The organism is Capnocytophaga granulosa ATCC 51502 (assembly GCF_000411115.1).
Taxonomy (GTDB): domain Bacteria; phylum Bacteroidota; class Bacteroidia; order Flavobacteriales; family Flavobacteriaceae; genus Capnocytophaga; species Capnocytophaga granulosa.
On the sequence record NZ_KE150255.1, the window covers coordinates 230,687 to 286,563 of the forward strand.

60 protein-coding genes and 2 pseudogenes (2 of these 62 running past the window's edge) are annotated in these 55,877 nt (G+C 41.2%); 27 read left to right on the plus strand and 35 right to left on the minus strand.

Translation table 11 applies throughout. The features are described from left to right. Positions 1-796, plus strand: partial view of a nitric-oxide reductase large subunit gene (locus HMPREF9331_RS08560; RefSeq protein ID WP_016420570.1) — the 3' end only. The gene continues 1,448 nt to the left of window position 1, outside the view; the window shows 796 of its 2,244 coding nt (coding positions 1,449-2,244); the start codon falls outside the window, past its left edge; the stop codon is at positions 794-796. 186 nt (positions 797-982) lie between these two features. Here the strand turns inward: HMPREF9331_RS08560 and HMPREF9331_RS08565 are convergent, their stop codons facing one another. Then, entirely contained in the window at positions 983-2,743 is a 1,761-nt protein-coding gene (locus HMPREF9331_RS08565) for an alpha-amylase family glycosyl hydrolase (RefSeq protein WP_016420571.1), read from the minus strand. A gap of 190 nt (positions 2,744-2,933) precedes the next feature. Between HMPREF9331_RS08565 and HMPREF9331_RS08570 the strand changes: the two genes are divergently transcribed. Further along, the gene (locus tag HMPREF9331_RS08570; protein WP_016420572.1) at positions 2,934-3,689 is read left to right on the plus strand and encodes a superoxide dismutase; all 756 of its coding nucleotides are present in this window, start codon (positions 2,934-2,936) and stop codon (positions 3,687-3,689) included. A gap of 73 nt (positions 3,690-3,762) precedes the next feature. Here HMPREF9331_RS08570 and HMPREF9331_RS08575 read toward each other — a convergent pair whose 3' ends face one another. From HMPREF9331_RS08575 to HMPREF9331_RS08605, 9 genes and pseudogenes are all read right to left on the minus strand, one after another. After that, positions 3,763-4,431 (minus strand): hypothetical protein, encoded by a 669-nt coding sequence (locus HMPREF9331_RS08575; RefSeq protein ID WP_016420573.1) that lies wholly within the window; start codon positions 4,429-4,431, stop codon positions 3,763-3,765. 131 nt (positions 4,432-4,562) lie between these two features. Continuing rightward, positions 4,563-5,861, minus strand: a complete 1,299-nt coding sequence (gene sufD / locus HMPREF9331_RS08580) for a Fe-S cluster assembly protein SufD (RefSeq protein WP_016420574.1) — start codon at positions 5,859-5,861, stop codon at positions 4,563-4,565. Positions 5,862-5,902: 41 nt separating this feature from the next. Next, positions 5,903-6,640: a Fe-S cluster assembly ATPase SufC gene (sufC, locus tag HMPREF9331_RS08585; RefSeq protein ID WP_016420575.1), complete on the minus strand. Its 738-nt coding sequence runs from the start codon at positions 6,638-6,640 to the stop codon at positions 5,903-5,905. 164 nt (positions 6,641-6,804) lie between these two features. Next, positions 6,805-6,906, minus strand: a pseudogene (locus tag HMPREF9331_RS13215) (Uma2 family endonuclease); the annotation flags it as partial. A gap of 14 nt (positions 6,907-6,920) precedes the next feature. Then, positions 6,921-7,973 (minus strand): TdeIII family type II restriction endonuclease, encoded by a 1,053-nt coding sequence (locus HMPREF9331_RS08590; protein WP_016420577.1) that lies wholly within the window; start codon positions 7,971-7,973, stop codon positions 6,921-6,923. A gap of 1 nt (position 7,974) precedes the next feature. Next, positions 7,975-9,561: a DNA methyltransferase gene (locus HMPREF9331_RS08595; protein WP_016420578.1), complete on the minus strand. Its 1,587-nt coding sequence runs from the start codon at positions 9,559-9,561 to the stop codon at positions 7,975-7,977. Positions 9,562-9,662: 101 nt separating this feature from the next. After that, positions 9,663-10,442, minus strand: a complete 780-nt coding sequence (locus HMPREF9331_RS08600; RefSeq protein WP_016420579.1) for an SDR family NAD(P)-dependent oxidoreductase — start codon at positions 10,440-10,442, stop codon at positions 9,663-9,665. Between the two features lie 12 nt (positions 10,443-10,454). Further along, a complete protein-coding gene (locus tag HMPREF9331_RS12985; protein ID WP_016420580.1) occupies positions 10,455-10,610 on the minus strand; it encodes a hypothetical protein in 156 nt (51 codons plus the stop codon). Further along, on the minus strand, positions 10,610-11,185 hold the full coding sequence (locus tag HMPREF9331_RS08605; protein ID WP_016420581.1) for a Uma2 family endonuclease: 576 nt from the start codon (positions 11,183-11,185) through the stop codon (positions 10,610-10,612). Before HMPREF9331_RS08605 ends, HMPREF9331_RS12985 begins: the two co-directional genes overlap by 1 nt. A gap of 89 nt (positions 11,186-11,274) precedes the next feature. Here HMPREF9331_RS08605 and HMPREF9331_RS08610 point away from each other — a divergent pair, with 89 nt between their 5' ends. Further along, positions 11,275-11,730, plus strand: coding sequence for a methyltransferase family protein (locus HMPREF9331_RS08610; protein ID WP_016420582.1), 456 nt, complete (start codon positions 11,275-11,277; stop codon positions 11,728-11,730). A gap of 54 nt (positions 11,731-11,784) precedes the next feature. Here the strand turns inward: HMPREF9331_RS08610 and HMPREF9331_RS08615 are convergent, their stop codons facing one another. From HMPREF9331_RS08615 to HMPREF9331_RS08625, 3 genes are all read right to left on the minus strand, one after another. Continuing rightward, positions 11,785-12,387: a PBECR3 domain-containing polyvalent protein gene (locus HMPREF9331_RS08615; RefSeq protein ID WP_016420583.1), complete on the minus strand. Its 603-nt coding sequence runs from the start codon at positions 12,385-12,387 to the stop codon at positions 11,785-11,787. Positions 12,388-12,564: 177 nt separating this feature from the next. Then, positions 12,565-13,272, minus strand: coding sequence for an SMI1/KNR4 family protein (locus HMPREF9331_RS08620; protein ID WP_016420585.1), 708 nt, complete (start codon positions 13,270-13,272; stop codon positions 12,565-12,567). Between the two features lies 1 nt (position 13,273). Beyond that, on the minus strand, positions 13,274-13,543 hold the full coding sequence (locus tag HMPREF9331_RS08625) for a hypothetical protein (RefSeq protein WP_016420586.1): 270 nt from the start codon (positions 13,541-13,543) through the stop codon (positions 13,274-13,276). A gap of 404 nt (positions 13,544-13,947) precedes the next feature. On the opposite strand from HMPREF9331_RS08625, the gene HMPREF9331_RS08630 reads away from it, so the two are divergent. From HMPREF9331_RS08630 to HMPREF9331_RS08655, 6 genes are all read left to right on the plus strand, one after another. After that, complete coding sequence (locus tag HMPREF9331_RS08630) at positions 13,948-14,859, plus strand: ribonuclease Z (protein ID WP_016420587.1); 912 nt, start codon at positions 13,948-13,950, stop codon at positions 14,857-14,859. A gap of 72 nt (positions 14,860-14,931) precedes the next feature. Further along, positions 14,932-15,375, plus strand: a complete 444-nt coding sequence (locus HMPREF9331_RS08635) for a hypothetical protein (protein ID WP_016420588.1) — start codon at positions 14,932-14,934, stop codon at positions 15,373-15,375. A 2-nt stretch (positions 15,376-15,377) separates the two neighbouring features. Continuing rightward, positions 15,378-15,860 carry a regulatory protein RecX gene (locus HMPREF9331_RS08640; RefSeq protein ID WP_016420589.1) on the plus strand — a complete coding sequence of 161 codons (483 nt, stop codon included), beginning with the start codon at positions 15,378-15,380 and terminating at the stop codon, positions 15,858-15,860. Continuing rightward, the gene (locus HMPREF9331_RS08645; protein WP_016420590.1) at positions 15,850-16,398 is read left to right on the plus strand and encodes a TatD family hydrolase; all 549 of its coding nucleotides are present in this window, start codon (positions 15,850-15,852) and stop codon (positions 16,396-16,398) included. Before HMPREF9331_RS08640 ends, HMPREF9331_RS08645 begins: the two co-directional genes overlap by 11 nt. Positions 16,399-16,402: 4 nt before the next feature. Beyond that, a complete protein-coding gene (locus tag HMPREF9331_RS08650; protein ID WP_016420591.1) occupies positions 16,403-16,606 on the plus strand; it encodes a hypothetical protein in 204 nt (67 codons plus the stop codon). Then, entirely contained in the window at positions 16,603-17,334 is a 732-nt protein-coding gene (locus HMPREF9331_RS08655; protein WP_016420592.1) for a LytR/AlgR family response regulator transcription factor, read from the plus strand. The genes HMPREF9331_RS08650 and HMPREF9331_RS08655 overlap by 4 nt, the downstream gene beginning before the upstream one ends. A 94-nt stretch (positions 17,335-17,428) precedes the next feature. Here the strand turns inward: HMPREF9331_RS08655 and HMPREF9331_RS08660 are convergent, their stop codons facing one another. Next, the gene (locus HMPREF9331_RS08660) at positions 17,429-17,704 is read right to left on the minus strand and encodes a hypothetical protein (RefSeq protein WP_016420593.1); all 276 of its coding nucleotides are present in this window, start codon (positions 17,702-17,704) and stop codon (positions 17,429-17,431) included. 227 nt (positions 17,705-17,931) lie between these two features. Here HMPREF9331_RS08660 and HMPREF9331_RS08665 point away from each other — a divergent pair, with 227 nt between their 5' ends. The 5 genes and pseudogenes from HMPREF9331_RS08665 (at position 17,932) to HMPREF9331_RS08685 (ending at position 21,957) form a co-directional block, all read left to right on the plus strand. Continuing rightward, positions 17,932-18,525 carry a hypothetical protein gene (locus tag HMPREF9331_RS08665; RefSeq protein ID WP_016420594.1) on the plus strand — a complete coding sequence of 198 codons (594 nt, stop codon included), beginning with the start codon at positions 17,932-17,934 and terminating at the stop codon, positions 18,523-18,525. A gap of 33 nt (positions 18,526-18,558) precedes the next feature. Beyond that, positions 18,559-19,104, plus strand: a complete 546-nt coding sequence (locus HMPREF9331_RS08670) for a hypothetical protein (protein WP_016420595.1) — start codon at positions 18,559-18,561, stop codon at positions 19,102-19,104. Positions 19,105-19,223: 119 nt separating this feature from the next. Beyond that, positions 19,224-19,702: pseudogene (locus HMPREF9331_RS08675) on the plus strand (Uma2 family endonuclease). A 17-nt stretch (positions 19,703-19,719) separates the two neighbouring features. After that, complete coding sequence (locus HMPREF9331_RS08680) at positions 19,720-21,294, plus strand: DUF3137 domain-containing protein (RefSeq protein WP_016420598.1); 1,575 nt, start codon at positions 19,720-19,722, stop codon at positions 21,292-21,294. 111 nt (positions 21,295-21,405) lie between these two features. Further along, positions 21,406-21,957 (plus strand): LemA family protein, encoded by a 552-nt coding sequence (locus tag HMPREF9331_RS08685; RefSeq protein ID WP_016420599.1) that lies wholly within the window; start codon positions 21,406-21,408, stop codon positions 21,955-21,957. A 74-nt stretch (positions 21,958-22,031) separates the two neighbouring features. Here HMPREF9331_RS08685 and HMPREF9331_RS08690 read toward each other — a convergent pair whose 3' ends face one another. Beyond that, on the minus strand, positions 22,032-22,409 hold the full coding sequence (locus tag HMPREF9331_RS08690) for a RidA family protein (protein WP_016420600.1): 378 nt from the start codon (positions 22,407-22,409) through the stop codon (positions 22,032-22,034). Positions 22,410-22,646: 237 nt separating this feature from the next. Further along, positions 22,647-25,394, minus strand: a complete 2,748-nt coding sequence (locus tag HMPREF9331_RS08695) for a putative LPS assembly protein LptD (protein WP_040357300.1) — start codon at positions 25,392-25,394, stop codon at positions 22,647-22,649. A gap of 177 nt (positions 25,395-25,571) precedes the next feature. Between HMPREF9331_RS08695 and HMPREF9331_RS08700 the strand changes: the two genes are divergently transcribed. The 5 genes from HMPREF9331_RS08700 to HMPREF9331_RS08720 all read left to right on the plus strand — a co-directional run bounded on the left by HMPREF9331_RS08700 (position 25,572) and on the right by HMPREF9331_RS08720 (position 32,684). Continuing rightward, positions 25,572-26,597, plus strand: a complete 1,026-nt coding sequence (locus HMPREF9331_RS08700) for an N-acetylmuramoyl-L-alanine amidase family protein (protein ID WP_016420602.1) — start codon at positions 25,572-25,574, stop codon at positions 26,595-26,597. Between the two features lie 58 nt (positions 26,598-26,655). Beyond that, on the plus strand, positions 26,656-27,285 hold the full coding sequence (locus HMPREF9331_RS08705) for a putative polyvalent protein kinase domain-containing protein (RefSeq protein WP_016420603.1): 630 nt from the start codon (positions 26,656-26,658) through the stop codon (positions 27,283-27,285). Between the two features lie 140 nt (positions 27,286-27,425). Then, the gene (locus HMPREF9331_RS08710) at positions 27,426-28,298 is read left to right on the plus strand and encodes a nucleoside phosphorylase (protein ID WP_016420604.1); all 873 of its coding nucleotides are present in this window, start codon (positions 27,426-27,428) and stop codon (positions 28,296-28,298) included. 694 nt (positions 28,299-28,992) lie between these two features. After that, positions 28,993-31,236: an FUSC family protein gene (locus HMPREF9331_RS08715; RefSeq protein ID WP_016420606.1), complete on the plus strand. Its 2,244-nt coding sequence runs from the start codon at positions 28,993-28,995 to the stop codon at positions 31,234-31,236. Between the two features lie 338 nt (positions 31,237-31,574). Then, on the plus strand, positions 31,575-32,684 hold the full coding sequence (locus HMPREF9331_RS08720) for a ComEC/Rec2 family competence protein (protein ID WP_016420607.1): 1,110 nt from the start codon (positions 31,575-31,577) through the stop codon (positions 32,682-32,684). A gap of 280 nt (positions 32,685-32,964) precedes the next feature. Here the strand turns inward: HMPREF9331_RS08720 and HMPREF9331_RS08725 are convergent, their stop codons facing one another. From HMPREF9331_RS08725 to HMPREF9331_RS08770, 10 genes are all read right to left on the minus strand, one after another. After that, positions 32,965-34,260 (minus strand): ATP-binding protein, encoded by a 1,296-nt coding sequence (locus HMPREF9331_RS08725; protein ID WP_016420608.1) that lies wholly within the window; start codon positions 34,258-34,260, stop codon positions 32,965-32,967. A gap of 3 nt (positions 34,261-34,263) precedes the next feature. Further along, a complete protein-coding gene (locus HMPREF9331_RS08730; protein ID WP_016420609.1) occupies positions 34,264-34,749 on the minus strand; it encodes a hypothetical protein in 486 nt (161 codons plus the stop codon). A 7-nt stretch (positions 34,750-34,756) separates the two neighbouring features. Then, positions 34,757-35,134 (minus strand): hypothetical protein, encoded by a 378-nt coding sequence (locus HMPREF9331_RS08735; RefSeq protein WP_016420610.1) that lies wholly within the window; start codon positions 35,132-35,134, stop codon positions 34,757-34,759. Between the two features lie 12 nt (positions 35,135-35,146). Continuing rightward, a complete protein-coding gene (locus HMPREF9331_RS08740; RefSeq protein ID WP_016420611.1) occupies positions 35,147-35,509 on the minus strand; it encodes a hypothetical protein in 363 nt (120 codons plus the stop codon). Between the two features lie 4 nt (positions 35,510-35,513). Then, positions 35,514-35,936: a hypothetical protein gene (locus tag HMPREF9331_RS08745; protein WP_016420612.1), complete on the minus strand. Its 423-nt coding sequence runs from the start codon at positions 35,934-35,936 to the stop codon at positions 35,514-35,516. Positions 35,937-35,960: 24 nt separating this feature from the next. Further along, positions 35,961-36,653, minus strand: coding sequence for a leucine-rich repeat domain-containing protein (locus HMPREF9331_RS08750; RefSeq protein ID WP_016420613.1), 693 nt, complete (start codon positions 36,651-36,653; stop codon positions 35,961-35,963). Between the two features lie 27 nt (positions 36,654-36,680). Further along, positions 36,681-36,902 (minus strand): DUF6140 family protein, encoded by a 222-nt coding sequence (locus HMPREF9331_RS08755; RefSeq protein WP_016420614.1) that lies wholly within the window; start codon positions 36,900-36,902, stop codon positions 36,681-36,683. Positions 36,903-36,956: 54 nt separating this feature from the next. Beyond that, a complete protein-coding gene (locus tag HMPREF9331_RS08760; RefSeq protein WP_016420615.1) occupies positions 36,957-37,256 on the minus strand; it encodes a YkvA family protein in 300 nt (99 codons plus the stop codon). Positions 37,257-37,844: 588 nt separating this feature from the next. Next, on the minus strand, positions 37,845-38,105 hold the full coding sequence (locus HMPREF9331_RS08765) for a hypothetical protein (protein WP_016420616.1): 261 nt from the start codon (positions 38,103-38,105) through the stop codon (positions 37,845-37,847). A gap of 120 nt (positions 38,106-38,225) precedes the next feature. Further along, on the minus strand, positions 38,226-38,912 hold the full coding sequence (locus tag HMPREF9331_RS08770; protein WP_009642827.1) for an LOG family protein: 687 nt from the start codon (positions 38,910-38,912) through the stop codon (positions 38,226-38,228). Positions 38,913-39,122: 210 nt separating this feature from the next. Between HMPREF9331_RS08770 and HMPREF9331_RS08775 the strand changes: the two genes are divergently transcribed. Beyond that, the gene (locus tag HMPREF9331_RS08775) at positions 39,123-40,019 is read left to right on the plus strand and encodes an ATP-binding cassette domain-containing protein (protein WP_016420617.1); all 897 of its coding nucleotides are present in this window, start codon (positions 39,123-39,125) and stop codon (positions 40,017-40,019) included. A 2-nt stretch (positions 40,020-40,021) separates the two neighbouring features. Beyond that, positions 40,022-40,957: an ABC transporter ATP-binding protein gene (locus HMPREF9331_RS08780; protein ID WP_016420618.1), complete on the plus strand. Its 936-nt coding sequence runs from the start codon at positions 40,022-40,024 to the stop codon at positions 40,955-40,957. A 250-nt stretch (positions 40,958-41,207) separates the two neighbouring features. On the opposite strand, the gene deoC is transcribed toward HMPREF9331_RS08780, so the two are convergent. Further along, positions 41,208-41,837, minus strand: coding sequence for a deoxyribose-phosphate aldolase (gene deoC, locus HMPREF9331_RS08785; protein WP_016420619.1), 630 nt, complete (start codon positions 41,835-41,837; stop codon positions 41,208-41,210). A gap of 68 nt (positions 41,838-41,905) precedes the next feature. Then, entirely contained in the window at positions 41,906-42,223 is a 318-nt protein-coding gene (gene trxA, locus HMPREF9331_RS08790; protein ID WP_016420620.1) for a thioredoxin, read from the minus strand. Positions 42,224-42,399: 176 nt separating this feature from the next. Here trxA and HMPREF9331_RS08795 point away from each other — a divergent pair, with 176 nt between their 5' ends. Next, a complete protein-coding gene (locus tag HMPREF9331_RS08795) occupies positions 42,400-43,194 on the plus strand; it encodes an IS5/IS1182 family transposase (RefSeq protein ID WP_016420621.1) in 795 nt (264 codons plus the stop codon). A 16-nt stretch (positions 43,195-43,210) separates the two neighbouring features. On the opposite strand, the gene HMPREF9331_RS08800 is transcribed toward HMPREF9331_RS08795, so the two are convergent. Continuing rightward, entirely contained in the window at positions 43,211-43,801 is a 591-nt protein-coding gene (locus tag HMPREF9331_RS08800; RefSeq protein ID WP_016420622.1) for a hypothetical protein, read from the minus strand. Continuing rightward, complete coding sequence (locus HMPREF9331_RS12845) at positions 43,798-44,940, minus strand: AAA family ATPase (RefSeq protein WP_040357307.1); 1,143 nt, start codon at positions 44,938-44,940, stop codon at positions 43,798-43,800. Before HMPREF9331_RS12845 ends, HMPREF9331_RS08800 begins: the two co-directional genes overlap by 4 nt. Before the next feature lie 453 nt (positions 44,941-45,393). Here HMPREF9331_RS12845 and HMPREF9331_RS08810 point away from each other — a divergent pair, with 453 nt between their 5' ends. Together HMPREF9331_RS08810 and hemN are read left to right on the plus strand one after the other, a co-directional pair. Next, positions 45,394-45,615: a hypothetical protein gene (locus HMPREF9331_RS08810; protein ID WP_016420624.1), complete on the plus strand. Its 222-nt coding sequence runs from the start codon at positions 45,394-45,396 to the stop codon at positions 45,613-45,615. 32 nt (positions 45,616-45,647) lie between these two features. After that, a complete protein-coding gene (hemN, locus tag HMPREF9331_RS08815) occupies positions 45,648-47,009 on the plus strand; it encodes an oxygen-independent coproporphyrinogen III oxidase (protein ID WP_016420625.1) in 1,362 nt (453 codons plus the stop codon). Between the two features lie 32 nt (positions 47,010-47,041). On the opposite strand, the gene HMPREF9331_RS08820 is transcribed toward hemN, so the two are convergent. The 4 genes from HMPREF9331_RS08820 to HMPREF9331_RS08835 form a co-directional block, all read right to left on the minus strand. Then, positions 47,042-47,380: a hypothetical protein gene (locus tag HMPREF9331_RS08820; protein WP_009641759.1), complete on the minus strand. Its 339-nt coding sequence runs from the start codon at positions 47,378-47,380 to the stop codon at positions 47,042-47,044. A gap of 21 nt (positions 47,381-47,401) precedes the next feature. Next, entirely contained in the window at positions 47,402-49,819 is a 2,418-nt protein-coding gene (gene thrA, locus HMPREF9331_RS08825) for a bifunctional aspartate kinase/homoserine dehydrogenase I (protein ID WP_016420626.1), read from the minus strand. 500 nt (positions 49,820-50,319) lie between these two features. Further along, on the minus strand, positions 50,320-51,141 hold the full coding sequence (locus HMPREF9331_RS08830; RefSeq protein WP_016420627.1) for a carboxypeptidase-like regulatory domain-containing protein: 822 nt from the start codon (positions 51,139-51,141) through the stop codon (positions 50,320-50,322). Between the two features lie 118 nt (positions 51,142-51,259). Beyond that, complete coding sequence (locus HMPREF9331_RS08835) at positions 51,260-52,327, minus strand: porin family protein (protein WP_016420628.1); 1,068 nt, start codon at positions 52,325-52,327, stop codon at positions 51,260-51,262. A gap of 256 nt (positions 52,328-52,583) precedes the next feature. Between HMPREF9331_RS08835 and HMPREF9331_RS08840 the strand changes: the two genes are divergently transcribed. Beyond that, a complete protein-coding gene (locus HMPREF9331_RS08840) occupies positions 52,584-52,766 on the plus strand; it encodes a hypothetical protein (protein ID WP_016420629.1) in 183 nt (60 codons plus the stop codon). A gap of 79 nt (positions 52,767-52,845) precedes the next feature. After that, positions 52,846-53,046 (plus strand): hypothetical protein, encoded by a 201-nt coding sequence (locus HMPREF9331_RS08845; protein WP_016420630.1) that lies wholly within the window; start codon positions 52,846-52,848, stop codon positions 53,044-53,046. Positions 53,047-53,139: 93 nt separating this feature from the next. Here the strand turns inward: HMPREF9331_RS08845 and HMPREF9331_RS08850 are convergent, their stop codons facing one another. After that, positions 53,140-54,276 carry a trans-sulfuration enzyme family protein gene (locus HMPREF9331_RS08850; RefSeq protein ID WP_016420631.1) on the minus strand — a complete coding sequence of 379 codons (1,137 nt, stop codon included), beginning with the start codon at positions 54,274-54,276 and terminating at the stop codon, positions 53,140-53,142. A 281-nt stretch (positions 54,277-54,557) separates the two neighbouring features. Between HMPREF9331_RS08850 and HMPREF9331_RS08855 the strand changes: the two genes are divergently transcribed. Then, positions 54,558-55,877, plus strand: the 5' portion of a protein-coding gene (locus tag HMPREF9331_RS08855) for a phosphoethanolamine transferase (protein WP_016420632.1). It continues 255 nt past the right edge of the window; 1,320 of the gene's 1,575 nt are visible here — the first part of the coding sequence; the start codon lies at positions 54,558-54,560; the stop codon falls past the right edge of the window.

Genomic DNA, 55,877 nt, shown 5'->3' on the forward strand with positions numbered 1-55,877 from the left:
CTGGGTAGAAGGGTTCTTTGAGGTATTCGCTACTGTAGTAGCGGCTTTCCTCTTCTCTCGCTTAGGTCTGTTGCGTATCAAGGTAGCCAGTGTATCAGTACTTTTCTCTACTATTGTCTTTTTGGCAGGGGGTATCTTAGGTACGTTTCACCACTTGTATTTCAGTGCTACTCCTACAGGGGTATTAGCCTTGGGAGCTACCTTCAGCGCTATGGAGATTGTTCCTTTGGTACTGATCGGTTTTGAAGCCTACCATAATTACAAGCTATCACGCACTACCCCATGGATCAAGGCGTATAAGTGGCCTATATACTGCTTTATTGCCATGTGTTTCTGGAACTTCTTGGGGGCTGGTATCTTCGGCTTTGCGATCAATCCTCCGATTGCCCTCTACTATATCCAAGGGCTAAACACCACTGCGGTTCACGGCCATGCTGCCCTCTTCGGGGTATATGGTATATTGGGTATTGGCTTAATTCTCTTTGTTCTTAGAGGACTCTACCCAGAACGCCACTGGAATGACCGCCTTATAGGTTGGGCGTTTTGGCTCATCAATATCGGTCTTTTGGTGATGATTTGCGTGAGTATCTTGCCTATTGGTATCATGCAAGCGGTGGAATCGATTCGCCATGGCTACTGGTCTGCCCGTTCGGTAGAGTTTATGCAAACCGACCTTATGCAGACTATTCGCTGGTTACGCGTCTCAGGCGACTTGCTTTTGGCCTTCGGTGAATTACTCCTTGTCTATTTCATCATCGGGCTGAAAACAGGTTGGTCTTTAAAAGAGGAACGATAATAATATAGTGACTAGTGACTAATGACTAATGACTAATGACTAGTGACTAGTGACTAGTGATTAATGACCAATGACAATGTCCTAATAGGATTTGTCATTGGTCATTTTTTTATTCACTTTTCACTCTTCGCTATTCACTCTTCACTCTTCACTTTCCGCTTTTCACTATTCACTTTTCACTATTCACTATTTTTTCTCTTCTAGTTTAAAAAACAGCGTCTGCAAGGGAGCTATATCCACACGCATATGCCCATAGTTACCTTCGCGATGAAAGTGGGTCTGTACCTCCCCATAGAGTTTGTCCACAAGGGGATAGCTACCATTGGGCAAATCCCATGTGGAGAGCAGCTCAGGAGGTACTTGTAGCTCAAAGCCAAAACCATCATGCTTGCTGAAGTTGGCTATGATAAGCCACTTGGTATGGGCAGTTTCCCTGACAAAGCTGTATACCTTATCATTATAATAAGGTGTATGTTCCCTATTATAGCCATGTATGTAACGGAAAGCACCTTCCACAGGGAGAGAGAGCAATCGGCAATAATAGTCCCTTAGGGCTACCTCTTCGGGGGTGAGTGCGCCCCCATCATAGCGCTTGCCGTTGACCCAACGCTGGAAAGCTGGCACTCCTATATAATCAAAGATAGAGGTACGGGTAGGCGAGCCAAAGCCTGCTTGCTCTCGTGCTGCCTCCCCTACTTCTTGTCCGAAGTAGACCATTACAGAAGCCTCATTCAGGTGGGCACTCACAGCCATAGCTGGTAGGCCATAGTGTGGATTGTGAGCAAACCCATCGCTGGCAATACGCTGCTCATCATGATTTTCCATGAAATGAAGCATCTGAGGCCAAATATCGGTAAGGGGTGCCTGTACTTGGTCTATCCTATCGGTGGAATGTTCATAGCAGATGATATCCCGCAACGTATCATACAGACCTACCTTATTATAGAGCGCATCCATCTTACCTATATGCAGGTAATCGCGGTAGCTATCAGGGTTGTAGATCTCAGCCATAAGGAAAGCGTCCGGACGCCTGCTCTTGATATAGGAGTTCAGGTAGCTCCAGAACTCCACGGGCACCATCTCAGCCATATCGTACCTAAAGCCATCTACCCCTAAGGAGAGCCAAAAAGAAACAATCTCCTTGAACTTGCGCCATGTACTAGGCACTACCCTACTACGCCAAAAGGCATAGTGCGCCCCTACGTCCCAGTGAGCTACCTCCAGCGGTAAGCTGTCGAAATCCTTATGCCCATCGGGGGCTACTCCATAGTTGAGCTTAATGGTCTCGTACCAGTCGGTCAGAGCAGGGCTACTGCTACGGCTATTGCCTGTCCATTTGGCAGGGTACTCCTTATAAGGGGTCAGCAATAGCGCCCTTAGGGCGGGCTCCTCTGGCAAATAACCCACTGTAGTGGTAGGCAAGGTAAGGCTTTCTCCTACATTGTAATAGAAGTTATTATCTTGCGTATATTCCACTTGCGTATTGTCCTGTACTCCAAAGTCCTCGACCCCCTTGGGGTTACTGATGGAGTGGTAGCAGCGTGCCACATGATTGGGCACCATATCTATGACCACCTTCATTCCATGCTGGTGAATACGCTCTACAAGAGCTACAAACTCCTCCAAACGCCGTGTAGGGTCGTCGGCCAAGTCGGGATTGACATTATAAGAATCCTTGATTGCATAGGGAGATCCTGCACGTCCCTTGACCAAATAAGGGATATCATTGGGCACCCCTATGGCTGTATAATCCCCGACCAAAGCATGATGGAGCACCCCTGTCAGCCAAATATGGGTAGTACCTAACTGCTTAATACCTTCTAAAGCTGCATCGGTAAAGTCGGAAAACTTCCCTACGCCATTTTCTTCCTTTGTCCCATAGGGGACATTACGCGTACAGGTATTGCCAAAGAGGCGTACCAGTACTTGATAGACAATCGTTTTCAATTGTTAATGGTTAATAGTTAGTGGTTAGTGATTAGCCATTTAGCTAAAATCCTATAACCTTTATTCCTTAAATTCTAAAACTCAAAACTTTTTTACTTTTTACCTTTTACTTTTTACATAAAAGTTGTATCTTTGCCCCGTACTTCTAACCCAACCCAAATTATTTTCCCCTTACTTAATCCATTACAACATGAAAAGATTTATTCTACCAGGGGTATTGGCTGCGGTTGCTTCCTGCCACTGCCCAAAGACAGCACAATCGGCTGCTCAAGAAACTGTAAAACAATCAGTTGCTCAAGAGAATTGGGGCAATCCCGCCGATGTAAAAGCCCAAGGCAAATTCCAACTCTCTGGTCTTGCTTATGGTTATAGCGACTTAGAACCTTATATAGACGGGCGCACCATGTCTATCCACTATTCTAAGCACTATTTGGGTTATACCAACAACCTAAACAAGGCCATTGCGGGTACTGCCCTTGAGAGTCAAAGCATAGAGCAAATCCTCTCTTCCCTTGACCTGAACAACAAAGCCGTACGCAACAACGCAGGAGGGTACTACAACCACACCCTATTTTGGGAAGTGATGACCCCCAAGAAAACCGCCCCACAAGGCAAGCTCTTAGAGCAAATCAACGCTGACTTCGGTTCGTTTGAGAACTTCAAAAACCAGTTTGCCGATGCTGCTGCTAAGCAATTTGGTTCAGGTTGGGCATGGCTTGTAGTAGGAAAAGACGGCAAGCTACACATAGGTGATACTCCTAATCAGGACAACCCACTAATGCCTAATATGCCTATACAAGGCACTCCTATCCTAGCCCTAGACGTATGGGAACACGCTTATTACCTAAAATACCAAAACCAACGTCCTAAATACATTGATGCTTTCTTCAATGTAATCAACTGGGACAAAGTAGCGGAAAAGTTCGAAAACGCGAGACGCCAATAACTAGAGACTAATGACAAGTGACTAGTGACTAATGACAGGCGACTAATATCATGATAGGATTTGTCACTAGTCGTTAGTCATTAGTCATTATTTTTGTTTCCACATAAGCTCCTTCAGGTACTTGGTTGATAATGGCCTCACGATAGCCCTGCCATAAGTATCCTCCCGGCAACCACAGTTCATTGACGCCCTCTTCATTACCTGTAGGCATTCTTAGGTGAAAATCCGTGGGACAAAGCACATCTATACGAGAGAGTTCTCTCCCTGCCCACTTACCATGTGGTATCCCTAAGGCTGCTTCTATCTTCTCTACAGATCCATTGGCCTGTTCTAATAAACAATCCATCTGCTCCTTAGGAATCACAAACTGACAGTTATCTGGGCGGCCTATGAGCGCTCTCCCATATTTGTCCAAAATATCCTTGGGCACTATATAAGAGGCTCCCTGTACAAAACTTCCTAAATGCACTGCTATATAATTGGGACAGAGATAGGAAGCCGGCTTAGGACGCTTTCCCTTACTCATTTTCATAAGTATAGCACTATCTGTCCCTTGCTGATAATGTACCCGCTGGCATGTCTCCCACGAATCAGGAGCCAAAAACACCGCCTTGCAATCCTCTATTCGGCTAAAGACAAAGGAGTTTCTCACCGCTTCCCTCCATAGGAGTTCCTGCTGTGCGTAGAGTTTCCCTACAAACAAAAGGGAAATAAAGAGTATTTTCTTTAAAACTGATTTCATATCATCTTTGTAGGCCCTACAAAATTACGTTTTTTCTTTCAAATAACCTCATTTTTTAATAAAAAAAACTCCTGTGGATTATACTATTTATTCCACAGGAGCTAAAATCTATTTTTAGTGAAGACATTTGACTAAAAATCAACTTTGACATCTAATTTCTCAGCGATGATCTTATTGATATAGTCTGAGAGTGCGGGTATCTTGACGCTCTCCAATACTGTATTGGCAAAGGCATAGGTAAGCAGGGCAGCGGCTTCCTTCTTCCCAATCCCTCGTGTCTGTAAGTAAAACAGTGAATCAGGACTAAGTGAACCCACGGTACAGCCATGAGAGCACTTCACATCATCGGCAAAGATTTCCAATTGGGGTTTGGTATATACAGTTGCCTTTTCTGAAAGTAAAATATTGTCATTCTGCTGGTAAGCATTCGTTTTCTGAGCAATCTGCTCAACCATGATTTTCCCATTGAAAACATTGGTTGCCTCCCCATCTACAATACTCTTATAGTCCTGATGGCTCTCACAATTAGGGTGCGCATGGTTCACCAAGGTATAATGATCGGTATGTTGCTGACCTTCGAGTATACTCAATCCCTTGAGTGTAGATTCCAAGTATTCCCCATGGTGATAGAAATTCAAGTTGTTACGGGTGAGTGTTCCTCCAAAAGAGAAGGTATGTACACTGGCATGGCTCTGCCCCTCTTGAGAGATATAAGTATTGTCTATCAGGGAGGCTTGGAGCACATCATTCTGCAATTTGTAGTAGTCCAAATGTGCCTCTTTGGCTACAAATACTTCTGTTACGGCATTGGTCAATACCTGTGCTTGGGAGAGGTTGTGGTGCATCTCAATCACCTTCAGCTCTGCTCGTTCCCCTACCGAGATGATATTACGAGGCTGGAAACAAGTAGGTGTACCCACATCGCTCAAGTATAATAGCTGAATGGGCTTTTCCACAACCTTGCCCTTGGGTACTTCTATATACACCCCCTCGGCGGCATAAGCTGTATTAAGGGCAGTAAAGACATCACCTTTCTCGGTAGCTGCATTAAAATATCTGCCCACAAAGTCAGCTCCTCCCTTGTGCAAAGCCTCCAACAGCGGCGTTACGGTAAAGTCGGCCACAGCGGCATCGGACATCTCAGAGCTAAAGAAGCCATTGACAAAGACCAAGAGATGGCTACCCTCTATCCTATAAGGGTGCAGGGCCTCTGCCGCTAGTGTCTTTTTAGCATGGGTAGGTTGCCACAACGTGTAGTCAGTGGCTTGTACTCCCTCAAGGGAAGTATACTTCCATGCCTCTATCTTCTTATGAGGAAAGCCATTAGAAGCAAAGAAGCGCAAAGCCTCTTGGCGGATGTCCTTTAGTATATCGTCCTTGTGAGGAAACTGCGCAAAGGCTGCTTCCCATTTGTCTTTTAAATTAGTCATTAGTTGTTCGTAATTAGTCGTTAGTCACTTGTCATTAGTCACTATTTAAGCCAATCATATCCTTTTTCTTCCAACTCCAAGGCGAGGTGTTTGTCCCCTGTTTTCACGATTTTACCATCGGAAAGCACATGAACATAGTCAGGGACAATGTAGTCCAAAAGGCGTTGGTAGTGGGTGATAACGATCACAGCGTTGTCCTTATTCTTGAGTTTGTTCACACCATTGGCCACAATGCGCAGCGCATCTATATCCAAGCCTGAATCCGTCTCGTCAAGGATTGCAATTTTAGGCTCTAGCATAGCCATTTGGAAGATTTCGTTGCGCTTCTTCTCCCCTCCAGAGAAACCTTGGTTAAGGGAGCGTGCCAAAAAGTCTGGGTTGATTTCCAAGAGAGCAGCTTTTTCACGTATCTTCTTAAGGAGTTCGCCAGCGGACATCTCAGGCAGTCCTTGTGCCTTGCGGCTCTCGTTGATTGCCGTTTTGATAAAGTTGGTTACTGATATACCAGGTATTTCCACGGGATACTGAAACGACATAAAGATACCCTTATGTGCACGCTCTTCAGGGGCATCCTCCAAAAGGCTTTCCCCGTTGAGGATCACATCCCCTTGAGTTACCTCAAAGTTCTCATTGCCTGCAATTACGGAAGAGAGCGTAGATTTGCCTGCTCCGTTAGGCCCCATAATTGCATGTACTTCACCTGCTTTCACTTCTAAGTTGATTCCTTTAAGGATTTCCTTACCATCCACACCCGCGTGGAGATCTTTTATTATTAACATTCTTGATAATTTTATAGGTTGTTATATTTTCTGATTTTTAGTTCTCTGAAAAAATATCGTCTGTGCTTATCTCAAGCATAGGGAACTTTTCTGATGGGATATTTCCTTCTACTATATTCATAGGATTCAAATACTTACCGTCCTTAAGCACATAGACCAATACATTTAAAGATCTCTACCCGTTCCTTGAACTTCCACAACAGATAGTCCGCATACGAATACACCCCATAGAGAGGATCTAACTGATTGATATTAGTGATTTCCATTAGTTATTGGTTTTCTAAGGGATCAAACTCTTTAGTATATAATATCTTTCATAATTGTAAATCCCCTGAGCATTAAAAATACTTTGGTTATAGTATTTTGTCCATACTTTATTCTCTTGAATACGTCCTTTTATGAGAGTATCATTCTCTATAAGCAAAAGTTCTGAAAACAAATACCAATCCTTAAGTTGTTTTCTATATGCTTCTTTTCCTCTGTTGTTTTCATTTACTAGAAAATAGAATTTGGTTAGAAATTCTGGAGTGGAAATAGCATTAATAATCTCCAAAATTTGCTCCATTGTATGATTTTCTCCTGAAAGAAAATCCCATAACTCACTGGAGAGCAGCACCTCTTCCTTTGCAAAGTACTTTGACATATTGACTATAGAATCAAAGAACCTATCTTTGTCATAGGATGTAGGTGTGTTTGGATCTTCTGTTGGGTCAAAAGGGAATCCTATATAAAACCTTATCTGCTTATCAGGAAATAACTTATGTAAAACCGCCTTCCCTTCCAGAATCTTTTGTTTCTCTCCTCGCATCTCTCCTGCATTAGGCCTTACAGACTTGAGTTCAATAGCAGTAATAGTGCCCCTCTCATGGATAAACACATCTGCTGAAAAGTCTATAGCCTTTGTCTGAGGCGTATGCTCTTCTTGAAAAAGCATACTATTTTCTCTTGCAAGGTCAGGTAGTTGCTGACTATTACTCAATTCTGTAATAATCTGAGAGATACTATCCTTTTGTCCTCGTGTGATATATTGACTTCCTAAACGCTTTCCTGTATATTCTCTTTTTTCTCCATTGGAGAGATGATGAGCTATATTTTCAAAGAACTGCTGGCCTAAGGTAGTATTCAAGCCATGTAACCAACTACTCAATGTTATAAAGAAAGGTATACTAGGAACCTTTCCTTTAAGCTCTTCTGCGAAAGCATTCAAAAAAGCCTCATGAAAAGGAGCATTTCTATTCACAGAAGTATCTTCTGGAAACTTATCAAATCTGTTTATAAGTGTTTTGATTACCTCTGTTGCTATTCTTTCTTTTTGAATATTTGATAAAGTCATTTTACTTTTCTTTCAAATGAAATATAATCTCAGCATACGCACCTTTGTCTTTTTCAGTACGGTTCAGCACAGGGCGTTTGTATTGGTTTACAATTCGCATTCCTGCTCGCTCGGCTATTTCGGGGTATAAGCCATATTTGTCATTAGCTACTAAAAACACGTCATAATCATCAGCTAAGAAGCGTTTGCTATTGGTCAGTACTTCAGCAATACCAGCCACATACATACGTTTGGCTTCCTGCCCTTGTCCCTTGTAAAGGGGGCCTATTTCTTTATCATCATTACGCTCAAAACCAAATAGGTCGTAAGCGTATGCGTGTTGTTCGTGATAATCAATCAGCCCTACATAAGGAGGTGATGAGAAAATACCTTTTATTTGCTGCTTTCTTGCCAAAGCAGCAAACTCAGGATCCTTATGCTCCAATGCCTCAAAGATATCAATGGTACGACTGTCACCTTGCAAACATTTCTGGTAGGTATCAGTACGCAATTCTTTAAATTGTTGTAACCGCTTGATCGTATCTTTGACATAAGTCTCCCACCATTTTAAGATTGAAAATAGCGGCTTACACACCTTACCATGCTTGGCACAATAGTAAGTAGTTGTTATGGGTTCTATTAGGGTCGCTAAATCGGCGTGAGTGGTAGCTCGACAACTGCGAATCGTCCTACTCAATATAAGTGTAATAATACACTTAGTTGCTGGGTTTTGTATTGCTTTGATTTTTTCAAATACAAAATCAATCTCTTCGCGCACATGTTGTATATACCACTTGTCTAAAAACGTATCGGCTTTAGCTTGTTTTAGCTGAATATGATATTTCTCTACAAGAGCTTGATAGATAGGTAAAAATTGTTGCTCTTTCTCAGCACCATATACTTTGCCATCTATCTCTTTGCGCTGTAAGCGATATTTATAATCGGGTACAGGGAAGTACTCTTTATTAAAATTATTGAGTGCTTCGGTGAGTTCCGCATCAAAAGCAAGTATTTGTTTCTCTGCTAGAAAAGCCCTCAGTACATCTGTAATGCGTTGGCATTGCTGATACACATCTATCAAATCATAATGACCTACTTTAGCATTGCCTATCAGTGCATTGAAAGCCGATATATCTACCCCAATGGCATGTATACCCAACTCTGAGGCTTGTACCATAGTGGTACCACTACCCGAAAAGGGATCAAGTACTATATCTCCTGCCTTAAAAAAGACCTCCTTTTTAAAGTAATCTGTATGGGTATCTAAAAAATATTCTACTAATTGTGGAATAAACTTACCCTTATAAGGATGCAAACGGTGTACATGTTTGGTAGTTTCTGCCTCTTTGTATTGTTCAAATGATAAATCCCAATTCAGATCCTCTCCCAATATTTCCTTCCACTGTTTCTGACGACTGCCTCCCAAAGCATCATAATAAGCCTTGAGTTCGTCCTTATCTATTTGGGTAACCCCATCATTTTCATATCTTTTGACCTTACCATACTGCACTAAATAGGAAATATTGGAGGAAGTAACATTCTTGCCCATATATTGCGTCGCCCACTGTGAGGCCTGCTGAAGCGTAAAGTATTGATTAGGACCTAACATAATGCCGTCTTTCTTTCCATAGTTTTATTTCAAGGTGCAAAGATACATCATTTCTTTTTGCTTTCCAAGAAAAAGACGATTTTATCTCTTATAATAATTAACTACTCTTTATACACATGCAAAGCATCGGCTTGGTGCAGTGGTGTTACAGTAATATCGGTAATCTGCACTTTATCGGGTAGATTGACGATATAGGCAATAGTATCGGCGATATCTTCAGCATAAAGGGGCGTGATGCCTTTATAGACATTATCGGCTTTCTCGGTATCGCCTTTGAAACGCACCTTGCTGAAATTAGTCTCTACCAAACCAGGTTTTACGGTCGTTATCTTTATTTTTTTATCCATTAGCTCTATACGCATGGCATCGCTAAGAGCTTTTACAGCAAACTTGGTCGCACAATAGATACTGCCATTGGGGTAGGCTATTTCCCCCGCTACCGACCCAATGTTCACGATCGTACCCACTTTGTCTGTGGCGAGCATGAGCGGAATCACACTATTGGCTACATAAGTAAATCCTTTGATGTTGGTATCAATCATCTGGTCGGCATCTTCCATGGCGTAGGTGTGCAGAGGTTGTAGTCCTATGGCTAAGCCTGCATTGTTGATGAGAATCTCAATATATCGCCATTTTTCAGGCAAAGACTGAATGTTTTTGGCTACCTCTTGGTAATGTCTCACATCAAATACCAAGGTGAAGACCTCCACAGCATATTCTTTCTCTAATTGGTCTTTCAGCTGTGCCAATACCTCCACACGGCGTGCACAGAGAATAAGGTTTGCACCCATTTGTGCCAGTTTTTCGGCTACTGCTCTGCCTATCCCACTGCTGGCACCTGAGATAAAAGCAATTTTTCCTTTGATACAATTTGTGTTCATATTGTTTAGCTATTAAAGATTGATTATCAATTCTATCCTAACATCAGGAGTGCCTTCACTTTGGGCATCCCAAAAGGCTTCATAGTCTTCCAAGCGTTTTAGTACAAGCGGGTACCGCTTTTCTGCTGTCGCAAAATCAGGGCGTAGTTCTTTTCTTAGGGTATTCATTATTCTTCAAAAATTTTATGGGCTGGAAAGCGCAAATCGGGATAGGTAACCGATTGCACTTCGTCGGTTTCTAAAATAGGGGAAAGAGCTATATAGTTACCCTCACGATATAGGTAGATTTGTACCGTTTTATAGTAAGGGTCTACTACCCAATATTCAGGTACGCCCTGCTCCTGATAGAGGTCAAACTTCAGCTTGGTATCGTTGTATTGAGTGCCTCGCGAAAGTATCTCAATGATGAGATTAGGTGCTCCTTCGCAGCCTCGCTGGGTGAGTTTCTGTCGGTCGCATATCACACAAATATCAGGCTGTACAACCGACTCCTTACCGTCTGCACTTTTGAAGAACACATCAAAGGGAGCGGAATAAATCTTACATTTTTGTCCCTTAAAAAAAGGTATTAGTAGCTCGTTTAGGTTGGTAGAGATTTCTTGGTGAAACCTTGCTGGTGCTGGGCTCATTGCAAATATTTTCCCCTTGAAGAGCTGTATTTTCTCTTTGAGCTTCCAGAGCAGATAATCGGCATAGGTGTAAGTGCCCAAAGGGTCTAACTGATTGATATGTGTAATTTCCATAGCTTTAAAAGTAAGGTTTTAGGACACAAAGATAAGGATAATTTGCTAATTGCCAAAATATCACTACCTTTGCCCTTAGAAAATAGAAAATGAAAAATCTAGAACTTAAAATCCCTCCTGTTGGAGTATGGCTTATCTGTGCCTTGACAATGTGGGGAATTGCTCGTTTATTGCCTTTTGGTGCATTACCTCACTTACCTGCACTAGCTATAGCTGTTGCAGGGATAGGTGTGGGAGTTGGATTGGCTGCGCTTTGGAGCTTTCGTAAAGCCCGCACTACTGTCAATCCTCTTGATCCATCACAAGCTACTCATTTCGTTTCTGAAGGTGTGTACCAACTGAGCCGTAACCCTATGTACGTAGGCTTGGCTTGCTGTTTACTCGCTTGGGCAATATGGCTCTCTTATCTTTTAACTTGGATAGGAATCCCACTATTCATAGCCTATATGACACGCTTCCAAATCATTCCAGAAGAGCGCACCCTTAGACTGAAATTTGGCAAAGAATACGAAAACTATTGCTTGAAAGTACGCCGATGGTTGTGAATTTTAAATTGCCAAATTAGCAATTTGACTAATAAACAAATTTTGAGATTTCAATTAGAAATCTTTGGAGAATTCCAAAAAGTGTTGTACCTTTGTCCCCGAAGATGAGTTAAAGTCATAGACTCGCTGGGCTAATAACCCAGATGCGTTATCGGACGTGTTGAGTAAGGACTTTAACTCATCTTCTATTATTTTATCATCTGACTTGATACTATTATACATTGTTTTTAGTCGTAATTTATTATTCTTACTTCCAAATATTTCAACAATCACAGTTGTATTATCTTCTTTCTTTTTTAAGAATAAGTAGGTTTCTGCTTGATGTTTCTTAATGTATCCTAAAGAAATAATCTTATCTGGATTATCCAATATATCTACTATAGCCTCTATTTCTACATCTGTAAGAGGGTTACCCTGATGAGTAGCTTTTTCATTTTCTTTGTAATGTCTATCGAAAATGTGTTTTAATTCAGAGGGATTAATAGCAACATAAGCAATTTGATATCTAAATTGAATAGCTGAAATGGTCTTCAATATCTCCATTGCATTAGGAGTTAATGTTGCAATTAAGTAATCTTTAGCAACTACTTCGTTATTTTTCACCTTGTTGAATAGACTTAGTATAAATCCTTTAGCCTTGTCTTTTAAAGTTTTCATAATTACAATTGTTTTTAATATTTCAGCAAATAAAAGCCCCATATCATATTGCTAAACTCTCCTGCTACAAAGCTATGTACCTCGCCTTCTACTGCTTCGGTCATATTATTAATTTGTCAATTTAGTTAATTAGCTCTATAATTTCATCTTTACCAAGGTTTATAACTGCCCGTCGTACTACGACTCGTCATCATCATCGTCGTAGGAAGTGTAATCCCATTCCAAGCCAAAGTTTTCCATAGCGTCTAAAAGAGTATCAAATAACTCTTGTTGAGTGCTGCCTATAAAAATAGCAGTGGCTCGGTTTGTAGTTTGATGTATGGCAAGGGTAATGACTATTTTAAAGTTCGCATCGGTGAAGGTGCGTTGCCCTTCCCAACTGAGGGAGGTAAGCTCAGTATATTGTTTTTCTATATAAGCAACAGCTTCTGTGGAGACTTCAAAGCCTTCCATATCCAAACCGCCCATTGCATTAGCGTTGTAAGGCAAGCCTCCCATCACACCATTGTAAATAGCCATGTACAACCAAAAGTCGGAGAGATTTTTGGTTTCTTGTATCCAATTGGGGTCGGTTTCGGAGCTGTAATTACCCCAAACGGGAGGGTTAGGGTTGTTTAAATCTTCTTTTCGAATTGCCCACATTACCACTCCTTGGTTTTCTTCACAAAAGCATAAGTAATCCCCTGCAAAATACAATTGCTGAGGTGTAGCCAATGAGTTATAGGATTGGTTTACACTTTTGGTTGCCCCTAACTCTAAGTAATACGCTCGGAACTCTTCAGGCAAGGTGATGAGTAAGCGTTTTTCAGCTTTTAATAGCTGTGTTTCCGAGAAGCCTTTACAGTCCTCTGGTGTGAGATTGTATAGTTTTTTGATGTTGTCCATATCAATATTTTAACAAATAAAATCCCCATATCATATTGCTAAACTCCCCTGCTACAAAGCTGTGTGTTTCGCCATTTATCACTACTTTATAAAGACAAAAAGACCTTTCAACGTGATAGAGAGGGTCTGTTACTTTTACATATTCCCCCGTTTCTTGCCATTTGTAGGCAAAGATATTTACGCCAAAGAGTGTTACCTCACCTTCTATTCCTGATGTTTCAAACTGCCACATTTTTTGCTTGAATAATTTCATACTAAAAATACGAATCAATAGTTAAAATGTTAATCACTAACTTTCTAAGACGCAATAAATTGCGTCTCTACGCATACGCTGGCTAAGACAACTCCTGATGAGCGTAGTCCTTTGTAGAGACGCAATTTATTGCGTCTTAATGAATTGGACTATACAATTGTTTTTTTACTATTGATTCGCGTTAAAAATAATCATTAACATGAGTGTGATATAATAAAAGTGCTCACAGTTGGGTCTGTGAAACACAGATTTTACAGATTTTCTATTGTCGAACTCTCGTTATATCAGCATTGCAAAGATACGATTTTAAAACAATTGTTTGTTTGCTTTTTTTGTTGTATTTTTGCAAGGTCAAAGAATTATTACGAAGTCTTTGCCCTTTGGCTTTTATATTCGTATCTTTGCAGAGAATTTTAAAACTAATGAAATTAACTACATTAGGCTGTCATAGTGCATCCCCGAGGGATAAGGCACGTACCACTGCCCAGCTCTTGGAGATGCGAGGGCATCTCTTCCTTATTGACTGTGGGGAAGGAACACAAATGGCTCTGAGACAATCAGGGGCTAAGTTCGCCCGTATCAAGCATATCTTCATCTCCCACCTCCATGGTGATCATTTCTACGGATTGGCGGGGCTGATTTCTACTTTCCAGCTACAAGGCAGGGAGGCTGAACTACATATCCATGCCCCTAAGGGTGCCAAAGAGGCCATGCTGCTACTGCTGAAAGTCAGTGGCGCTCATATGGTCTTCCCCTTGTACTTCCATGAGCTGGAGAGCAAGGAAAGCGAAGTTATCTTTGAGGACGATAAGCTCTCGGTCACTACCATTCCCCTTGACCATCGTATCTATGCCAATGGCTTTTTGTTCAAAGAGAAAAACAAGGAACGCAAGCTCAATGCTGATGCTGTACAAGAATATGGTATCGACGTTTGCTATTATCAGAATATCAAGAATGGTAGGGACATTATTTTAGATACAGGGGAGTGTATCCCCAATGAAGTACTGAGCTTCCCGCCTGCTCCTGCACAGAGCTATGCCTTTTGTAGTGATACCGCCTATTTGCCTAAGATCATACCACTGATTGAGGGGGTACAAGTACTCTATCACGAGAGCACCTTCCTTGAGGATAACCGTGCTTTGGCTGAGAAAACCAAGCACTCCACCGCTCTTGAAGCAGCCAAAATCGCTAAAGCCGCTAATGTACAAACCCTTATCTTAGGCCACTACTCCTCTCGCTATAAGGACAAACGGGTTTTCCAAGAAGAAGCCCAAACGATTTTCCCTAATACGCTACTGAGCGAAGACGGGAAAGAATTCTACTTTAGTGAATAACGAATAGTGATTAGTGATTAGTGACTAAAAACTTAAAACTTAAAACTCAAAACTTAAAACTCAAAACTGAATATGTTATATCAACTACTGAAAACCACCCACTCACTGACTGCTTATATTGTCTTGGTAGTGCTTTGCTTTGCTGTAATCAATGCCGCTTTAGGTGTATGGCAAAAACGTAAATATGAGAAAAAGGACTTGCGTATCAACTTGTTTGCTCTTATATTCACACACCTACAGGTTACCTTAGGGCTTATCCTCTATTTTGTAACCCCTCTTTTCCAAAGCTGGTCGGCTATGGGGGCAGGCGTGATGAAGGACGCTTACCTGAGAAAGATGCTAGTGGAGCACCCCTTCGGTATTGTGGCGGTAACCCTTATTACTATTGGCTGGTCTCTACACAAAAAGCAGAAAACTGATACAGGTGCTTTCAAGCGTATCCTTATTTTCTATAGTATAGGATTACTGCTTATTTTAGGTGTATTGCCTTGGAAAACGTGGATGGCTGCCTTTTGATCATGAGCGAAACGGTAAAAACTTATACGGTAGAGGAAGCCAAGAGGCGTATGGAGCGCTATTGTGCCTATCAGGAACGTTGCCACAAAGAGGTCGTCACTAAGCTCCGACAGATGCGTATGATTCCCGAAGCGATAGATGTTATTGTAGCGTACCTTATTGAGGAAAATTTCCTCAATGAGGAACGCTTTGCTCGTAGCTATGCCAGAGGCAAATTCCGTTTCAAAAAGTGGGGACGCGTACGTATCACCCGCGAGCTGAAGTTTCGCGAGATCTCCCGCTACAATATAGCTTGTGCTATGGAGGAGATAGAGGACGATTATCAAGAGGTATTTGATACCTTGGCAGAGAAAAAGGCCGACACTATCACTGAGAAGAATATCCAGAAAGCACGCCGCAAGCTCGCTGACTACCTGCTCTACAAGGGCTGGGAGTCCTCCATGGTGTACGAAAAGGCAGTAGAACTCTTTCCCTATGACGATTAATCCTCTTTTCCCCTATCCTAACGTACATACCCATAAGGCAAAAAATAGTCAGGAGGTACAGAACTGCTTCCCTGAAGACACTTACGATGCGGGCGTATTCTCGGTAGGTATTCACCCCTGTTATATCAGTGGAGATGGCCAAGAGCAATGGGCGCAAGTACTTGAGCGTGCCACTCATCCGCTCTGTGTTGCCATAGGCGAATGCGGCTTGGACAAGCGTGCTGCTACGCCTTTGCCCGAGCAGATAGCACTCTTTGAGCAACATATCGCTTTGGCCGAGCAGCTACATAAGCCGCTGATTATCCATTGTGTCAAGAGCTACGGGGAGCTTATCGGTTTGCGTAAGAAGAGTGGCGCCACAGGCCTGTGGATTCTCCATGGCTTTCACAAGAGTGAAGCCCTTGCTCATGAGCTATTAAAGGTAGGCATCAAGCTCTCTTTCAACATAACCCTATTGCATGACCCTCGCCTGAAACACTTAGTTGAGACGCTCCCCCGTGAGGATTTTTTCTTTGAAACAGACGAAAACAATGACTAATCACATGTATCGTATTCTTCTCTTGCTCTTATGTATAGGTAGCTGCTATGCTCAGGAGCTCCCCCAAAGCCCTATCTCTGCTGGTCGGGACACAGAGGTAGCAGCGTTCTTATTAGCCACCGAAAAGAACAACGCCTACCTTATCGCTGCCCCTCGAAAAGCCCCTGAAAGCGGATATTGTATAACCTTAGTAATCCCTATCTTATGAAAGTGTATATTTTAGAAGACGAACCGAATATACTCCGTTATCTCATTGCCCTTGTAGAAAAGCTCCCTTTTGCTCAAACAGTAGGTTATAGCTCGAATATAGCTACTGCAAGGCAGGAGATTCCTGCCCTATCTCCCGAACTGGTACTCTCAGACATACAACTCTCAGATGGGAATAGTCTAACCCTTTTTTCCGAGATAGAAACAGAACACCTACAGCTTATCTTTATCACCGCCTATAGCCAGTTTGCCATAGAAGCACTGAACTTAGGTGCCTTTGCCTATTTGCTTAAGCCTATTGAGGAAACATTCTTCAACCAAACCCTGCTGAGATGTTATCAGAAGAAAGAGCAGTTCAAGGTCGCAGCCTCCCAGCTGCAACTTGCCTTACAATATATAGCCGATAAGAGTCAAATAAGTAGGATCTCTCTTTCTACCGCCGAAGGAATAGATGTAGTGCCTATAGAGAAGATTGTCTACTTGCAGAGCGATAAGGGCTATACCACTTTTTACCTTGACGACGGAAAGAAGATCTTAGTCAGTAAGGTCATCAAGGTATACGAAGGACTTTTGCCCTCCTCTCAGTTCATACGCTCTCATCAGTCCTATTTGGTCAATGCTCGCTACGTGCGAAAGTATTACAAAGAAGGCGTTTTGGAGCTGACCACAGGTGAGCGTATCCCCGTGGCTGAACGCCGTAGAAGGATTGTTAGCCAAGTCGTACTCTAATGCTTCTACAGCTTGTATAATCTTAGCTGAATAGGTAAAAGAACCATTGTGTTCATACCAATAATCAAGTGTATTGTGATAGTCGTTTTTGGCATCAATAGCCCATTTTACTTCCATATTTCTCTCTGGTTTCTTTTTGCAAATCCCGACTACTGATACTTACACCTTGTTGTATTTGCTCTCTTCCTTTCTCTATTTTCTGAATATCTTCCACCGTTAGTTCTTCGAAGAAATCTGTCTCTTCACCAAAAGAGACCTCTGTAGCAATTCCTCTAAGAAATCGCTCTATATAAGGCACATCTGACTCTTGCACCTTTGCTTGTAATAACACAGTGTTCATACATTCTTTATTAGGTATCAAAGTCTCCATTCTGATAGTATTTAAATCATGTGCAAAAATACAAATTTAATTGTTAATTATCAAACTCTAAAAAGTGAAAAGTGAAGCGTGAATAGTAAAGAGCATTTTTCGCTCTTTACTATTCACTTTTCACTTATTTTTCTGCGAATATTTACCCCCCCCCGCGAATATTGATTCTTTTACTTATAAGCGCTGAAATTATTTATCTTTGCCGAATAATATAAAATTGTTAGATAATGAAAAAGTTATTAACCATGGCAGGGATAGGCCTTGCCTTAGTTATAAGTAGCTGTAGTTCCCTCACTGGGAGCAAACTTGTCAGTGCTGAAGGATTGGAAAAAGCCAAAAAACTCTTAGAGAAAGATCCTTATACAGGCAAGGCTTTCACTAAGGTAATGCTTTGGGCAGGACAACCTTTGGAAGAGAATTTTGAATCCGTAACCGCTCAGTATTTTGATGAGAAGCAAGGCAAAGACGTATCACAAAGAGCCTCCGAGGCAGGTCTTAGCTCGCCTGATATTTCCTCTGACGAACCCTCCAAAGCGGAAACCTTTACCCTCGCCGAAATTCCTTTTGACAAAGTACCTGCCCAGGTGGATAAGATGATAAAGTTCCTAAGTTCACAATCTGAATTAGAAGAAATGGAAGGCTATATCGTGCATTCCATTGTCTTTACTAAGGAAAACGGACAGATAAAACAAAAATATGAAATCCAGTGCACTAAAAAAGGGGAAGGAAAATCCGTAGAAGGGCGTAATATTGTAACCAATTATTACCAATTCCATGTAACACCTACCCCTGACGGACAATATGAAGTTAGTGAGTGGTAGTATATAAGATTGTTTCACTAAAATCAAACTAATATGAGTCAAGAAATTCCACAAAGTTTGCCTGCTTATTTTGAGTCGCATCCTGATCAGTTTGCCAAAAAGAATGACATTGCTAAGAAGGCTATTAACGGAATACTTTTTTTAGCATTCCTTGTACTGATGATATATCCCGAAATTACCCCTGTTGGGGAGCTATGGGTGTGGCGTATCATTGCTGCCATAGGACTGGTATTCACTGGTTTAGGATTCTATACGGCCTATGATTACTATAATATCCAAACCAAAACGAAAATCAAGGCCAAGGGACATAAAAAATTTGATTCTGGCCATACCACTGTGGAGGAGTTGGCACGCCTTTTAGAACAAGGAAACTACCAAGAGTTGGCCAACCTACCCTCCAAGAACAACCAGCCCTTACAGATGTTTTCTTGGGAGGACAAGGACAACAAGACTTTCTATATCCTTTTGATGAAGTATTTTTCCCCATCAGATTTCAGAGGAGTTACTCCTGTGAAAGTGGTCTCTGGGGCGGACTATGACCGCTATAAGACCCTTATCAGTGCTATTGATGGATACTAAGATAGTGACAAATGACAAATGACAAGTGACAAATAACAGATTCTATAAAAAGTGCTTAATTTGTTGTTTGTCATTTGTTATTATTTTTGTACATTTGCAACGTAAAACAATGGGCTCCTATGGAAATCACCTCTTTAAATCAGTTAGACCTTGTCAATGGGATTTACTCCTATGCCGATTACTTAGTCTGGAAGATAAAGGAGCGTGTGGAGCTACTCAAAGGAAAGATTCTTGAGATGTACGCTTCCCACAGAAAGGGGAAAGCCAAGTATATACAGTCGTACAACCTGACTTGTGTGTGGTCTGTGATTTTGAGAAAATAGACAGCAAGGGCTGTGTAGGTGCACCTGACTTAGTGGTTGAAATCCTTTCCCCTGGGAACTCTAAAAAAGAGATGAAAAGCAAGTTTGCCCTCTATCAAGAAGAAGGGGTTCGCGAATATTGGGTAGTTGATCCTGAGAGAGAACTTGTTTTTGTCTATGTGGCTGATAACAAGAAATTTAAACCCACTATACCCATTGCAGATGACTATGTGTACTCCACTATTTTCCGTGATTTTAAGATACATACCTCTGACCTTTTCCATATAAAAAATTAATCATTAATCATTATTTTATGACTTTATCCGATGCTAAAGAATATGTTCTCTACGAGGTGCGTAGAGAAAAGCGTATCACCCTAAGAAACCTTATTATCGTAGTGGTACTGATCCTTATAGGAATCTTCTTGGCAGTGAAGTACCTACTGCCTTTTCTAAGCCAACAGACTACCAATGTCCCTACCTATGTGAAATTCGTACTGCCTTTGGCCTTGCTGCTCACTGCCGCTTATCCCCTTATACGGGTGTGGAAAATCCTTAAGCGTGGCGAGCAGGTAGAGGAGGCTTTTTCCCTAATCGGCCAAGGAGAAGAGTGCCGCATCGTCAGTGAGACAGATGATTACCTCACAGTTATTCCCTTTGGCAAACGCTCTCGTATCCAAATGGACCCTATCTCTTACTTAGGGGTATCCATTAAGAACAAAAACTACACGCTCCCTATCCACTATCGTGCAGGCTCAGCCGAGATCAAGCGTGTCCTTACTGGAGCCGATGAGGGGGCTTACAAGGAAGTGATGTACGAACTCTATAACAAACCGCAGTCCAACACCCTATTTGACAAGGCAGCAGTGAAAAGCCAAGCCGAAAGAGCACCTATCACGCTAAAACCTGTAGCCGAGTTCCGCTCCTTTGCTGAAAAGGAATTAGCCCCTACCCTTGCCTCTATGGAGAAAGGGCGTAGTGCAAGTCATGGAATGTTCAAGACCTCTACTATAGTCGCTGTAGCTTTCGTAGTGATAATGATGGTCTTGACCTTTACAGGTGTACTTAATTTCTCCTCTCAAACAAGTGTGCTGTACTTTATCATAGGTTTTGTAGTTTTTGGTTTCCTATTGAGCTTTATCTCTATGCAACAGGCTAAGAAAAAAATGGCAGGTGCGGAGGATTACACTCAGCTTAAGTCCAAGATTTTCAGTCGTGTGGTGCATTACATCAGCCCTGATTTTCAGTATATAGAAAAGGGACATATAGGCCTTGGTGACCTTCTCTCTTCTTTCCTTTTCCGCCAAGAGCGCTATGACCTTACAGGGGGCGACCAGATTGTAGGTCACTACAATGGGGTGCCTTTCCAGTCTTGTAATTTAGCACTGACCTATCGCCCAACGGTTCGCAAGGAGAACGAGTCCGACCGAGTAGCTTTCTATGGAAATTACTTTGTGGCACGTTCGCCCAAGACTTTTAAACACCCTATCGTGATACACCCTGTCAAGAGCTTTTTCGGTACGCTCAACGACAATGATATAGCCGCTTACCTCAACACAGGGGGCGAGCGTATCCGCTTGGAAGACCCTGAGTTCCAAAAGATGTTTGAGGTATATTGTGATGACCAGATTACTGCCCGCTATGTGCTTACCCCCGCCTTTATGGAACGCCTCAAAAAGCTCAATGAGCGCTACAAAGGCCAAGTATATATCGCTATCAATACCGATAACATCGTTATTGCTACCAACCGTGGCAATGTGCTCAATGCGGTAGATAGCCCTATCGGTGCCCTCTTCCAAAAAATAGACCTCAACTTAGTTACCCAAGTCTATGAGGAACTGGTAGAACAATTACAAATGATTGAAACACTGAAGCTCAGTGGTCAGTAGTCAGACGTCAGTGGTCAGCAGTCAGACGTCAGTGGTTAGTGGTTAGCCTCTGAAAACTAACAACTAACCACTAAAAACTAACCACTAACAACTCAAAACTCAAAACTTATTATGGTTACTTACATTTTACTCGGTGTAGGAGTAGTAGTGCTCTTATACATTGTCTTGGTTTTTAATAAGATAGCCAAGAGAAAAAACCAGATACAGAATGCTATTTCCTCGTTGGATTCGCTTTTTATCCAGCGAGCAGAGCTTATTCCAAACCTTATTGAAACTACCAAGCAGTATATGAACTATGAGCAGGAGACCTTAGCTCAAATCACCGAGCTGCGTACTCCTGTGGTTACTGAAAAACAAAACCCCTACCTGCAACCAGAGAAGGGGAACAAGATGCTGATGAATGTCATGGCACGTGCGGAGGAATACCCTGAGCTAAAGGCTAACCAACAATTCCTACATCTGCAACATGCTTTCACCGAGTGTGAGGAGCAACTGGCCGCAGGTCGGCGCTACCTGAGTGCCTCCATTACCGATTATAACGATGCCATCGTTACCTTCCCTGCCAATCTGCTGGCGGGACTCTTCGGTTTTTCCACTTACCAATGGCAATACGCTACCCAAAAACAGCGTGAAGCGATTGATGCGAAAGAACTCTTCAAATAATGATTAATGCCAATAATGATTAATAATTATCATTATTGGCATTAATTATTTGTTGGCATTATTGGCATTAATCATTATTTCACTGCTATGCAGGAGATTTCCACAGCTACACCTTTAGGAAGTTTGGCAACTTGGTAGGTTTCGCGAGCGGGTGCCCCTTCTCCGAAGTAACTACCATAGATTTCATTTACCTTGGCAAAATTGCCCAAATCGTCCAAGAGGATCGTGGTTTTCACCACTTGGTCAAAGGTATAACCTGCCTCTTCCAAAATCGCTTTAAGGCTCTGCATCACTTGTTTGGCTTGGGGTTCTATACCTCCAGCGACAACCTCGCCTGTGGCAGGGTCAATAGGAATCTGTCCAGAAACATAGAGGGTGCCATTGGCTTCAATGGCTTGACTGTAAGGGCCTATCGGAGCAGGCGCCTTAGAAGAAAGAATAACTTTTTTCATTATTTAAAGAATTATAGGATCTTAGGTAGTGACTAGTGACAAATGACTAATCCACTGTGGTATTGGTCATTAGTCATTAGTCATTAGTCACTTGTCGTTAGTCACTCGTCATTAGTCACTTGTCACTTGTCGTTAGTCATTTGTCACTCGTCACTTGTCACTTGTCATTAGTCACTTGTCATTAGTCACTCGTCATTAGTCACTTGTCATTAGTCACTTGTCACTCGTCATTAGTCACTAATTAAGTGTTCTATCCGGTGATTTGTTTTTCTCCCATTTCAGGTCGGAGAGCATAGAGGCCTTTATCCCTATGAAGAAGTGCCATGAATTGCGGTCGCCAAAGGGTGAAAAGCTAAAGGACATACGGAAACTGTTCAGGTCTCGCTCGAAACGGAACTGGGTATAGGTAACCCCCTTATCCTTGAAATCATACCCTGAGGACATTCCTACTCGGAACTTAGGCGTTAGGTCTATATTGCCTGACACCATAAGAGAGTTACTAGATATCATAGGGTTACGATTGGTATTGCTATACGAAAGCGAATAGGCAAGGGTCAAGTCCCACGGCATAGAAGCATTGAACAAGCGTGTGCCTTGCTGCTTTTCCTTATCTTTGTCATTGGGGTCATCTTCCTTCATGGGTTTGCTCAGATCGGTATTCATAGCCGAGCCGAAGAGATCATCGGCACGCCCTCCCGAAGCGGTATTATCCGTATTCTTGCCTTTCTTAAAGTTCTTGCTGGAGAAGGCATAGTTCAGGGTCATATTGGCATTGGTAAAGCGAAAGAGGCTCCCTCCGTTGTTGATATTGAACTTATCCAATTGTCGCCCATTGATATCTATCGCATAAGGGTTAAAGGTTGCCCCAAAATTCACCCCTAACTTATTGTCAAACAGTTGCGTTCCTCCGGTCATATTCAGTGGGGAAAAGCGTTTGGTAACCATGTCATAACCCGAAGAAAAGTTAAGGCTATTGAGCAACATCACCTTCTTAGGTTTGGCCTCCGCCAGTGAATCTTTACCCTTCTCGCGCACCTTAGCCTCAAAGGTATTGCTTAGGGAAAAGCTCAGCGAACTGGACTCATTGCGACCAGGTGCTCCATAGAGTCCCCCTTCAAAACGGCTATAATCACGCTTAGTTCCAAAGGCATCGGCTATATAGTAGTCGTAATACTTATCAAACGAAGGCGTATAGCCATAATTCACCGAAGGGCGCATCACATGCCTAATGGCCTGTATTTTCTTATCCTTTCCAAAATCAAAAGTCCCATAGATGGTCGTTCCCAGTCCCGCCCCAAAGTTATAGGTCATATAGCGATCAAAGCCATTGATGGTGTCCTTAGTGGTCTTGTTGGTCAACTCGTCATAATCACGGTACTTGATGGTCTTGAACTGCCAAGTCTCATTGATAGAGGAGTTAAGCGATACGCTGACAAACTTGAGCACCTTGAAGTTGGTTGAGATAGGGATACTATGGCGAAAACCCGTTTGTCCTTTGGCAAACATGGTTTGTGAAAAGAAATCCCTATCGGTAGTGTTGTAGCGGTTATCCCCCTGTAGGCTATAGTTGAAGTTGATGTTCTGTATCAGTCCCTTCTTGCTCATTCCACGCTTTACAAAGGGGTAGATACGTTCCATACTCACCCGCAGGGCAGGCAAGGTCATCTGGATACTCTGCGTATTGGTATTCTGCGAGTGAGAGGCCGTAAGTGACAGATTCACCGACGGATAGGACGGAAACGTACGCGAATAGGAAATAGATGAGGAAAGCGTATTGTTCAGGAAGTTGGACGAGTTCTCTTGGTTATACGAATTCTTATAGTAAGTGGAGCTACCCAAATTCACCGATGAGGAGAAAGTGGAGAGCGGACTGGACTTAGTATCTTGAGAATGAGACCACTGTATATTGTAAATCGAGCTACGGCTGTAATCGGGGAAACCTCGCTGGCTATAGATAAGGTTTTCATAACGCACACTTAGGTTGCCCGAATACTTATAGCGCTTGCGATAAGTAGAAGCCCCCCTAAGACCATAGCTCCCATTGGTATAGTAATCTCCGGTCAGCGCCAAATCCACATAGTCGGAAATCACAAAGTAGTAGCCCCCATTCTGGATATAGTACCCCCTATCATTGACCTCCCCAAAGGTAGGAAAGAGCAAGCCCGAAGTACGTGATTCTACCATAGGGTAATAAGCAAAAGGCAGTGCAATAGGCGTAGGCACATTGGAGATATACATATTGCTAAAGCCTGCCACAATTTTCTTTTTAGGGACAAACTTAGCTTTGCGCAAGCGGATATAATAGTCAGGATCGGTAAGGTCTTCGGCAGTGGTAATCATACCCTCCTTGAAGAAATAAGTAGAGTCGTTCTCTTTTTTGATAATCTCGGCACGTATTTTGTTCTCATCCTGAGTGGTATAAGCGTTGCGGATAATGGCCTTTTTAGTTACATAGTTAAAGCGAATAGAATCAGGCTCAATCACCTGCTCCGCCTGCTTGAACACTGGCGCCTGCACCAGCTCACCCACACTGTCCTTGATACGCCCAGCGTAGGCCTCGCGCTTCTGGTAGTCAATCACGCTGATACCTGCCTTAAGATCGGTATCCTCGTAAGTAATCTGAGACTCATCGTATAGCAATACCCTATTGAGCGGCTTGCTAATGACCACACAATCCTTGGCATGATAGCGCACCACATCGGTAAGCATGGCAGGACTTTTGCGCAGGGAATCCATCTTGAGCGTATCGGCAACCTTGCTAAGGGACGGGGTAAGGGTATCTGCCTTTGAAGTAAGCGTATCTTTCTTTCGAAACTGAGGTTTCACAAGGGAATCACTTGGCTTTAGGAGCGTATCCAAGGGAGGGAGTATAGGAGGCGTAGGGGTATGACCCGCCTGAGACATTTTCAACTCTTGTTGGGCTGAAAGTCCTATAAAGCAGGCAATCAAACTCAGGAATAAGGTATATTTTTTGTATATTTGCAAAATATAAGCAAGCCAGTGTGATTGTTCAACATTTTTTTTTACCTTTGCATTTTGAAAATCAAAGATTTAAGCAATAGGTAAAGACTTTATTTTCAGAGGTCAAACTTACGGATATTTTTTGTATCTCAAAAGAGATAAAGGAAGTTTGTGAATGTTTTTAAAGAAATTTTATAATTAATGAAAAAATATTTTTTCTATATCTTTTTATTCTTTTCCCTCTCTGCCTTGGCGCAGACAGAGACTTTTAAAATCGTCTTAGATGCAGGACATGGCGGAAAAGACCCTGGGAAAGTACATAAGAAAATATTTGAAAAGGATATTGTCCTGAAAATCATTTTGCTCATAGGTAAGGAATTAGAAAAAGACCCATTATTCAAGGTTACCTACACCCGTAAGGACGACCGCTTCATTGAGCTATACGAGCGCGGAGCTATCGCCAATAAGGCCAAGGCTGACCTCTTCGTATCGGTACACTGCAATTCCTCCCCCAGCAAGGACGCCCATGGATCGGAGTCTTATGTCTTGGGCTTACATGCCAATGATATCAACTTTGAGGTAGCCAAGGAAGAAAACCAAGTAATCTTCCTTGAAAAGGATTATAAGGAGCGTTACGCAGGCTATGATATCAACTCCCCAGAGTCCTTCATAGGGCTTTCTATCATGCAGGAGGAGTACCTCGAACAGAGTATCCAAGCGGCCAAGCGGGTACAATCTTCCTTGGCAGAGAACACCCAGCGCCGCGACCGTGGGGTAAAGCAGGCGGGCTTCATCGTCCTACACCAAACGTATATGCCCGCTATGCTCATAGAAACAGGATTCTTGAGTAACCAAGAGGAGCGCGATTACCTCAACTCCGCCGCAGGACAACAACAGATTGCCTCCAGCATCGTTAAGGCCATTAAGGGCTATTATAATTGGCTAAAGAATAATAGCCAGCTAAGCAAAGAAGCAGTCGCTGCCGCCAATGGCGATCTCTTCTATCGCATACAAATAGCCACTAGCAATAAGGACTTACCCGCAGTTCCTTCCAACTTCAAAGGGCTTAGCCCCATTCTCAAAGAGAAGATCGGCAACGCCTTCCGCTACTATTACGGCAAAGAAACCGACCTGAAGAAGATAGAAAACCTTCTGCAACTGGCTAAGAAAAAAGGCTTTACCGACGCTTTTATCGTAACTTTTATCCGTGGGAAAAGAGCAAACTAAAGGAGTGAAGAGTGAAAAGTGAAAAGTGAAAAACTAACAACTAACCGCCACTAAAACTGTGAATAAAAATGAACTTAAAGATGTCCTTTGCGGAGCGAGCCAAGTTAGCTATGGAACTCCTATCCAAGCAATCGCCCGTTACCTTAAAAGAAGCGAAAGCTCAAGCCATAAGAGTGAAAAATCGAAGTCAATCAAAGAAGAAGAAACAAAGAGACTCTGTCAGTGGATAGAGGAGCATAATTTTTGGTATACCCCCATTGACATCAGTAGCTTTATATCTGCTGGAGCTGAACAAAGAGTTTATTTAGAAGGAGAAAAAGATGTTTTAAAACTCAATGATGGTATTTATTATGCCACATGGTTGGATTATTTATACAATCTTTTACTTAATAACTATTTTTTCCCCGATACTGCTTATGAACTTTTAGGCTTCTACAGAGAAGATAAAACTCTATATGCAGTAGTAAGACAATCCTTTGTAAAAGAAAATGAGCCTACTTCTTTAGAGAAAGTAAAAGCCTATTTAAAAAACAATGGTTTTGAGACTATTCGTAACAATGACTATAGAAATCCTGAATTAGGTATTATTCTAGAAGACCTACATGATGAAAATGTCCTTACCAAGGATGGTATCTTATTTTTTATTGATACTGTCTTCTATTTAGAGAATGATTTTTGGAATGATTAGTACCTTCTCTTATCTGTAGGCAGAAGTCAGAAGTCAGAGTCTGACCACTAACCACTGACCACTAACCACTAACCACTAATTTTTATTGGTAATTAGCCTTTAAAATCGTATCTTTGCGAAAAGCAGTAAAAACTAAAGAAATGAACAACGCTGAACTTATTCTCTCTGGAGAGGGACGTATCTATCACCTGAATATTCATGCAGAGGATATCGCCCCTACAATTCTTTTGGTAGGCGACCCACAAAGGGTACCTGTGGTAAGTGCCCATTTTGACAAAGTGGAATTTACCGCCCACAAGCGCGAGTTTGTAACCCACACTGGCTACTTGGGCGGCAAACGTATCTCAGTGGTTTCCACAGGAATAGGCCCTGATAACATCGATATTGTGCTGAACGAACTAGATGCACTCTTCAATATTGACTTCAAGCAAAGAGCCCCCAAGGAAGTACATACGCCCTTGACTTTCATTCGCTTGGGAACCTCAGGGAGTCTGCAAGCAGATATTCCCGTAGATAGCATTGTCCTTTCCGCTTTTGGCTTGGGTATGGACAACATGCTACACTCCTACAAAGACAGCCCCAAGGTGCGTGAAAGGGCTATGGAAGAGGCCTTTATCTCCCATACACAATGGCTCATGGACAAAGGGCATCCCTATATCGTAAAAGGAAGCGAGGCGCTCCTTGAAAAGCTATACACCCCTGCCGTATTCAAGGGAATCACTGGTACCGCTCCAGGGTTCTATGCCCCACAAGGAAGGAAACTGCGCCTTGCCCCCCAAGACGAACAACTCAATGAGAAATTAGCTTCTTATACCTTTGAAGGGCATCGTATTACCAATATGGAGATGGAAACCGCCGCTATCTATGGCCTCAGCAGGCTCCTAGGTCACCAAGCGCTATCTATGAACGCTATCATCGCCAACCGTCCCTTAGGTACATTCTCTGCTGATCCTGGAAAGGCCGTGGAGAAACTTATACAATATGCACTGTCTATAGTGACCAATGACAAGTGACTAGTGACTAACGACAAGTGACTAGTGATTAATAATTTAAGTTTCTCAAGCTTTATAACTTACTGATTCTCAAAACATCCCCCCTACCCCCCCTCAAGGGGGGAGTTAGTAAGTAGTAGAGGTTCAATAAGTTATAGAAAGAATATTTTCCAATTAAACAAACAAATTAGGCTATTTCAACGCCCTTAAAGCTCCCCCTTTGGAGGGGGGTGAGGGAGAGGTTTTTACAAATAATTGATTATTAGTTGTTTATAATTTCAATAATAGCCTAAAAACGAATTGCGAAACTTAAATTAATAATAAAAAAAAAAATCCTCACTATGGTGAGGATTTTTACTTAAAACTAACTGATTTCTAATGAGGTTAAAACAACTGATATAAAAACACTAAAAAAGAACTTGCTCATTAGAAAAAACGTAATGGAAATGAAATACTAAAAACATTCCTTTACAGGCGGACTTTTACGTCCAAACAACAACAGTGCAAAGATATAACTTTTTCCCGAATAAACAAGCGTTATTTTTAATTATTTTAAATAAAAGTTTTTGTTTACTGACTATCAGATAGTTATAACCCAATCTTATTTCCCCCTTGCTGGCGCGAGTCACATACTCGCTTCCAAGCATGAGAATAAAAAATATTTTTATTTTCCCCTAAGATATTGTACTTTTGCACTTAGAACTGATCACAGCAGATGAAAAGACTTGATTTTTTAGATTTTCTCAAGAGTTACGCCTTTGTTATTGGGGTAATGAAATCCTTTGCTATACTCTCCTGCGCTATAGCGGGGTGGTTCTTAGGCAATGTATCGGCAGGGCTTACTGCGGCTACGACCATTATCATGATTGCCCCCAGCGATATCCCTGGTAACCGCAAGCACCACTTAGGCGGGATTGTCATCGCTACCCTCTTTGTGGCTATTAGCTCCGTATCGGTGAATTTCGTTCATGCCTATGGTTCGCTCTGGCAGCTGCTTACGGTCATGGCTATACTTACCTTTTGCTATGCTTATATCTCCCTCTATGGGGCAAGAGCGGCGATGGTCTCTATTGCTGGGATCTTCACACTCACCTTGGCTTTAGTGCGCCCTCTGGAGGGTATCCATATTCTCTACAATGCACTGTATATATTTTTGGCAGGGGCTTGGTATATTTTTTTAGTTCGGGTACTGATGTGGATACGTCCGCGCCAATACAGCGAACAGCTCTTGGCTATGTGTATGACCCTTACCGCCAAATATTTGCAAACACGCGCCTTGCTCATTCGTGATACTGCTCACCGCGTGGCCAACAAACAGGTACTCCTTTCCCTACAATCCTCCCTCAATGAGGAATATGAAAAGCTACGCGCGGTGCTGCTCGACTCCCGCTCCAAATCAGGTAAGACCAACTACCTACAGCGCCAGTTCCTTATCTTTATCGAGATGGTGGATATCTTTGAATTGGCTATTGCCAATCCTATCCCCTACGAAAAGGTGGATAAATATGCGGAGAAGGACGCTGTTTTCTTTGAGAAATACACGCATTTCTTAGAGGAAATCTCCCAGATACTCCTTAAAATGGCCGAGTATATAGGGGAAAGGAAGAAAGGCACCTTCTCCATTAGTCTCAAGAGTCTTTTAGAAAAGCAATTGGAGTTCAAGCAGGCTTATATTTCTATCAGCCAAGAAGGATCTTTCTCTGAAGAACAAATGCTTTTGGAGAAAATGTACCACTATCTGGCCAAGCAAACCCAAAATATCTACAACGTACAGCAGATATTCAACAATTACTATACCCAAGAGGTGAGTTTCCGCGACGAGAAGAGTTACCGCCGCTTTGTCAGTGCCGACAACTACTCCATTAAGCGCCTAGCCGACCACTTTTCTTTTCAGTCGTCCTTCTTCCGACATGCCTTGCGCCTTGCCATTGTTACGGTCATTGGTTATTTGATAGGGAACGCCTTTGAGGTACAGAACCCTCACTGGATTCTCTTTACTGTGTATGTGATCATGCGCCCAGGTTATGGGCTGACCCTCAAGCGCTCCAAGGATAGGGCTTTGGGTACGCTCATCGGGGCTGGATTTGCTTTTGTCTTGGTCTATATCTGTCAGTTTGTCCTACACTTGGACTACGAGATTTACAAATATATCTATGGGCTAACCATTCTCATGAGTATGCCCTTTGGTTATGGGCTATTGCAGGAGAATTTCAGTATGAGTGCAATCTTCCTCACCCTATACATTGTCTTGGCCTATGCCCTTTTTGTTCCTGATGCGATGAGTGTGGTGCAATACCGTGTGGTGGATACGCTGATTGCCTTTGCCCTTTCGGTGAGTGCTAATTACCTGCTCTTCCCCTCTTGGGAGCATAAGAACTACAATCTGCTGATTGTCAAAAGTCTTAGAGCCAATTTAGGCTATACCAATGAGTTAATCAAGCGGGCAGACAACCCCGAAATCACTACCGAGTACAAGGTAGCTCGTAAGAAGGCCTTCCTAGCCTTGGCCAACCTGAACGCGGGCTTGCAGCGTATGCTTCAAGAGCCTAAGTCTCAGCGGAAGAACTACAACGTCTGTAACGAGATACAGGTGCTTCAGCAGGATTTTCTCTCCTGTGTAGCGACCCTTAGCACTCAGCTCAGTGAGACGCCCTCCCCTATCGTCCGCGATCTCTTTGTTCGTGCCATACAGGAGATACAGCACAAGCTCCAGCACTGTGTAGCCCTTTTGGACGGCAAGCTGGATGAGGAGATACGCCCCTTTGACCCCAAGGTCTTCTACGAAATCCGACAGACGACCCTTGAGCTATTTGCCGAGCAAGGCAAGACCCCTCGTGCCGACAACCCCTTAGCCGCCATTCGCCCCCAAGAGATGCTCTTTTTTACCGAACAACTCAACTACCTAAGAGAACTGACGGAGAATATTGAGAAAATGATTGGTCAGTTAGGAGGTAATTAGTAGAGATATCAATATGCCAAAAAGCCTCTTCGCAAAAAGGAAGAGGCTTATAGTTCGCTTTTTAAGTACCTGTTTTACAGCTTATAAAAGAGTAAAAGGACACTGTGGCTAAAGATAGTATGGAAGACTATCTTCCAGTGTGCAAAGGTACGATTATTTTTTAAGCTGGCAAAGGGATTTTGTTCGACATTCAACTAAAGAAGACAACTTTCTAAAGAATAAAATGCAAATTTTATTTGTGTATATGGGAATATTTTGTTAATTTTGCATCGTTTAAGAACTCTTCGTTTTCTCATTTTGTTAGAATGAAATCATTTTAATCTCTAAAAAACCTAATTATGATTCAAAGAATTTTTCATCCAGTAGGCCAAGGTGCTTTTTATTCTGAAAGACATGAAAATCATAACATTGTCTATGATTGCGGGAGTATGAATGTTAGTAAGGGTAAAAAAGTTGTATCTCAAAGTTTTAGCAAAGATGATATAATTGACATTCTTTTCATCTCGCACTTTGACTATGATCATGTATCTCTAATTGAAGACTTAAAGACAACAGTAAAAGAAATCAGAAATGTTGTAATACCTTTGTTACATCGCAATGAAAAGATTTTATTATCTAATGTGTTTAAGGCTTTAGGAGAATACTCTTTAGCCTCCTTAGTGGATAATCCTAATAAATTCTTTGGAGCAGAAACTCGTATTATTAGCGTCCAAGTATATAAGAAAAAGATAAATTCTGAAAAAGGGGAAACTACGAATATAAAAACCATTAATTTGACAGATATAGAGCAAAACCGAAAGATACCAAGCGGAACTCCTATAACCATAGAAAATTATTCTGATTGGGTATTTATCCCTTTTAACTATAAATACAAAGATCGAAATAAAGAATTTCTTGATAATTTAAAAGACGATGAGATCGAGAAACTTAAAAGCTCTGAGCATATTTTTGACTTAGAATTTCGAAACAAAATAAAGACGGTATATAAAGAAATCAATGGTAATATTAATGAAAATTCCATGTTCTTATATTCAGGTCCTACCGAAAAGAATTTAACCTTTCAAGATTTATATTGGGAAAATCATATTTTTAACAACTTTCCTTGTTATTTTTTCTCTTCTATTTTCGGTATATCTAAAAAAGTAGGCTGCTTATACACTGGCGATGGGAAGTTAAATTTTGTAGATGAAGAAAAGATATATGAAAAATATTGGGACTTAATAGGAACAATCCAAATACCTCACCATGGAAGCCTAGCATCTTTTGACAATAAGATACTTAAAGACAATAAATTTATTTGTCCTTTTTCTGTTGGGAAGGACAATCCTTATGGGCATCCTTCTATAAAAGTAATTAGTGAAATATTATCACACAAGAGTTACCCTATATATGTAACAGAAGATATTGATAGTATATTTATTGAAATAATTGAAAAAAATAAAGAGTAATACTTTTGTACATTAGAGGTAAAAATGCGAATCAATAGTTAAAAATATCTGTATAATCTAATTCGTTAAGACGCAATAAATTGCGTCTCTACGGATGACTACGCTCATCAGGAGTTGTCTTAGCCAGCGTTAGGATAGAGACGCAATTTATTGCTTCTTAGAAAGTTAGCAAATAATATTTTAACTATTAATTCGAATTAGAAATAAAACATCTCCCTCTCTTACAAAAAAAGAAAATTTAAAAATAGTAGGCTTACCTTGCGGCAAGCCTACTATAATTTTAGGAGTTTTCCTCCTTACTCTCCTCTTGTTTTTCTTCAGTATTTTCTGTTTTTTCTGGAGTATTTTCAGACTTCTCTTGTGCGAGTTTTTCCTTAATCTTGCTCTCTATCCTTTCCTTTACTTCCTTACTAATGCTTCCTTTTTGTTTTCGCTCTTGCTCGAATTTCTCAAGCCGCTCTTTATGTTTTTGGAAACCTTCAAGAAAAACTGCTTCACCAATCGTTTCAGTAGATTGTTGTACTGCACTCGTAAGGCTTTCCAAAACTGCATTCTTTATCTCTCGTCCTGAAAATCCTTCTGAAATCTCAGCTAATTTCTTACAGAGTTCCTCTCGGTTTACTTCCTCTGAAAAAGGCACTTTAGAAGGGATCGTAATCGCGATAATAGCCTCTCTATTTTCTAAAGTAGGCAGGTCAAAATGAATATGCTTCAAAATACGAGATTCAAAAGCCTTGTCATAATTATCTGCCAAGTTGGTTGCAAAGATCACTACCCCTTCAAAATCCTCTAAAAGAATAAGCATTTGACTTCTAAGAGAGTTAATTGCTTGGTCGGAGCTACTAGATACATTCTGAATACGCTTGCCCAAGAAAGAATCTGCCTCATCAAAGAAAAGTACAGCATCTGATTCTTTAGCTGTATTGAAAGCCTTGAATAGGTTCTTAGGGGCATCCCCTACATATTTGGATTCAATTTCTGCATAATTAACGGCAAGAATATTCTTGTTCAACATCTTAGCAACCGCATGAGAGACCATTGTCTTCCCTGTTCCTGGTGGTCCATAGAAGTTTAAAATAAGCTTAGGCTTGGCATCCACTTCCTCAAATCCCCAATCCTCATAAATACGTTTTTGATTTTCTATAAGTGCAAGAGATAGGAGTATGTCTTCCTTTACTGAAGGAGGCAGGATTACTCGCTCTAAAGCAAATTTAGGTACTTGTGGAATAAAAACCATTTCTTCTTGCTTCCCATTATTAGAAGCCGTATTTGATTTTTGTCCTTCCATTTTTTCCTTATTTTTAAAGATATAAACATTAGGCAAATCCTTAATAAAGTCCTTATAGTCTCTAAGGATTAGGTTCTTACGAAAGTAAAGAGCCTCCTCTAACTTTCTGTTTTCTTTATAAAGGTCTTCTTCTATAAGAATTCCTACCCTATTGGATATTTTTATCTCATAGAATTTACCTGTTCTCTTATTGAAGTCTTCTAAAAAGTAAAGCCCTTCCTGCACTTCTGTGGCAGTAGTCTTTATCTTTTGGATAACTTCAAGAACTTTTGGTGAGTATTCATTCATGAATTATATGAGTACTAATTTATTTTTATTCAATTCTCTATCAAGCTCAGGGTCTATCGAATTATAACTAACCTTTTCAGCATAGTGTACTTCTCCATTCCCAAATACCCCTAAAATAGTCTCATTAGGATTTTCACGAGATATGAAACCTCTTTCCAATCCAATATCCATAAATGTTTCATTCTTTATTCTACTACCTATAAAAGAACTCATCCCTTTAAAAACTTTTTTCTGTTTTGCTTTTTCAGAAGTATTAGGTGTCCTTTTCCAATTATTATAATCTGTTCTTATCTCTCTATCTGCATTTGTTCTATTGAAAAATGTAAAAGATATAAAGGTTAAACTCTTAAACATATCCCCAATAAGATTTGCCCCTTGTTTTACAAGCTCCGGATTTTTAACTGCAAAATTAGCAACCTGTGCTGCTGTTGAATTGGGCTTATTTAGGATATCATCTCCTATTTTTAGTAATAAATTAAATAAATTCATATCTTATCTATTTTAAAATAATCATTTCTTTATCTCCAAAAGCATCCTTTAAGTTACTATCTATTTCCTTTGTAGCAACAATTAGGGTGTTATCTTCTAATATCTCTTCTTTACTTTCATTATAGTACGTAAGAACAAAATATTTAAAGCCTTCTTCAAAAACGATTCCATAGTCATTTGATTCTTTGATAGGAAACATTACAGGTTTATTATCTTTAATACTTACTCCCTGCTTTACAAAATACTCTTTTACATAATGAAGCGTTAATTTTTCCACCTTATCTTGTTTCAGTTCTGAAACTTTTTTTGTATTTCTTCTTAGAAGGAAATAAGCAGTAATTCCTCCTAATACAACTACTGATGAAATTATAGCAAATGTTTTCATTAGCGTATATTTTTAAGTTAAAACAATCATTTCTTTATTACCAAATCGAGATTTAGTCTCTTCATCCAGCTTTCCAGCTTCTATAATCTCTGTTTCTTCTTCTATGATTTCTCCTGTTGATTCATCATAGAATGTATTAGCTATATAATCCTTATTATCATCCAATCCAATAGAAATCTCATTATATTGCCCCTGCTCCATTAAAGACTTAAGTTTTACAGATACAGCCTTAATGTTTGGATGCTGCTGTTTTACTCTATTATATCTTGCTTTGAACCAATTTACAAGATTTGCAAAGAAATTGAATATAGCAACAGCAATTTTTTTAATAAAATCCCATGCTTTTTTAAAGAAATCTATAAGTATATCCAACATAATTTTACAATTTAACAATTAACAATTCCTTATCACCGAAGGCCTCCCTTAATGTTTCTGCCATTATATCACAACGAACACAGATAATTTTATTCATATCCAAAGCTTGCTTATCTTGATCCATATATTGTAGGTACAGCTCTAATTTATCCTTCTTATTGCGTCCACCATTAAGTACTGCTAAGAACTTAGCATCTTCCACTTTTGTTTCTCTGATAATCTCCTTAAGATTTTCCATATCCAACTTTTCCGTGCTAATCATTTCACAGGGCAAATCGGTAGCATCTTTGACTCTCTGAGAGAGGTCTTCTATTGCTTCTAGTATTCGACTCTGGAATTTTTCCATCATCATAGTAAGTTTTTCAAGATTTTCCTCTGCAAAAAAATCTTGTATTTTACCCACCGTTTTTTCGAAATTTAGTTTCATTTTAAATTTATTTTAATTAAACAATTATTTTTCTATTAATCTGCTTTTATATATACACCAAATATCTTTATTTTCATAAAGAGAGAGAGAGCCTTTAGGAATTTCAATATTTACATTTAAGTTAGGAAAAACATGAGACCTACCAAGTGTTGGAGAAATCTTACCCCTCATTATTATTGTATTCAGAGAAGAACATTCATAGAAAGCATAATCTCCAATTTTTGTTATATATTCCCCTATCTCTATTCTCTCTAATTTATTACAATTACGAAAAGCTCTGTCCCCTATGGTATTTATATCATTAGGCAATGAGATAAGGACTAAGGAAGAACAATTACAAAATGCTCCTTCCTTAATATCCCTTAATGATACTCCTGTATCCCTACTCAAGAATCTAACTGAACTTAATTTTTTACAATTTTGAAATGCTTCTTTCCCTATATTTTTTATATTATTAGGTAATTCAACAGTGGTCAAAGAACTACAATTCTCAAAAGCTCCTTTCTCTATCTCTATTAAAGAATCGCATAATACAATAGTATCAATAGTATTTTTATACTGTTGAATGGTTGATGAGGTAATTTTCTTATCTTGAATTTGGATACTTCCATAAGGTAAGTTTCCACCATTATAGACCTTAATGGAAATTAGAGTATTCAAACCTTTAAATACTTCTCTTTCTATTTTTTGTGCTTTTTCTAATACAATTGTTGTCATCTAAAACAAATTACAGAAATTAGTCTTTTACCCTATTTTCACTACTTTCAGTACCGCTCCCAAGGTTTGGAAGATACTACTGATATTGATACCATATACACGCTGAAAGACAGCGATTACGTCTTTTCCGCCGTTTACTGAAACGGGATTGGTAGTGGTCTGAGTTGGGATCACAACTTGCATCCCTGGTTCTAAACGGATACCATTGGAGGCTACCGTCCTACTTACTGTTACTTGATACAGAGGCATGGTTTTAATTATTAATGGTTAATTGTCAATTGTTAATTTAGTGGTTAGTATTCCTCAATTGTTAAATAGCTTCACAATCAGGGTTCCTAAGAGTAGAATTAGGAGAATACTGATAACTCCAAAGATGATCACTGCCCATTTGACAAACTTTAGCAGCTGGGCAAGGCTACTATTCCCCTCAGAGGCATAGCCTTGTAATAGGTTTAGTCCTACTATTGTAATGATGAAGAAATCATCTACCCAGCCTACTATAGGAATATCAGGAACTATATCCACTGGACTTAGCAGGTAGGCTATTGATAAGAACATCAATACCCAATCGGCCGTATGGCCTTGTTTAACTGTTGTACTCATAATTTGGTGATTAATTGTTAGTCGTTAGTCGCTTGTCACTAACTTTGTTTCTTGGGGCAAAATTACAATCCATGCTGGACAAACTACGACCAGCGATAAGTTAATTTCAAACTTTAACATTTTGTTTCCTATAGGACATAAAAAAAGCGCGGCATTCCTTGTTGCTTGTACACGGAAGCCCGACCAAAGGCCTACACCAAAAGCAAAAGGAATGCCCACGCCTGAAACGTAGGCATCTCCACTTTACTTTCCCTTGGTGTTGAAAAAATTGGTCGTATTTCCGTGTGGGGGAAAATATAAAGCGAAACGCTATTTTTAATGATTAATGATCAATCGTTAATGATTAATAATCTTTATGATTACTTGTATTTCTGTATTTTTCTAATTATAAATTGAAGTGCAAAGATAGTGAAAATTTTTGTAAGTCAAAAGAAAAAATTTATATTTTTCAAGTGGTCAAACTATGTCCATTTTGTTAATTTGTTAATGCGCTAATTGACCTATGAGTTTATTAGCCGAATTTGCTATTTAGTTCTTGGAGTATAGCTCCAAATAATATCCTCTTTTTCTTCTGGAGTTAGCAGACCATCATCTAAGTTTCGTAGGCGCTCTGTTGCTCAGGAGTAAGGTAGTCGTTGTATTGCATATAGATATCATAGGCGGGCCAACAAATCCCTCTCTGTAGCACTTATCTGCTTGGTCAAGGGCGGCGGCTATCTCTGCTGTAGGGGTAGGGCGGGGTGCTAACGCTACAAGCAACTCCCTAAAGAAATCCTCCGAGTGCTGCCCATAGGAAGGAATTATCCCTATGATAAATGGGGTCATTAACAAATAGATTCCTCGTTTCATAGTTTGTTCATTAAAAATTAATGTTCACTGTTAGTGAACACACAAAGACAGTGAACATTTTATGCAATAAAGGCGAATTGTCTTGAATTTAAGGGCAAATTGCTATTTGCCCCTACATGGTTAAAACTTCGGTTTGAGGCTATACTTGAGGTAGAATTTTTCAATGATGTCCTCTACTTCATCGGCAGTATCTACAATTCTGAAGATATCCATATCCTTAGCAGCGATGTTGCCGAACTTGTCCAAGAGAACCTCCTTGATCCATGCTACCAATCCGCTCCAGAACTCGGAGCCTACTAAGATGATGGGGAAAGGTTCTATCTTAGTGGTCTGAATCAGGGTAATAGCTTCAAAAAGTTCGTCCATAGTACCAAAACCTCCTGGGAAAACGACAAAGGCTTGGGAGTAGCGAACGAACATGACCTTGCGAGCAAAAAAGTAGTTGAAATGCAGATTTTTATCTCTGTCTATATAAGGGTTGTCGTGTTGTTCAAAGGGGAGTTCTATATTGATTCCTACCGAAGCCCCCTCGCCCTGAGTAGCGCCTTTGTTGGCTGCTTCCATGATCCCTGGGCCGCCGCCTGTGATCACTCCAAAGCCCATGCCTACAATACGCTCGGCAATCTCTGTGGCCAAGTTGTAATACTTGCTATCGGGCTGGATACGGGCAGAGCCAAAAATAGAAATACAAGGGCCTATAGCACTAAGACGTTCGTAGCCTGTGACAAATTCGCTCATGATCTTGAAGATCCCCCAAGCATCATGTTGTTGTAATTGAAATTCTTCAAATTGTCGTTTTTTTGTCATCTTTTATAATTGTTAATTATTAATTGTCAATTGTTAATTCAAGTTTCCCCATGCTGGCGCGAGCTTGCTGCTCATGCCTATAATGAACTTATTGTTCTCTGCGAAAAGAGAAAGCAAATGTACCACTTTTTTTTGAGTTAAATATATTTTCACTAAAGTATTTTTTACGTAAATTTGCCCTTATTTTCTGTTTTATACCCACACACCATTATGGCTGTTATCGTAGAACACTTAACCAAACAATACGCGGGGCAACGCGTAGTGGATCATCTTGATTTTGAACTTCGCAAAGGCGAAATCACAGGCTTTCTGGGGCTGAATGGCGCTGGAAAAACTACCACGATGAAAATGATGTGCGGTGCCCTCTTGCCCGATGAGGGGGATGTTCGTGTCTTTGGCCATTCTATCCTCTTAGAGCGCGAGCAGGCACAGCAGCACTTGGGATATCTGCCTGAGCATAACCCACTATACCCTGATATGTATGTAAAGGAGTACCTCAGCTATGTGGCCAATATCTACCATGCGCCTCGAAAGAATATTGCCGAAAGTATCGCCCTGACACGCTTGGAGAGTCACGCCCACAAGAAGATACACACCCTCTCCAAGGGGTATCGCCAGCGCGTGGGACTGGCCGCAACCTTACTGCATGACCCCGATGTACTGATCTTGGACGAACCTACCAATGGCCTTGACCCTCAGCAAATTCTTGAGATACGACAAATAGTCCGCGATCTGGGACAGGAAAAGGTAGTATTGCTTTCCTCCCATATCATGCAGGAAATACAGGCCGTTTGCCAGCGAGTGATGATCCTACACAAGGGGAAGATTATCCTCAATGAGCCTATGGCACACCTACAGGACAAGGAACAGACCATAGAAATCCTCTTTGACTTCCGAGTGGAAGAACAGCTGTTGCGCCGTATCCCGCATATCAAGAGCATTCGCAACAACGAAGAGTTTTTCTTTACCCTTACTTTTGATACTCAAGAGGATATGCGCCCCAAACTCTTTGATTTTGCTACAGAGAATGGGCTGAAAATCCTACAGATGAACCATCGTCATACCGACCTAGAACAACTATTCACCGAACTTACTAAAGCTAATTAACTATGAACTCACCACTTTTACAGATCACCAACCTAAGCAAACAGTACGGCAAGCAATGTGCCCTCTCTGACGTATCTCTGGAGATTCCACATGGAAGTATTTTTGGGCTATTAGGGCCTAATGGAGCTGGGAAAACAACCCTTATCCGTATCCTTAACCAGATTATTTTCCCTGACGGAGGAGAAGTACGCTTGGACGGAGAGCCACTAAGCCCCGCACATATCTCCCATATAGGTTATATGCCCGAAGAGAGAGGCCTTTATAAGAATATGACCGTCAGCGAACAACTCCTATACTTAGGTCAACTCAAGGGGTTGAGTCGTCAGCGTGCTGAGGAGCAATTGGATTTTTGGCTTAATCGCTTGGAGATAGCCCATTGGAAGGGAAAGAAGCTACAGGAGCTTTCCAAGGGTATGGCCCAGAAGGTGCAGTTTGTCGCCACGGTACTTCACAGGCCTAAGCTACTGATTTTTGACGAGGTATTCAGCGGTTTAGACCCTATCAATGCGGAGATTATCAAGGATCAGGTGCTTTACTTGCGCGAGCAGGGGGCGACCATTCTCTTCTCTACCCATCGTATGGAGTCGGTAGAGAGCTTGTGTGATCATATTGCCCTACTGGACCGCTCCAAGCTACTACTTAGTGGAGAGCTAAAGACTATCAAACGACAATTCCAAGAGGACACCTACGAAGTAGGAATTATCCCCAACGAAGGTGTCTCTTTCGAAGAATTCAAAAGTCGTTACCAAACTACTGCTGCCCAATTCCCTACCATTCACAACGAAGAGAAATGGTTGGTACACCTCACCAAAGAGCAAGACCCTCATCAGGTGCTGTTCTACTTAGCTGAAAGGGGCAAAATCACCCACTTCAACCAGCAAATACCCAGTGTCAGTGATATTTTTATACAGACCATTCAATCAGTGAAGAGTGAATAGTGAATAGTGAATAGTGGTTAGTGGTTGTGGTTAGTGATTAACGCGAATCAATAGTAGAAAAACAATTGTATAGTCAAATTCGTTAAGACGCAATAAATTGCGTCTCTACGGATGACTACGCTCATCAGGAGTTATCTTAGCCAGCGCATGTGTAGAGACGCAATTTATTGCGTCTTAGAAAGTTAGCAAAGAGAGCTTTTAACTATTGATTCGCTTTTCTAATTAAAAACTCAAAACTCAAAACTCAAAACTATACCAGTATTGCCGAAGCCCCGATACGGCTTACCCCCAAGGCGATATATTGTAAAGCGGTTTCCCGATCGCGAATACCCCCTGAGGCTTTGATCAGCGCTTTGTCGCCTACCACTTCCTTGATCAGCTGTACATCGGCAAGGGTAGCCCCTGCTGTACCAAAACCTGTGGAGGTCTTGACAAAGTCGGCACCTGCCTCTACACAGAGTTGGGAGGCTAAGCGTTTTTGCTCATCGGTAAGATAGCAGGTTTCTATGATGACTTTCAGCACTTTATCGGCTGTTTCTTTCTTGAGTAAGGCGATTTCGTCTCGTACCTTAGCCGTCTGTCCTGAGAGGAGGAGACCCAAGTTGATCACCATATCGATCTCATCGGCACCCTCGGCCAAAGCTATGGAAGCCTCATGCAGCTTGCCCTGAGTGCTCATAGCACCCAAGGGGAATCCCACTACAGTACATACTTTCACCTCAGCGCCTTTAAGCTCTTGGGCTACCAAAGGGACATAACCACTATTGACACAGACTGAGAAAAAGCCATATTGGCGTGCCTCTTGGCAAAGTTTTTCTATTTGAGCAGGTGTTGCTGTTGCTTTAAGAAGCGTATAATCAATATATTTTGCTAAGTTCATGGTTGAAATTTTAGAAAAAAGGCTACCTGATATACAGATAGCCTCATAACCTTATGAATTTTAATAAATTATAGAAGTGAATCTAAGGCATCGGTATAGGTTTTCTTAGCTGCAACCCCCACTTGGCGGCCTACAACTTCTCCGTCTTTGAATACCAATACGGTAGGGATATTTCTTACCCCATATTTGGCGGCAAACTCTTGGTTGTTATCCACATCCACTTTGCCTACCACTACTCTACCCTCGTATTCAGTAGCAAGTTCTTCAATCACTGGGCCTAGCATACGGCAAGGACCACACCATGTTGCCCAAAAATCTACTAATACAGGTTTATCACTCTTGAGTACTACTTCGTCAAATGAAGCATCAGTTATTTGTAATGCCATGTTTTTTAACTTTAAAAATTATGAATGCAAAAGTACGAAATTTTCCGTAGAAAAAGAACGGTTTTTTTATAGATTTTTTCTATGAAGCTGTTTAAACTTTTTCCTATAATAAAATAAAAGTTCCCGAAAATTAGTAATTTTGTGTTTGAAAAAAAGAACACCAAAATTCAGGAACTTTGGGCAAAGATACAATAAATAATTGGATTATTCCCTTTTTAAGTGTAGGAAAAAGAGGATTTAAAAGTAATTTTGATTTAGCTTCAATATTTTTATTGATTCTCAAGAGATTAAAAACAGGGGTACAATGGAGAGAACTTCCAATTGAGGTCTATTTTGAAAAAGGAGAAATCTCTTGGCAAAATGTCTATTACTACTTCAACAAATGGAGTAAAGACGGTAGCTTTCAGCGAATATGGTTAAATCTATTAAGCAAGAAGAAAAGAAAGTTAGATATGTCTTGCGTTCAATTGGATGGTAGTCATACACGTTGTCGTCAAAAAGGAGCGTCAGTAGGTTATCAAGCAAGGAAAAAAGCTGTAACCACCAATAGTGTTTTTTTGTGTGATAATAAAGGGCAAATGATAGCAATGGGAAGCCCTAAAGCAGGAAATCACAATGACTTATATGAAATAGAAGAAGTACTAAAAGAAAACTTAGCTTTATTAGAAGAAGCAGGAATAGAGTACAAAGGTCTGTTTCTCAATGCTGATGCAGGATTTGATAGCAAATCTCTTAGAGAGTTTTTAGAAAGCAAAGAAATTATAGCAAATATTAAACCTAATCCCCGAAATGGAGAGCAACCAGATGTTTATTTTGATGAAGAATTGTACAAAAATAGGTTTAAGATTGAACAAGCAAATGGTTGGCTTGACGGATATAAAGGTTTGATAATGAGATATCAGTATCTTGATGTAACTTGGATTGGAATGCTCTTATTAGGGTTTATATCCAAGTTCCTCAAAAAAGTTTAAACACGTTTATTATATTCTACTCATTAAAAGTAAATACATTATCACTTTTATACTCATAAAATTCAAATCCAAGTGCTGTGATATGGGGTGCTACTCCTTTTGAGCCATTCGTATAAGTATTAACCCTATTAAATGCACTAACAGCTCTCAGAGGTGCTATATCACTTGGCTTTTTATAGAAAAAGCAACAACATTTTTCTCTTTTGGCACTGATAAAAGTAGCTATTTGAGTCACTTCATTCAGTGTCCTTAAAGAAGCTAACAACTGCTGCTTAGCCTCTTTCCTTGCAATAGATATTCGTTTTCGCTTTTTGATTTCTCCTAAAACAAAATAATCATCAGCAGTACAAAATAAATCACATCTGCCTCTATCTTTTTGAAATATAGGATGATTAATAGCATCTATAAAACGCTCATAATCAATAACGGTGATTTCTAATTGCTCAGGATTTGAAAACTTAGCTGTTCCTGTGCTTACCAATGTTAGTCCCTGTCCTTCTATATCATCAAGCTCAAAATAGCTATCTTTTAGATGCAAGGGGGTAATTTCTGTGTCAGGTAAGTGGTAATGAGCTATTAAATCTTTCGTTAGTAAATCCTCTATCATAATTTATTTAATTCCTCGTATTGGTTGTAGATGTCATTAATAGTGTCGGACAGGCTATTGGTGTTTACTATTCGCTGTTCCTCAATAAGCAAGCTCTCCACGCCCCCATCTATTACTTGATAAACTGCCAGATTATCAAAATTTATATGAGCACCAGCTATGAATTGGTTCTTATCGTATGCCTTTATCAGCAGATTGAGGTAGTTGATAATATAGGGACTATGGGTTGAAAATACTAAATTTAGCTCGTTTTTGTTTTTTATAAAACAGGTAGCAATTAAAGCACTCATCAAATCGCATTGCGCATCAGGGAAAAGACTTAGCTCAGGTTCTTCAATATGCAAAGAGATATGCTTTTTCACCTCTCCCAAATTAGCCACAGGCTTAAAATCTGCAATTTTATCAATCTGACTTAAATAGTTTAGGATAGTTCGGTTAAAAGCCTCTTCATAGTCAAAATGATGAGCGAAATAAGTGGCAATGAGCAGCGAAGGAATAACATTCTGTATCCCTGAAGAGCTATCCTTCATATCTAATTCATAATTAGAGTTCTGAACTACATATCGCGTTCTGTTTTTTTCTTTTTTCACAGCAAATTGTAGGTCAAAAAAGGGAATATTAAGAGTTCTGAGCGTGTCAGAGGCTGCTATAAAATCATTTAAAACCTCTTCAAAATAATACCCCCAATTAGCTCCTGTGGGTGTTTTATCTGTCCATAATGGTATAAGGTTACGCGTTTCAGAGATAAAACTCAACTTGTTGTAGCGTAGGTCTTTTGTGGCTATTTCATCATTTATCTTTCCGAGCTTACCTTTTAAAAAGCTAATGCTGTAATGCCTTTCATCATCAAAACAAACGGTATAAGTAATTTCAGTATCTTTTTTTAAATATTTCTCAAAGCCACAGTTTTTTAGATAGGTCTCCATTCTAAAGCGGAAAGGGCTTTTTGATATTTTGCTACTTCTCAGATAAGCCCTAATATTATGCATCTTGTAGAGCCATCTAAAAAGAGTCAATACCTTCATAAAAGTACTCTTCCCACTGGCTGATTCACCAATGAGTACGGTTATAGGCTTTATCTCTTTGATATGTATCTCTTTTATAGCACCAAAATTCTTTATATGGATACTTTCTTTCATTACACAATATAAATTAGGCTGCAAAGTTACGAAAAATAATTTATAGAAGGGATTTTTAGTGATAATTCTAATACAAACACATCAATTTTATTTTGATTTGACTGTAAGTCTAATTATCCTTAACCTTATCTTTTAATTTAGAATACAAGGTTAAGAAGTATAGGACTTTTCAGTTGGAAAAACGTGCTATTTTGTGGACGCCTCTGCACTCACACGGAGGTTTATATAAACCTCCATGATGTAGTGCGGTAGCGAGCGCAAAATTAGATTTTTTTTGCCTATTGGAAAAATATTAGTACCTTTGCATCGTGAGTTAATCACAGAAATAAACGCAAAGTAATGAATTAAATTCCGTAACTAAATCATTACCTATTAGGGTTTTTACAAAACAAAATTAATTGTAAATGAGAAAGTTAGGAAAAAGCCTTATTCTTTTGCCTCAAAATAAATGATATGAACACTACTACATTACAAATAACCTTTACCAATACTGATCTATCTGTTTTTGAACCTCTTTTCAAAAAGTTCAAACTTAAAACCAAAGTTATACAAGAAGAAAAGGACGAAACAGAAATGACAAAAGAGGCCTTTTTTGCTAAAGTTGACCGTGCAAGGAAAGGAAAGATGATTCATATGAGCAGGGAAGAAATGAAAAAACTGATAAAAAACAATTAATCATTAATCATTGCTGGCATTAATCATTAACTATGTCTTCTTTATTTCAAAAATACAACGTACCAGGCCCTCGTTATACCAGTTATCCCACAGTACCTTATTGGGAAGATAGCTCCTATTCCTATGAAAAATGGCTCACTTCGGTACGGACTTCCTTTGCGGAAAGCAATAACACCCAAGGCATCAGCCTTTATATACACCTACCTTTTTGTGAGAGTCTTTGTACCTTTTGTGGCTGCCATAAGCATATCACCAAAAGGCACGAAATGGAAGACCCTTATATAAAAAATGTTCTCAAGGAATGGCAACTCTACTTGGCCGTGCTTCCTGAAAGGCCTCGAATCAAGGAAATCCACTTAGGGGGGGGTACACCTACTTTCTTTTCCCCTGATAACTTGCAATACCTTATAGATCGGATCTTTGAAGGGGCAGACCGAGCCGAAGGGTTCCAGTTCAGCTTTGAGGGACACCCCAATAATACCACCCATGAGCACTTGGAAAGGCTCTACGCTTTGGGTTTTACCCGTGTGAGCTATGGGGTGCAAGATTATTCACCTGTGGTACAGAAGGCTATTCACCGTATCCAACCCTTTGCCAATGTGGAGCGTGTTACCCTTCAGGCACGAGAAATAGGCTATAGCTCCATAAGCCATGACCTTATCTTTGGGCTTCCCTTCCAAAAGGAAGAAGACGTCCGCTATACGATAGACTGCACCAATAGCCTACGTCCTGACCGTATTTCCTTTTATAGCTATGCGCATGTACCTTGGGTAAAGGGTACAGGCCAACGTGGATTTGACGAGAATGACCTGCCAACGGCCGACCAAAAGCGACACCTCTATGAGATTGGCAAGCAACAGCTATTGGACAACGGCTATATAGAAATAGGCATGGATCACTTTGCTTTGCCTACGGACGAGATGTACGAATCCTTCGTAAAAGGTACGCTACACCGCAATTTTATGGGCTATACCGCCTCCAAAACCCAGCTGATGATAGGCCTAGGCATCTCGGCCATTAGTGATAGTTGGTATGGCTTCGCTCAGAATGTGAAGACGGTCAAGGAATATGAAGAAGTCTTGGCTACCGATAGGATTCCTGTGTACCGTGGGCATATCCTTTCGGAGGAAGACCTTATCTTGCGTCGCCATATCCTAAACCTCATGTGTCAGTTCCACACCTCATGGGAAGCCTCTCAGTTGCAATTCCCTGAAGTAGAAGCCGTCAAATCCCGCCTTGCAGAAATGGAAAAGGACGGCCTCATACGCATTCTCCCTCATGCCATTGAGGTTACTGATGCAGGCAAACCCTTTGTCCGCAATATCTGTATGGCTTTTGACCTAAGGTTACAGCGGAATGTGCCTACTACCCGTATTTTCAGTATGACGATATAAAATCTCTTAGAGAACACAACCCCAGAGACCTCTTAATCATCAAAGAGGTCTCTTTCTATTTCTTCCATTTCTATGATATCCAAGGCCTCCTGTAGGGTAGGACAAGCGATGAGTTCTTCGGGGAAATCATCTGGGTTATAGTGCTCATAGACTACCACAAAGGAATGTTCGCCCTCGGCACGTACCATCTCGGAGAGGTAGAAAAGTGCATCGAGCTGTTCCTCGTCCAGCTCAGTTACGCCCTCCAAATGGATAATGATATGGCAGGGTTTTAGAGTAGGATCCTTTAAAAGCTGGTTGGCTGTATCCAAGTTGATTTCCTCCGCATTGAGCTTTATGGTAGCAATGAGGTCTTTTTTGTGAATGTGCATACTAAAAGTGTTTAGAAAAGGTTATTTGTTTCCAATGATACGTAAGATGTCTCCGAATACTCCGCGGGCGGTTACAGCAGCTCCTGCCCCTGCTCCTTGGATCACAATCGGGTTTTCGCCATAGGACTCGGTGTATATCTCAAAGATAGAATCTGCCCCCTTGACCTGCCCTAAAGCACTGGTTACAGGTACAGAAACGAGCTTCACATCTAAGCGGGCGGTAGAGGTATGTGAGAGATCACCATGAAGATCACCTACATAGCGCAGTACTGTCCCTGCGGGTGCCTTATCCTTGATCTGCTGATAGATAGGGTCAAACTCCTTCAGGCGAGAGAGGAACTGCTCACGACTACCCTGGCGTAGGGCTTCAGGGATCAGGTTCTCAATAGAGACCTCTTCGAACTCGTTTTCCAAATCCAGTTCGCGTGCCAGAATCAGCAGCTTACGACCTACATCGTTACCGCAAAGGTCTTCACGTGGATCTGGTTCAGTATAGCCGCTATTAATAGCCTTCTGAAGAATCTCACTAAAGGGGGCATCACTGGCCGAATAGGTATTGAATAGAAAGCTGAGTGTCCCTGAGAAAATCCCCTTGATACGAGTGATGTTCTCCCCTGAGTGGTGTAGGAGTTTTATGGTATCAATCAGTGGCAAGCCCGCTCCTACGTTGGTTTCATAGAGGTATTGCTTTTTGTATTGGGCGAGGGTTTCTCTGAGTTTTTTATAGAAAGGATAACCAATGGTGTTGGCTATCTTGTTGGCTGAAACCAAGTCAAAACCATTTTCTACCAGTGGCAGATAGTTCTCTACAAAGTCTTTACTTGCGGTTACATCAATCGCTATGAGGTTCTCCAAATGATGTTGTTGTACTTGCGCTATAAATGTTCCTATCTGGTAAGGCTGCTTCTGAGTATCAAAGGCTGCATATTGCTCTGCGGAAATTCCCTTGTGGTTGAAGAGCAATTCTTTAGAATTGGCAATAGCAATGATTTGCAAGTTGATATTTCTACGCTTGAGGATATCGGTACGTGCCTCAAAGATTTGTTCAATAAGGGTGCCTCCCACGGTACCACGTCCGAAAATAGCCAAGTTGATACGCTTGGAGATTTCAAATATTTCGCCATGAATCACATTGACCGCCTTGGGGAGATCCTTCTTATGTACCACCACGCTGACGTTGCGTCCTGTAGCGGAGTTGTTAATCAGCAGCGGAATCACTTGATTGCGAATCAGTGCGTTATATGGCTTGTCAAAGTCGGCCAAGTTCTGTCCGACGATAGAAACCACGCCCACCTCCTGCACCAGACTTACCCCACTTACGTCGTGGCTATAGACATCCAATTCGAATTCTCGCTCCAAGGCCTGTTTGGCTTTTTGCGCATCCTTGTTAGCTACCAAAAAGCCGATACCACGCTCCGATGAGCCTTGGGAGATGATACTCACACTGATTTCGGCCTGAGCCAAAGCGCGGAAGATACGTGCATCTACCCCCACTTTTCCCAACAAGCCACGTCCTTCGAGGATTACCAAGGCGTAGTTCTCCAAGACAGAGATGGCGCGAATCCCTCCTATGTTATCCTTTGCCTCACAGATAAGCGTACCTGCATCATTGGGCTTGAAGGTGTTGAGAATACGCAAGGGGATTTTCTTTTCCAAGAGTGGAATAATGGTTTTGGCGTGTAGGATAGAGGTACCGAAGTTGGCCAGCTCATTGGCTTCCTCAAAAGAGAGTTGGCGGATAATCTTCGCATCGGGTACCAGTTCGGGATTGGCGGTAAAGATCCCATCTACATGGGTGTAGTTTTGGAGTTCTTCCGCTTCTAATATAGAGGCCAATATAGAGGCAGAGTAATTGCTACCGTTGCGCCCCAAGGTAGTGGTTTCCCCTGATGCATTGGCCGCAATAAAGCCTGTAACGATAGGGGTAACGTCTTTGGGGATTTGCGTAAAATACTGAATGGTACTCTTGGCCGAGCTGTCTTCTACCAGCTGTGCATTGCCAAAGTGACTATCGGTAACATAGAAGTGGCGGCTATCGGCAAAGATAGCTTTGACCCCGCGCTTGCGCAAAAGGTAAGAGATAAACTTAGCCGAGAGCACTTCCCCTTGTGCTAAGGCGTGATCTTTTATCTTGTCATTATAGTCACCCAAGAGAGAGACCCCATCAAAGATACGTTGTAGTATGGAGAACTCCGCTGAGAAGTCTATCTCTTCCCCAGCGATTTGGTATTGCTTAAAGGCTTGAAAGTCGGCCGAGATATCCTCGCCCTTGGCAGCACGCTCCAGCATGGACTCCAGCTGGTCGGTAGCCTTGTCACGGGCAGAGACCACCACTGCGATCTCTTGCCCTTGTTTTACCTTGTCGGTGATAATGGAAAGTACTGTCTCTAAGCCCTTTCCGTTGGCGAGGGACTTCCCTCCGAATTTGAGAACCTTCATAATCTAAAGTGAATAGTGAAAAATGAATAGTGAATAACGTGAGTTCGACGTAAGCAAAATTATATTTCTTCTCCCACAGATTCCACGGAAAGAATAATACAACTAAGCGTAACTTTTTTGATTTCCACGGATAAATAAGACCTTGGGTCTTATAACAATCCGTGCAAATCGCAGCGGTACAATTACACAGGCATAGAAAATCTGTGAAATCCGTGAAAATCAGTGGGAGCTTTCGTTATATCGAACTCATATTAAATAGTGCACTAACAAAGTGCAAATATACAAATTTTCTTTTATTCTGTCGTGAATGTAGAATTTTTTTTTACTAATATACCCATTTACCAATGAGATGATTTGCGAATAAACCCATTTATTCAAAACTAAATGGGACTGCAAAGATACAACATTTAACAGCGCCTTGTCAAGGAAATTTTGAGTTTTTAGTTAGTCGCTTTTCACTATTCATTAGTCATTAGTCATTAATCATTAGTCATTAGTCACTATTCATTGGTCATTATATAATCGTATCCTTTCACTGAAAAGGGGATTCCCAAGCGTTTGTTCAAGGGAGATATCTTTCCGTCGGAAAAACGAATATAGCACGTATTGACTGTAGAAGGGAAGATGAACCTATCGTAGTCCTTGCCTCGCATCTCAACAAATTGTATTCCTACCCATGCCTCACCTTCGGGCACGAAGACAGAGATTTTGCGAGTGAAAGTCTGCTTGGCCTTACTGGGGAAGACCTCTATATAGATAGGTTCTTTGAGCAAGGGGGTAAAGTTCTTATGTTCCTTATCCGTCTGATAGACTACCACGCGCAGCACTGCCATATAAAAGTCGCTACTATTTACATCTATGCTTAGCTCCGTTAGGCGGGCATCGTGCTTGAGAGAGAGGAAGTCGCCGATCTCGGCGTTGAGATACTTGCGATCGCTATTGGGTTCAAAACCGCTTTTCATCTCGCCATAGAGTGAGAAGATAGCAGGAATCCCCTTGCCCCTGATGGTGTAGTACTTAGGTTTTTGTAGGGTAAAAGAAGCCTCAGGCAGCTGTATATCAGCCTCCTGTAGGACTATTTTGTTCTGTATATCCTTGGCCAGTAGCACCTTACGCTTATAACTCAAGTGAGAAAAGTAGATGCTATCAGTAGGCACCGCAGAGAGCTGCTCTAGGGAGAACTGACCATATTCGTCTGTAATCAGCCCTTTGGAGGTGCCCACCACGCCTATATTTACATATTCTACAGGGGTACCCTTCTGGGAGACCACCTGCTGCTGCGCCAAACAAGGCAGCACAAAGAGGAAAAAGAGAAAACGCATAAATTAATGATTAATGGTTAATGACCAATGACTAATGACCAATGACTAATGACCAATGACTAATGACTAACGACTAACGACTAATCACTTGTCACTAGTCACTAATCACTAGTCATTATTATCGTCCTGCTCGTATACCTATCATAAAAGGATATTCGCTTGTGGTATTGCCTGTAAAGAGAGGAGCGAGGCTATAGCGAGCATAGAGGCTCCAGCCCTTAACCCCTATATGTGCTGAGAGACCATAAGTCCATAGATTGACATTTATATCCTTACGCATAATGGTCTTATAAGTATCTCCCTGCTGCTGGTAATTGACCTTTTGGTTGGCATCAAGCAAGAGGCCGACAAAAGCCCCTACCCCAAAGTACAGATTTTCATGGTTTTGGAAATAAGAGGTATTTCTATGTACCCCATCTTTGGAAAAATCCCATTCCAAATCCACTGGTAGCAGCAGGTAATGAAGGCGAAACTTTGACTTGGTCAGCTCCTGACCATAGGGTACCAACTGGGTATCCCCCCCTTGGCGGTCATAATAGTAATTGCCTCGTATCTTAAAACTCTGGTAGAGCCAAGAAAGCCCGAAGTTTAGGTGTAGGCGGTTGTTATTCTTTCTCAAGCGGAAATTGTTATAGATTCCCAGCTCAAAGGACTTAGACCCCAGCGGACTGAGACGCTTATCCCCGAACTGCTCTGCTGAAGCAAGGTTGAGTGCCCCCAAGGCGAGATAAGGAGAGTAGTAATCCGTTCTCCCCGCATACCTACGAAAATAGGTGTTGGTCTCTTGGCGTCGCGCCAAAGAGTCTACTTGTGCCATAGTCTTCTGGTGAGTCCGGGCAGAAGCTAAAGTATCAGCAGAGGTAAGAAGGCTATCGGCAGGCGACTCCTTTAGTGCCTTGTCCAATTGGCTTTGGAGGGTCTGAGCCTGTGCATAGATGAGCTGTCGGGTACGCTGCTTAGTGCGTACCCTGAAGTCTTCTTCCATCTGTTTGGCCTCTTCCTTGGAGATCTTCTGCTGCTCTAAGAGGTCTTCCACCGAAGCCAATTGCTTGTACAAATGAGCTTTTTGTGTGGCTACGATAGAATCCACCGCATACTTGCTCTTGAGGATATATTGTTCCAATGCGTTCTGTGCCCAAAGTGGAAAGGCCATTAAGAGGAGAGAAATGAGAGATAATCTTTTCATAATTGTCAATAGTTAATGGTTAATTATCAATGAATAATGATTAATAAAAGCGCAAAGCTACGATTTATTTATTAATTTTCCTATTTTTTTGAAGGAATTTTTTTATCACCTAATTATAAAAGAGGTTTTTCTTATAATAATCCTATTGACAATATGTTTATTAAGATTGATAGATAATAAAAAATAGTTAAAATTTCAAAGGATTGCTTTTTTGTGTATATCTTTGTAGGAGTAATTAACCCATAAGCATTCCATCATGAAAAAAGTATTAGCCCTTTCCTTGATAGTCCTATTTCCCTTTATCTTCCTCAAGCTCCCTAATGAGGAAGTGTCAGCTGGTGTATTAGCTCCTATTTTCTTTGCCCTTTTTGCCATTTCTTGTATCACAGAAATCTATAAAAGAGTAAAGCACAAAGAAGAAAACATAAAAAATTCTTAGAAAATTATTTGACTTTTGCTTTTAGAAATCGTACCTTTGCAAGACTAAGTTGATTTATCACCTTTTAATCTTATAACCTATGAAACCATTTTTAAGAAAAGATGCCAGAAGTTTTTACTTTGTGTTCTGTATAGTTTTCTTCTGCGCCGTTATTATCTATCGCTTAGTATATAGGGAAACCCCCTTACTGAACACTATCCTCTTAATCTTGACAGCGCTGCTCAATGTAGCTTCGGCAGGCTTCTCCCTCTATGAAGTGAGAAAAAGAGAGCTTAAATAGTAACAAATGACGAGTGACAAGTCACTAATCCTCTATGGTATTAGTCATTTGTCACTCGTCACTAGTCGTTTATCACTAGTCACTTGTCACTTGTCACTTTTCTAACGCTTGCTTAAAGTCGGCAATTAAGTCTTCTATATTTTCCAAGCCTACCGCCACACGTACAAGGGTTTGGGTAACACCACGGGCTACCTTCTCTTCTTCGGGGAACTCGGTATGGGTATGGGTACTGGGGTGCGTAACGAGTGTCTCTACGCCTCCTAAGCTCACTGCAAAAAGGGCTACCCGAAGCGCCTCAAAGAACGGCTTTACCTTCTTCTCATCCTTCATTACGAAAGAAAATACAGCACCTGCTCCCAAGGCTTGGCTCTCTTGGATAGCCTTACCTTTATTGCTTGGCAGGGTAGGGTAATATACCTTCTCCACAGCAGGGTGTCCCTCAAGGAACTCTATAAGCTTGAGGGTATTGGCTTGAGCATAGTCCATACGCACCTTGAGTGTCTTGATGCTACGTATGAGCAGCCAGCTATCAAAAGGAGAGATGAGTGCTCCTATGGCTACCTGAGCAAAACTGATCTTCTCGGCCAAGGCATCATCATTCACAACCACTGCTCCTGCAATAATATCATTATGTCCGCTGAGGTATTTGGTAGCACTATGCAACACCACATCTGCCCCTAGCTCTAAGGGACGCTGCAAGTAGGGTGAGAGGAAGGTGTTATCCACTATGGTCAGTAGTCCGTGCTGCTTGGCTATGGCCACTGTCCCGCGAATATCGGTAACATCCAACAGCGGATTGGAAGGTGTCTCTATAAAAATCCCTTTGGTATTGGGGCGTATGGCTTTTCGGATATTGTCCAAGTTGGTCGTATCCACATAGGTCGCTTCCAAACCAAATTTGGCGAAAACATCCTTCATAATACGGAAGGTGCCCCCATAGATATCCAAACCAAAAACAAAGTGATCTCCCGCTTCAAAAATGGTAAAAAGCGAGGTCGTAGCCGCCATGCCTGAGGAAAAACCAAACCCATGTCGGCCACTTTCCAGCTTGGCAATCAGGGTTTCAAATTCCTTGCGAGTAGGGTTGGAGACGCGACTGTACTCAAACTCCTGAGTCACTCCAAACTCATTAAGCGGGAAGGTAGAGGCCATATTGATACAGCTACCCCACTTCTCATTGGGGTCACCTATATTGCGAATCCCATGTATAGCAGTGGTTTCAAATTTCATACGATAGCAATTTAAAATAAATGTTTTTTTATAAAAAGTCGGTGCAAAAGTACAATTTTTTTCTGAATCTGCAAAATGAAAATATATTTTATTTTAATCAATGAAAAAATAGAATGTTTTAGGGTAGAAGTATAAAGGGTTAGAGGGTCTTAGCTACAATTCTTAATGCGAATAATGTTTTAACTGTTGATTCGCATTAAAAACTATTTTTTCGTACATTTGCACCACAAATAATTGCTATGAGAACTATACCCCTTTAATCCTATAACCCTATATTATTAATGACTAAACTCCGTTCTTTTTTCAGGCAATATGCCTTTGAGTGGCTATTACTCATCTTTTCGGTAGGGATTCCCTTTGCCCTGGATATGGGGCCTGCCTTCTATGGTATATTGGCAACCTTTTTTATTTTTCTTACCCTCAGAAGGCTCTCCTACTGGGCATTCTTTGCCGTATTCCTTTTTGTACTGATTACTTGTGTGCTCTTCCTGCCACAGATCATCTGGTTCGGGCATCCTCCTGCTACCATGATTGGAGCTTTCTTTGAAACAGACTGGCAAGAATCCAAGGAGTTTGTCCAGTCGCTTCCACTCTATTCCTACGCCTTTTCATTGCTTACCCTACTCTTTGGAGGCTATATCCTCTATTTAGGAAAAAAGAAGTCCTATGCTCGCAGCCGCAAGCAATCCATTGTTACACTTGTTATAGGTATATTGGCCACAGGGCTGACCCTCTATCGTCCTTTGGCTAAGATGAAAGAATACCACGCTTTCAAGTGGTCTGTCTCTCGTACCGCTATTGTAGCCTTTTACGCCTCTATCTATGACAATATACAGGAATACCAAGCTATGAAGAAAGAATTAAGCAAGGGGATAGAGGGCACCCCCACTTGGCAAATTAGCAAGGTTAGTCCCCCTTACCAAAACTATGTTTTGGTCATAGGCGAAAGCGTCCGCAAGGACTATATGCACCTCTATGGTTTCCCTCAGGAGAATACGCCCTTTTTGGACAAGGTGCATGGCACAATCATTGACGGCTATACCGCTACAGCCCCCAATACCACTACCTCTCTCTTGCGCTCCTTTGTACAGATGAAGGGAGAAAAGGACTTTGTCTATATCAACAATATCATCACTCTGGCCAAGGCTGCTGGCTTTGAGACCTTTTGGTTCTCTAACCAAGGGATCTCTGGCAATTGGGATACACCTATCGCTAAGCTGGCTTTCTTGTGCGACCATAAGGAATTTACCAAGAAGGGTGACTATGCCTCTATGAACTATCACGACAGTATTTTGCTGCCGCTTTTGCAACGAGCACTTCAGCAGAAAAGTCTTTCGCCACGCCTTTTTATCCTCCATACCATGGGGTCGCATGTCAATTTTGAAGCCCGCTTGGAGCATCCCATTCATTTTGACTATTACAACCGCAGGCTATCGGCTTATATCCAAACCATCGAACAAACCGATACCCTACTGAAAGGAATCTATGAAGCCCTACAGCGACAAGGTGCTCCCTTTAGTATGCTCTATTTCTCCGACCATGGCCTGATGACCCAGGATAGGGCATCCATGTTTGCCTCCCTTACCCATGGGGACACCTCG

What these genes read in the sequence shown, in the direction of transcription:
- HMPREF9331_RS08570 (WP_016420572.1), top strand. Translation starts at nt 2,934, where the DNA reads ATGAAAAGATTTATTCTACCAGGGGTATTGGCTGCGGTTGCTTCCTGC.
- HMPREF9331_RS08575 (WP_016420573.1), bottom strand. Translation starts at nt 4,431, where the DNA reads ATGAAATCAGTTTTAAAGAAAATACTCTTTATTTCCCTTTTGTTTGTA.
- sufD (WP_016420574.1), bottom strand. Translation starts at nt 5,861, where the DNA reads ATGACTAATTTAAAAGACAAATGGGAAGCAGCCTTTGCGCAGTTTCCT.
- sufC (WP_016420575.1), bottom strand. Translation starts at nt 6,640, where the DNA reads ATGTTAATAATAAAAGATCTCCACGCGGGTGTGGATGGTAAGGAAATC.
- HMPREF9331_RS08590 (WP_016420577.1), bottom strand. Translation starts at nt 7,973, where the DNA reads ATGACTTTATCAAATATTCAAAAAGAAAGAATAGCAACAGAGGTAATC.
- HMPREF9331_RS08595 (WP_016420578.1), bottom strand. Translation starts at nt 9,561, where the DNA reads ATGTTAGGTCCTAATCAATACTTTACGCTTCAGCAGGCCTCACAGTGG.
- HMPREF9331_RS08600 (WP_016420579.1), bottom strand. Translation starts at nt 10,442, where the DNA reads ATGAACACAAATTGTATCAAAGGAAAAATTGCTTTTATCTCAGGTGCC.
- HMPREF9331_RS12985 (WP_016420580.1), bottom strand. Translation starts at nt 10,610, where the DNA reads ATGAATACCCTAAGAAAAGAACTACGCCCTGATTTTGCGACAGCAGAA.
- HMPREF9331_RS08605 (WP_016420581.1), bottom strand. Translation starts at nt 11,185, where the DNA reads ATGGAAATTACACATATCAATCAGTTAGACCCTTTGGGCACTTACACC.
- HMPREF9331_RS08610 (WP_016420582.1), top strand. Translation starts at nt 11,275, where the DNA reads ATGAAAAATCTAGAACTTAAAATCCCTCCTGTTGGAGTATGGCTTATC.
- HMPREF9331_RS08615 (WP_016420583.1), bottom strand. Translation starts at nt 12,387, where the DNA reads ATGAAAACTTTAAAAGACAAGGCTAAAGGATTTATACTAAGTCTATTC.
- HMPREF9331_RS08620 (WP_016420585.1), bottom strand. Translation starts at nt 13,272, where the DNA reads ATGGACAACATCAAAAAACTATACAATCTCACACCAGAGGACTGTAAA.
- HMPREF9331_RS08630 (WP_016420587.1), top strand. Translation starts at nt 13,948, where the DNA reads ATGAAATTAACTACATTAGGCTGTCATAGTGCATCCCCGAGGGATAAG.
- HMPREF9331_RS08635 (WP_016420588.1), top strand. Translation starts at nt 14,932, where the DNA reads ATGTTATATCAACTACTGAAAACCACCCACTCACTGACTGCTTATATT.
- HMPREF9331_RS08640 (WP_016420589.1), top strand. Translation starts at nt 15,378, where the DNA reads ATGAGCGAAACGGTAAAAACTTATACGGTAGAGGAAGCCAAGAGGCGT.
- HMPREF9331_RS08645 (WP_016420590.1), top strand. Translation starts at nt 15,850, where the DNA reads ATGACGATTAATCCTCTTTTCCCCTATCCTAACGTACATACCCATAAG.
- HMPREF9331_RS08650 (WP_016420591.1), top strand. Translation starts at nt 16,403, where the DNA reads ATGTATCGTATTCTTCTCTTGCTCTTATGTATAGGTAGCTGCTATGCT.
- HMPREF9331_RS08655 (WP_016420592.1), top strand. Translation starts at nt 16,603, where the DNA reads ATGAAAGTGTATATTTTAGAAGACGAACCGAATATACTCCGTTATCTC.
- HMPREF9331_RS08660 (WP_016420593.1), bottom strand. Translation starts at nt 17,704, where the DNA reads ATGGAGACTTTGATACCTAATAAAGAATGTATGAACACTGTGTTATTA.
- HMPREF9331_RS08665 (WP_016420594.1), top strand. Translation starts at nt 17,932, where the DNA reads ATGAAAAAGTTATTAACCATGGCAGGGATAGGCCTTGCCTTAGTTATA.
- HMPREF9331_RS08670 (WP_016420595.1), top strand. Translation starts at nt 18,559, where the DNA reads ATGAGTCAAGAAATTCCACAAAGTTTGCCTGCTTATTTTGAGTCGCAT.
- HMPREF9331_RS08680 (WP_016420598.1), top strand. Translation starts at nt 19,720, where the DNA reads ATGACTTTATCCGATGCTAAAGAATATGTTCTCTACGAGGTGCGTAGA.
- HMPREF9331_RS08685 (WP_016420599.1), top strand. Translation starts at nt 21,406, where the DNA reads ATGGTTACTTACATTTTACTCGGTGTAGGAGTAGTAGTGCTCTTATAC.
- HMPREF9331_RS08690 (WP_016420600.1), bottom strand. Translation starts at nt 22,409, where the DNA reads ATGAAAAAAGTTATTCTTTCTTCTAAGGCGCCTGCTCCGATAGGCCCT.
- HMPREF9331_RS08700 (WP_016420602.1), top strand. Translation starts at nt 25,572, where the DNA reads ATGAAAAAATATTTTTTCTATATCTTTTTATTCTTTTCCCTCTCTGCC.
- HMPREF9331_RS08710 (WP_016420604.1), top strand. Translation starts at nt 27,426, where the DNA reads ATGAACAACGCTGAACTTATTCTCTCTGGAGAGGGACGTATCTATCAC.
- HMPREF9331_RS08715 (WP_016420606.1), top strand. Translation starts at nt 28,993, where the DNA reads ATGAAAAGACTTGATTTTTTAGATTTTCTCAAGAGTTACGCCTTTGTT.
- HMPREF9331_RS08720 (WP_016420607.1), top strand. Translation starts at nt 31,575, where the DNA reads ATGATTCAAAGAATTTTTCATCCAGTAGGCCAAGGTGCTTTTTATTCT.
- HMPREF9331_RS08725 (WP_016420608.1), bottom strand. Translation starts at nt 34,260, where the DNA reads ATGAATGAATACTCACCAAAAGTTCTTGAAGTTATCCAAAAGATAAAG.
- HMPREF9331_RS08730 (WP_016420609.1), bottom strand. Translation starts at nt 34,749, where the DNA reads ATGAATTTATTTAATTTATTACTAAAAATAGGAGATGATATCCTAAAT.
- HMPREF9331_RS08735 (WP_016420610.1), bottom strand. Translation starts at nt 35,134, where the DNA reads ATGAAAACATTTGCTATAATTTCATCAGTAGTTGTATTAGGAGGAATT.
- HMPREF9331_RS08740 (WP_016420611.1), bottom strand. Translation starts at nt 35,509, where the DNA reads ATGTTGGATATACTTATAGATTTCTTTAAAAAAGCATGGGATTTTATT.
- HMPREF9331_RS08745 (WP_016420612.1), bottom strand. Translation starts at nt 35,936, where the DNA reads ATGAAACTAAATTTCGAAAAAACGGTGGGTAAAATACAAGATTTTTTT.
- HMPREF9331_RS08750 (WP_016420613.1), bottom strand. Translation starts at nt 36,653, where the DNA reads ATGACAACAATTGTATTAGAAAAAGCACAAAAAATAGAAAGAGAAGTA.
- HMPREF9331_RS08755 (WP_016420614.1), bottom strand. Translation starts at nt 36,902, where the DNA reads ATGCCTCTGTATCAAGTAACAGTAAGTAGGACGGTAGCCTCCAATGGT.
- HMPREF9331_RS08760 (WP_016420615.1), bottom strand. Translation starts at nt 37,256, where the DNA reads ATGAGTACAACAGTTAAACAAGGCCATACGGCCGATTGGGTATTGATG.
- HMPREF9331_RS08765 (WP_016420616.1), bottom strand. Translation starts at nt 38,105, where the DNA reads ATGAAACGAGGAATCTATTTGTTAATGACCCCATTTATCATAGGGATA.
- HMPREF9331_RS08770 (WP_009642827.1), bottom strand. Translation starts at nt 38,912, where the DNA reads ATGACAAAAAAACGACAATTTGAAGAATTTCAATTACAACAACATGAT.
- HMPREF9331_RS08775 (WP_016420617.1), top strand. Translation starts at nt 39,123, where the DNA reads ATGGCTGTTATCGTAGAACACTTAACCAAACAATACGCGGGGCAACGC.
- HMPREF9331_RS08780 (WP_016420618.1), top strand. Translation starts at nt 40,022, where the DNA reads ATGAACTCACCACTTTTACAGATCACCAACCTAAGCAAACAGTACGGC.
- deoC (WP_016420619.1), bottom strand. Translation starts at nt 41,837, where the DNA reads ATGAACTTAGCAAAATATATTGATTATACGCTTCTTAAAGCAACAGCA.
- trxA (WP_016420620.1), bottom strand. Translation starts at nt 42,223, where the DNA reads ATGGCATTACAAATAACTGATGCTTCATTTGACGAAGTAGTACTCAAG.
- HMPREF9331_RS08800 (WP_016420622.1), bottom strand. Translation starts at nt 43,801, where the DNA reads ATGATAGAGGATTTACTAACGAAAGATTTAATAGCTCATTACCACTTA.
- HMPREF9331_RS12845 (WP_040357307.1), bottom strand. Translation starts at nt 44,940, where the DNA reads ATGAAAGAAAGTATCCATATAAAGAATTTTGGTGCTATAAAAGAGATA.
- HMPREF9331_RS08810 (WP_016420624.1), top strand. Translation starts at nt 45,394, where the DNA reads ATGAACACTACTACATTACAAATAACCTTTACCAATACTGATCTATCT.
- hemN (WP_016420625.1), top strand. Translation starts at nt 45,648, where the DNA reads ATGTCTTCTTTATTTCAAAAATACAACGTACCAGGCCCTCGTTATACC.
- HMPREF9331_RS08820 (WP_009641759.1), bottom strand. Translation starts at nt 47,380, where the DNA reads ATGCACATTCACAAAAAAGACCTCATTGCTACCATAAAGCTCAATGCG.
- thrA (WP_016420626.1), bottom strand. Translation starts at nt 49,819, where the DNA reads ATGAAGGTTCTCAAATTCGGAGGGAAGTCCCTCGCCAACGGAAAGGGC.
- HMPREF9331_RS08830 (WP_016420627.1), bottom strand. Translation starts at nt 51,141, where the DNA reads ATGCGTTTTCTCTTTTTCCTCTTTGTGCTGCCTTGTTTGGCGCAGCAG.
- HMPREF9331_RS08835 (WP_016420628.1), bottom strand. Translation starts at nt 52,327, where the DNA reads ATGAAAAGATTATCTCTCATTTCTCTCCTCTTAATGGCCTTTCCACTT.
- HMPREF9331_RS08840 (WP_016420629.1), top strand. Translation starts at nt 52,584, where the DNA reads ATGAAAAAAGTATTAGCCCTTTCCTTGATAGTCCTATTTCCCTTTATC.
- HMPREF9331_RS08845 (WP_016420630.1), top strand. Translation starts at nt 52,846, where the DNA reads ATGAAACCATTTTTAAGAAAAGATGCCAGAAGTTTTTACTTTGTGTTC.
- HMPREF9331_RS08850 (WP_016420631.1), bottom strand. Translation starts at nt 54,276, where the DNA reads ATGAAATTTGAAACCACTGCTATACATGGGATTCGCAATATAGGTGAC.